At 57.6% G+C, this 57,671-nt stretch carries 49 protein-coding genes and 1 pseudogene (1 of these 50 cut by a window edge); 20 read left to right on the plus strand and 30 right to left on the minus strand.

The window, feature by feature from the left end:
* On the minus strand, positions 1–524 hold the 5' portion of the coding sequence (locus QEZ52_RS12425; protein WP_406644666.1) for a component of SufBCD complex. 1 nt of this gene lie to the left of the window's left edge; the window shows 524 of its 525 coding nt (coding positions 1–524); the start codon lies at positions 522–524; only part of the stop codon is in view: it crosses the left edge, with 2 bases visible at positions 1–2.
* A 207-nt stretch (positions 525–731) separates the two neighbouring features.
* Here QEZ52_RS12425 and hemB point away from each other — a divergent pair, with 207 nt between their 5' ends.
* Both hemB and QEZ52_RS12435 read left to right on the plus strand, forming a co-directional pair.
* The gene (gene hemB / locus QEZ52_RS12430) at positions 732–1,730 is read left to right on the plus strand and encodes a porphobilinogen synthase (RefSeq protein WP_406644667.1); all 999 of its coding nucleotides are present in this window, start codon (positions 732–734) and stop codon (positions 1,728–1,730) included.
* Positions 1,731–1,959: 229 nt separating this feature from the next.
* Positions 1,960–2,535 carry a YSC84-related protein gene (locus QEZ52_RS12435; RefSeq protein ID WP_406644668.1) on the plus strand — a complete coding sequence of 192 codons (576 nt, stop codon included), beginning with the start codon at positions 1,960–1,962 and terminating at the stop codon, positions 2,533–2,535.
* A gap of 78 nt (positions 2,536–2,613) precedes the next feature.
* On the opposite strand, the gene QEZ52_RS12440 is transcribed toward QEZ52_RS12435, so the two are convergent.
* Positions 2,614–3,486, minus strand: coding sequence for an NAD(P)-dependent oxidoreductase (locus QEZ52_RS12440; protein WP_406644669.1), 873 nt, complete (start codon positions 3,484–3,486; stop codon positions 2,614–2,616).
* 114 nt (positions 3,487–3,600) lie between these two features.
* On the opposite strand from QEZ52_RS12440, the gene QEZ52_RS12445 reads away from it, so the two are divergent.
* Positions 3,601–6,075, plus strand: coding sequence for a penicillin acylase family protein (locus QEZ52_RS12445; RefSeq protein ID WP_406644670.1), 2,475 nt, complete (start codon positions 3,601–3,603; stop codon positions 6,073–6,075).
* A 124-nt stretch (positions 6,076–6,199) separates the two neighbouring features.
* Here the strand turns inward: QEZ52_RS12445 and hflX are convergent, their stop codons facing one another.
* The 4 genes from hflX to trkA form a co-directional block, all read right to left on the minus strand.
* On the minus strand, positions 6,200–7,471 hold the full coding sequence (hflX, locus tag QEZ52_RS12450; RefSeq protein WP_406644671.1) for a GTPase HflX: 1,272 nt from the start codon (positions 7,469–7,471) through the stop codon (positions 6,200–6,202).
* Positions 7,471–7,710, minus strand: a complete 240-nt coding sequence (gene hfq, locus QEZ52_RS12455) for an RNA chaperone Hfq (protein WP_406644672.1) — start codon at positions 7,708–7,710, stop codon at positions 7,471–7,473. The genes hflX and hfq overlap by 1 nt, the downstream gene beginning before the upstream one ends.
* A 137-nt stretch (positions 7,711–7,847) precedes the next feature.
* A complete protein-coding gene (locus QEZ52_RS12460; protein WP_406644673.1) occupies positions 7,848–9,344 on the minus strand; it encodes a TrkH family potassium uptake protein in 1,497 nt (498 codons plus the stop codon).
* A 43-nt stretch (positions 9,345–9,387) separates the two neighbouring features.
* Positions 9,388–10,764, minus strand: coding sequence for a Trk system potassium transporter TrkA (trkA, locus tag QEZ52_RS12465; protein WP_406644674.1), 1,377 nt, complete (start codon positions 10,762–10,764; stop codon positions 9,388–9,390).
* Positions 10,765–10,969: 205 nt separating this feature from the next.
* Between trkA and QEZ52_RS12470 the strand changes: the two genes are divergently transcribed.
* Positions 10,970–11,401: a hypothetical protein gene (locus QEZ52_RS12470; RefSeq protein WP_406644675.1), complete on the plus strand. Its 432-nt coding sequence runs from the start codon at positions 10,970–10,972 to the stop codon at positions 11,399–11,401.
* Positions 11,402–11,417: 16 nt separating this feature from the next.
* Here QEZ52_RS12470 and QEZ52_RS12475 read toward each other — a convergent pair whose 3' ends face one another.
* The 5 genes from QEZ52_RS12475 to dusB form a co-directional block, all read right to left on the minus strand.
* Positions 11,418–12,833, minus strand: coding sequence for a sigma-54 dependent transcriptional regulator (locus QEZ52_RS12475; protein ID WP_406644676.1), 1,416 nt, complete (start codon positions 12,831–12,833; stop codon positions 11,418–11,420).
* Complete coding sequence (locus QEZ52_RS12480; RefSeq protein WP_406644677.1) at positions 12,830–15,112, minus strand: ATP-binding protein; 2,283 nt, start codon at positions 15,110–15,112, stop codon at positions 12,830–12,832. The genes QEZ52_RS12475 and QEZ52_RS12480 overlap by 4 nt, the downstream gene beginning before the upstream one ends.
* Before the next feature lie 110 nt (positions 15,113–15,222).
* Positions 15,223–16,593, minus strand: a complete 1,371-nt coding sequence (locus QEZ52_RS12485; protein WP_406644678.1) for a response regulator — start codon at positions 16,591–16,593, stop codon at positions 15,223–15,225.
* A 15-nt stretch (positions 16,594–16,608) separates the two neighbouring features.
* Positions 16,609–17,685, minus strand: coding sequence for a nitrogen regulation protein NR(II) (locus QEZ52_RS12490; protein WP_406644679.1), 1,077 nt, complete (start codon positions 17,683–17,685; stop codon positions 16,609–16,611).
* Positions 17,682–18,668 carry a tRNA dihydrouridine synthase DusB gene (dusB, locus tag QEZ52_RS12495; RefSeq protein WP_406644680.1) on the minus strand — a complete coding sequence of 329 codons (987 nt, stop codon included), beginning with the start codon at positions 18,666–18,668 and terminating at the stop codon, positions 17,682–17,684. Before dusB ends, QEZ52_RS12490 begins: the two co-directional genes overlap by 4 nt.
* A gap of 183 nt (positions 18,669–18,851) precedes the next feature.
* On the opposite strand from dusB, the gene QEZ52_RS12500 reads away from it, so the two are divergent.
* The 4 genes from QEZ52_RS12500 (at position 18,852) to QEZ52_RS12515 (ending at position 22,318) form a co-directional block, all read left to right on the plus strand.
* Positions 18,852–20,003: a bifunctional 2-C-methyl-D-erythritol 4-phosphate cytidylyltransferase/2-C-methyl-D-erythritol 2,4-cyclodiphosphate synthase gene (locus tag QEZ52_RS12500; RefSeq protein ID WP_406644681.1), complete on the plus strand. Its 1,152-nt coding sequence runs from the start codon at positions 18,852–18,854 to the stop codon at positions 20,001–20,003.
* On the plus strand, positions 20,000–20,500 hold the full coding sequence (locus tag QEZ52_RS12505; RefSeq protein WP_406644683.1) for a phosphatidylglycerophosphatase A: 501 nt from the start codon (positions 20,000–20,002) through the stop codon (positions 20,498–20,500). Before QEZ52_RS12500 ends, QEZ52_RS12505 begins: the two co-directional genes overlap by 4 nt.
* Entirely contained in the window at positions 20,497–20,985 is a 489-nt protein-coding gene (locus tag QEZ52_RS12510; protein WP_406644684.1) for a CinA family protein, read from the plus strand. The genes QEZ52_RS12505 and QEZ52_RS12510 overlap by 4 nt, the downstream gene beginning before the upstream one ends.
* 151 nt (positions 20,986–21,136) lie before the next feature.
* Positions 21,137–22,318 carry an ammonium transporter gene (locus tag QEZ52_RS12515; RefSeq protein WP_406644685.1) on the plus strand — a complete coding sequence of 394 codons (1,182 nt, stop codon included), beginning with the start codon at positions 21,137–21,139 and terminating at the stop codon, positions 22,316–22,318.
* A 61-nt stretch (positions 22,319–22,379) separates the two neighbouring features.
* On the opposite strand, the gene QEZ52_RS12520 is transcribed toward QEZ52_RS12515, so the two are convergent.
* Positions 22,380–23,678 carry an MmgE/PrpD family protein gene (locus tag QEZ52_RS12520; protein WP_406644686.1) on the minus strand — a complete coding sequence of 433 codons (1,299 nt, stop codon included), beginning with the start codon at positions 23,676–23,678 and terminating at the stop codon, positions 22,380–22,382.
* Between the two features lie 23 nt (positions 23,679–23,701).
* Positions 23,702–24,148, minus strand: coding sequence for a type II toxin-antitoxin system RatA family toxin (locus tag QEZ52_RS12525; RefSeq protein WP_406644688.1), 447 nt, complete (start codon positions 24,146–24,148; stop codon positions 23,702–23,704).
* 75 nt (positions 24,149–24,223) lie between these two features.
* Here QEZ52_RS12525 and hpt point away from each other — a divergent pair, with 75 nt between their 5' ends.
* A complete protein-coding gene (hpt, locus tag QEZ52_RS12530) occupies positions 24,224–24,763 on the plus strand; it encodes a phosphoribosyltransferase (RefSeq protein WP_406644689.1) in 540 nt (179 codons plus the stop codon).
* 61 nt (positions 24,764–24,824) lie between these two features.
* Positions 24,825–25,625 (plus strand): hypothetical protein, encoded by an 801-nt coding sequence (locus QEZ52_RS12535; protein WP_406644690.1) that lies wholly within the window; start codon positions 24,825–24,827, stop codon positions 25,623–25,625.
* A gap of 7 nt (positions 25,626–25,632) precedes the next feature.
* On the opposite strand, the gene QEZ52_RS12540 is transcribed toward QEZ52_RS12535, so the two are convergent.
* Both QEZ52_RS12540 and lipA read right to left on the minus strand, forming a co-directional pair.
* Positions 25,633–26,796: an amidohydrolase gene (locus tag QEZ52_RS12540; protein WP_406644691.1), complete on the minus strand. Its 1,164-nt coding sequence runs from the start codon at positions 26,794–26,796 to the stop codon at positions 25,633–25,635.
* Positions 26,793–27,743, minus strand: coding sequence for a lipoyl synthase (lipA, locus tag QEZ52_RS12545; protein WP_406644692.1), 951 nt, complete (start codon positions 27,741–27,743; stop codon positions 26,793–26,795). Before lipA ends, QEZ52_RS12540 begins: the two co-directional genes overlap by 4 nt.
* A 330-nt stretch (positions 27,744–28,073) precedes the next feature.
* On the opposite strand from lipA, the gene QEZ52_RS12550 reads away from it, so the two are divergent.
* Positions 28,074–28,622, plus strand: a complete 549-nt coding sequence (locus QEZ52_RS12550; RefSeq protein WP_406644693.1) for a peroxiredoxin — start codon at positions 28,074–28,076, stop codon at positions 28,620–28,622.
* 81 nt (positions 28,623–28,703) lie between these two features.
* Here QEZ52_RS12550 and QEZ52_RS12555 read toward each other — a convergent pair whose 3' ends face one another.
* On the minus strand, positions 28,704–29,858 hold the full coding sequence (locus QEZ52_RS12555) for a DUF6456 domain-containing protein (protein ID WP_406644694.1): 1,155 nt from the start codon (positions 29,856–29,858) through the stop codon (positions 28,704–28,706).
* Positions 29,859–30,101: 243 nt separating this feature from the next.
* Between QEZ52_RS12555 and QEZ52_RS12560 the strand changes: the two genes are divergently transcribed.
* Complete coding sequence (locus QEZ52_RS12560; RefSeq protein WP_406644695.1) at positions 30,102–30,401, plus strand: DUF6477 family protein; 300 nt, start codon at positions 30,102–30,104, stop codon at positions 30,399–30,401.
* A gap of 12 nt (positions 30,402–30,413) precedes the next feature.
* Here QEZ52_RS12560 and QEZ52_RS12565 read toward each other — a convergent pair whose 3' ends face one another.
* Complete coding sequence (locus QEZ52_RS12565; protein WP_406644697.1) at positions 30,414–31,955, minus strand: trimethylamine methyltransferase family protein; 1,542 nt, start codon at positions 31,953–31,955, stop codon at positions 30,414–30,416.
* Between the two features lie 401 nt (positions 31,956–32,356).
* Between QEZ52_RS12565 and guaA the strand changes: the two genes are divergently transcribed.
* The 4 genes from guaA (at position 32,357) to metA (ending at position 36,914) form a co-directional block, all read left to right on the plus strand.
* The gene (gene guaA / locus QEZ52_RS12570) at positions 32,357–33,925 is read left to right on the plus strand and encodes a glutamine-hydrolyzing GMP synthase (protein WP_406644698.1); all 1,569 of its coding nucleotides are present in this window, start codon (positions 32,357–32,359) and stop codon (positions 33,923–33,925) included.
* 159 nt (positions 33,926–34,084) lie between these two features.
* Positions 34,085–34,996: a DMT family transporter gene (locus QEZ52_RS12575; RefSeq protein ID WP_406650456.1), complete on the plus strand. Its 912-nt coding sequence runs from the start codon at positions 34,085–34,087 to the stop codon at positions 34,994–34,996.
* 76 nt (positions 34,997–35,072) lie between these two features.
* Entirely contained in the window at positions 35,073–35,939 is an 867-nt protein-coding gene (locus QEZ52_RS12580; protein WP_406644699.1) for an ATPase, read from the plus strand.
* A gap of 57 nt (positions 35,940–35,996) precedes the next feature.
* The gene (metA, locus tag QEZ52_RS12585) at positions 35,997–36,914 is read left to right on the plus strand and encodes a homoserine O-succinyltransferase (RefSeq protein WP_406644700.1); all 918 of its coding nucleotides are present in this window, start codon (positions 35,997–35,999) and stop codon (positions 36,912–36,914) included.
* A 769-nt stretch (positions 36,915–37,683) separates the two neighbouring features.
* Here metA and dut read toward each other — a convergent pair.
* Both dut and QEZ52_RS12595 read right to left on the minus strand, forming a co-directional pair.
* Positions 37,684–38,133 (minus strand): dUTP diphosphatase, encoded by a 450-nt coding sequence (dut, locus tag QEZ52_RS12590; RefSeq protein WP_406644701.1) that lies wholly within the window; start codon positions 38,131–38,133, stop codon positions 37,684–37,686.
* Positions 38,134–38,191: 58 nt separating this feature from the next.
* Entirely contained in the window at positions 38,192–38,584 is a 393-nt protein-coding gene (locus QEZ52_RS12595; protein ID WP_406644702.1) for a hypothetical protein, read from the minus strand.
* On the opposite strand from QEZ52_RS12595, the gene QEZ52_RS12600 reads away from it, so the two are divergent.
* Positions 38,574–38,735 carry a hypothetical protein gene (locus QEZ52_RS12600; RefSeq protein WP_406644703.1) on the plus strand — a complete coding sequence of 54 codons (162 nt, stop codon included), beginning with the start codon at positions 38,574–38,576 and terminating at the stop codon, positions 38,733–38,735. The genes QEZ52_RS12595 and QEZ52_RS12600 overlap by 11 nt on opposite strands.
* 118 nt (positions 38,736–38,853) lie before the next feature.
* On the opposite strand, the gene QEZ52_RS12605 is transcribed toward QEZ52_RS12600, so the two are convergent.
* The 7 genes from QEZ52_RS12605 to QEZ52_RS12635 all read right to left on the minus strand — a co-directional run bounded on the left by QEZ52_RS12605 (position 38,854) and on the right by QEZ52_RS12635 (position 45,598).
* The gene (locus tag QEZ52_RS12605) at positions 38,854–40,098 is read right to left on the minus strand and encodes a hypothetical protein (RefSeq protein WP_406644704.1); all 1,245 of its coding nucleotides are present in this window, start codon (positions 40,096–40,098) and stop codon (positions 38,854–38,856) included.
* Complete coding sequence (locus tag QEZ52_RS12610; RefSeq protein WP_406644705.1) at positions 40,095–41,636, minus strand: VWA domain-containing protein; 1,542 nt, start codon at positions 41,634–41,636, stop codon at positions 40,095–40,097. Before QEZ52_RS12610 ends, QEZ52_RS12605 begins: the two co-directional genes overlap by 4 nt.
* Positions 41,636–42,619, minus strand: a complete 984-nt coding sequence (locus QEZ52_RS12615) for a vWA domain-containing protein (protein WP_406644706.1) — start codon at positions 42,617–42,619, stop codon at positions 41,636–41,638. Before QEZ52_RS12615 ends, QEZ52_RS12610 begins: the two co-directional genes overlap by 1 nt.
* Positions 42,616–43,095 (minus strand): DUF4381 domain-containing protein, encoded by a 480-nt coding sequence (locus QEZ52_RS12620; protein WP_406644707.1) that lies wholly within the window; start codon positions 43,093–43,095, stop codon positions 42,616–42,618. The genes QEZ52_RS12615 and QEZ52_RS12620 overlap by 4 nt, the downstream gene beginning before the upstream one ends.
* Positions 43,092–44,042 (minus strand): DUF58 domain-containing protein, encoded by a 951-nt coding sequence (locus QEZ52_RS12625; protein ID WP_406644708.1) that lies wholly within the window; start codon positions 44,040–44,042, stop codon positions 43,092–43,094. Before QEZ52_RS12625 ends, QEZ52_RS12620 begins: the two co-directional genes overlap by 4 nt.
* 11 nt (positions 44,043–44,053) lie before the next feature.
* Positions 44,054–45,034: an AAA family ATPase gene (locus QEZ52_RS12630; RefSeq protein WP_406644709.1), complete on the minus strand. Its 981-nt coding sequence runs from the start codon at positions 45,032–45,034 to the stop codon at positions 44,054–44,056.
* 441 nt (positions 45,035–45,475) lie between these two features.
* Entirely contained in the window at positions 45,476–45,598 is a 123-nt protein-coding gene (locus QEZ52_RS12635; protein ID WP_406644710.1) for a hypothetical protein, read from the minus strand.
* Between the two features lie 134 nt (positions 45,599–45,732).
* On the opposite strand from QEZ52_RS12635, the gene QEZ52_RS12640 reads away from it, so the two are divergent.
* Positions 45,733–46,659, plus strand: coding sequence for a transcriptional regulator GcvA (locus QEZ52_RS12640; RefSeq protein WP_406644711.1), 927 nt, complete (start codon positions 45,733–45,735; stop codon positions 46,657–46,659).
* A 207-nt stretch (positions 46,660–46,866) separates the two neighbouring features.
* A complete protein-coding gene (locus QEZ52_RS12645; RefSeq protein ID WP_406644712.1) occupies positions 46,867–47,220 on the plus strand; it encodes a hypothetical protein in 354 nt (117 codons plus the stop codon).
* A gap of 605 nt (positions 47,221–47,825) precedes the next feature.
* Here QEZ52_RS12645 and QEZ52_RS12650 read toward each other — a convergent pair.
* Positions 47,826–48,584: a DUF2189 domain-containing protein gene (locus tag QEZ52_RS12650; RefSeq protein WP_406644713.1), complete on the minus strand. Its 759-nt coding sequence runs from the start codon at positions 48,582–48,584 to the stop codon at positions 47,826–47,828.
* Between the two features lie 675 nt (positions 48,585–49,259).
* Here QEZ52_RS12650 and QEZ52_RS12655 point away from each other — a divergent pair.
* A pseudogene (locus tag QEZ52_RS12655) lies at positions 49,260–49,418 on the plus strand (helix-turn-helix domain-containing protein); the annotation flags it as partial.
* Between the two features lie 229 nt (positions 49,419–49,647).
* Here QEZ52_RS12655 and QEZ52_RS12660 read toward each other — a convergent pair.
* The 3 genes from QEZ52_RS12660 to QEZ52_RS12670 form a co-directional block, all read right to left on the minus strand.
* Positions 49,648–54,516, minus strand: coding sequence for a beta strand repeat-containing protein (locus tag QEZ52_RS12660; protein ID WP_406644714.1), 4,869 nt, complete (start codon positions 54,514–54,516; stop codon positions 49,648–49,650).
* A 186-nt stretch (positions 54,517–54,702) separates the two neighbouring features.
* Positions 54,703–55,266, minus strand: a complete 564-nt coding sequence (locus QEZ52_RS12665; RefSeq protein ID WP_406644715.1) for a hypothetical protein — start codon at positions 55,264–55,266, stop codon at positions 54,703–54,705.
* 412 nt (positions 55,267–55,678) lie between these two features.
* Positions 55,679–57,379, minus strand: a complete 1,701-nt coding sequence (locus QEZ52_RS12670) for a DUF1214 domain-containing protein (protein WP_406644716.1) — start codon at positions 57,377–57,379, stop codon at positions 55,679–55,681.
* Between the last annotated feature and the right edge of the window lie 292 nt (positions 57,380–57,671).

Consider the following 57,671-nt stretch of genomic DNA (forward strand, 5'->3'; position numbering starts at 1 on the left):
CAGCCCAGAACACCGATCGACAGGTTCTGATACATGCCCCACAACGCGGTGACAAAGATCGCCAGTGTTCCGATCATCTGGGTATACAGCCGACACCGCGTCAACCGTTTGCACAATGCTTCGCCGCGCAAATGCTCTGTTTCAATCAATCGCGCGGTCGACAGATTCAACAGTCCGACCAGCGATAGCGGAAATCCCAGAAGGAACAACGCCTGAGCAATCTCCAATTCATAGGCAAAACCCAGAACCGCCAACGCTGACAAGATGAAACAGGTCAACCCCATGACCCATAATCCTGAAACGCGGCCGATATACAAAAGCCGGTTCACATTGATCCGGGTCAGATCCTCGAGGTCCACCATCGACTGCCCTTCGATGCGGCGTGCCCGCTGCACCAGATCAAAGGGCACACCCAGCACCCAATGGCTGGCCGAAGACCACACCACAGCCAGCGCAATCCAGAACCACAGGTTGGAAAAGGATCGCATGTCGATCAACTCAAACAGAGATGTATACCAGTCCAATACAAACGACCCTTCTGCGCGTTCCTCAAATCCCGGTTTTTATCAACGACCCCGGGCGGGTCTTTTATCTGTGGCCCCGCCCCGCTTCACAAGGGGGCATTCAACCGATTTATCGCCAGATTTCATCCCATCGCGGCGTTTGCACCTCTTGTGAGCGACGATTTTCCATGCCACCCAAGAGCAGAACGTTCAAGGAGTCTTGCCGCCATGAAACCCACCGTCGCGCCATTTCCCGCAGCCCGCCTGCGTCGGGCCCGCCAAACCGCCGCCATTCGTGGTATGGTTCGCGAAAATACTCTGACTCCGGACGACCTGATCTGGCCGGTTTTTGTACGTGACGGCGACGGTATCGTGGAACCCGTTGCCTCCATGCCCGGCGTCGTGCGCCGGTCGGTGGACAAGATCGCGCAGGCCGCCATAGAAGCCCAGGCATTGGGCATACCCGCGATCTGCCTGTTTCCCTATACGGATCCCAGCCTGAAAACCGAAGACTGTGCCGAAGCCTGGAAGCCCGACAACCTGACCAATCGCGCGATCCGGGCGATCAAACAGGCCGCGCCCGATATTGCGGTGATGACTGACGTGGCGCTGGACCCCTATAACATCAACGGCCACGACGGGTATGTGGTGGACGGCGAAATCATCAACGATGCCACGGTCGAAGCACTGGTCAAGATGACCCTGGCCCAGGCGGAGTCGGGGGCGGATATCATTGGGCCCAGCGACATGATGGACGGCCGCATCGGGGCCATGCGTCAGGGGTTGGAGGCCGCGGGTCACCACAACGTGATGATCCTCTCCTACGCGGCCAAATACGCCAGCGCCTTTTATGGCCCGTTTCGTGACGCCGTCGGTGCCTCGGGCGCGTTGCAGGGGGACAAGAAAACCTATCAGATGGACCCGGCTAACACCAACGAGGCCCTGCGCCTGATCGAACGCGATCTGAACGAAGGCACTGACATGGTGATGGTCAAACCGGGTATGCCCTATCTGGACATCTGTCGCCGCGTCAAAGAGACATTTGGCGTGCCGACCTTTGCCTATCAGGTGTCCGGTGAATACGCGATGATCCAGGCCGCAGCCCAAAACGGGTGGATCGACGGGGAAAAGGTCATGCTGGAAAGCCTGATGTGTTTCAAACGTGCGGGCTGTGACGGCGTTCTAAGCTATTTCGCCCCCGAGGTTGCCAAGATCCTGAACGGGTAACTGGCCCATCCCCGTATCTGCCAGACAACAGCAGCAGTAACACCACCGCCTGCCCCCTTGGTTTCCGGCGGTGGGTTGACCCTCTCGGCGACACTTCTGCTCCCTGAAATGGCGACAAGCTGCCGATCTGTGTCTGACGTTGCGTGACAGCCCCTGTCATTGCCCCTATAAAGAGGGCGAAGGCCGGAGCATACCGGTTCAAGAATGGCATGAAGACAGGCAAACAAACATGAGCAAATCCTTTCCTTCCACAGTGTCGCGGCGTGGCTTCACGCTGGCTGGCATCGCAGCGCTGACGGTCACCGCCGCTTGCGGAAATGGCGTTGGAGGCACCGGTGCCTCCAAGATTGACGCCCGCGTCGACGCGACGTTGAACCAGATGTATGATCTGTATCCCAACACCGTGACCCTGGCGGAGAAGTCCACCGGCATGCTGGTCATGCCATTGGTCACCGAGGCCGGGTTCGGCTTTGGCGGGGCATATGGGCGTGGCGCGTTGCGGATCAACGGTCACACCGTCGATTTCTATTCCACCGTCAAGGGCAGCGCAGGGTTCCAGATTGGCGCCCAGCAATATGCACATGTGCTGTTCTTCATGACCCAGGACGCCCTGGAAGAATTCCGCCGGGGATCCGGTTGGGCCGCTGGTGCGGATCTGGAATATGTGGTCAGCGATCAGGGCGATTCCGTCGCTGCCGACACAAATACCCTGCGCTCGCCGGTTCTTGCAGCCGTGTTTGGTCAGGCCGGTCTGCGCGTGGGCGCAACGCTGGAAGGCACCAAATACACCCGGATCATTCCCTGATCCCGGATTGATCGGACGTCAGACGGAAAACGCGCCCTTTACGGGCGCGTTTTCTGTTTTAGGTTTACAAATTCTGGTTCATCCCGTTTCGCGCATGCGTTTGAACAGCGACGAGGTATCCCAGCGTCCGCCGCCCAATTTCTGCACATCCTTATAGAATTGATCGACCAGGGCCGTCACCGGCAGGCTGGCACCGCTCTTGTCCGCGGCCTCCATGCAGATTTTCAGATCCTTGCGCATCCAGTCGACCGCAAATCCATGTGCAAAATGATCGTCCAGCATGGTTTCATGCCGGTTGACCATCTGCCAGCTGCCCGCAGCACCCTGGCTGATGACCTCAACCACGGCACGCCCGTCCAACCCTTCCTTTTCGGCGAAATGCAGCGCCTCGCTCAGGGCTTGAACCAGACCTGCGATGGCGATCTGATTGCACATCTTGGTTTTTTGACCATCGCCGCTGTTACCGATCCGGCGACAGATCTTGGAATAGATCTCCATCAGCGGCTCCACCCGATCATAGGCTGCCTGTTCGCCGCCGCACATGATCGACAGAACTCCGTTCTCGGCCCCTGCCTGTCCGCCCGAAATCGGCGCGTCAACAAAGGACACCCCATGCCCCTGCGCGATTTCATGCAGCTCGATGGTAACATCCGCCGACACGGTGGTGTGATCGACAAAGACACTGCCGCTGCTCATACCGGCAAAGGCCCCATCGTCGCCCAGACAAACGCTGCGCAAATCATCATCATTGCCGACACAGGCCATCACGAATTCCGCACCCTCCGTCGCTTGGCGTGGTGTCGCCGCCCAGGTTCCCCCATGTTGCGACGTCCAGGCTTCGGCTTTGGCCGAGGTGCGATTGTAGACCGTAACCTCATGTCCGGCGGCCAACAAATGCCCTGCCATCGGATACCCCATGACGCCCAATCCCAAAAACGCGATCTTTGCCATACACTTTTCCCTTGTCTGATCATTTCCTAAGTTGGTGCCACCCTATCAACCTTGCCCACGAGCGCAATCGGGGGCAAGAAGGGCAAGGCGCTGTAAACCGGGAGATTGAAACACATGGGCAAAGTTTTTCGGTGGCTCCTGCGCCTGACAGCCGGTCTGATCTTCCTCGTCATTCTGGGCGTTGGGCTGGTGTATTACCTGGCCGCGCAATCGTTGCCCGACTATGATCAAACCCTGTCTGTCACCGGGTTGAACGCACCAGTTGAGATTATCCGCGACAATGCCAATGTCCCGCATATTTTTCCGGATCAGGACGGGGACGACAACGACGCCTATTTTGCCTTGGGATATGCCCATGCTCAGGACCGCCTGTGGCAAATGACCATGCTGCGCCGCACGGCCCAGGGACGCCTGTCGGAGGTTTTCGGTTCGCGTACTCTGCGTATTGACCGATTGCTGCGCCGGTTGGATCTGTATCGGTTGTCGCTCAGCTCGGTTTCGGCGCAGACACCAGAAACGCTGAGCGCGCTGAACGCGTATGCCGCCGGCGTCAACGCCCGGCTCGCCGAAATCAACGACAAGGCGCTGGGACGCGGTGCGCCCGAAATGTTCCTGTTCAATGCGCCAGTCGCCCCCTGGCAACCGGCTGATTCCATTGCGATCATAAAGATCATGGCCCTGCAGTTGTCCGGCCACCTCGAAGCCGAGGTACTGCGCGCACGCACCTCTCTGATGCTGGATGATCCGGCACGGCTGGCAGATATTCTGCCCGACGCCCCCGGAACCGGGATCGCTGCGCTGCCTGAATATGCCACCCTGTTTCCTGATCTGCCCCGGTTTGCCGCGACGGCCCCGATGCCTGATCTGGCCCTGTCCCCCTTCCCCAAACGCGGGTTGGCCGGAGCCTCCAACGCCTGGAGCGCTGCCCCGTCGCGCTCGGCCTCGGGGGGCACGCTTTTGGCCAACGACCCGCATCTGGGGTTTTCAGCACCAGCGATCTGGTATCTGGCCCGGCTCGAATTGGCCAGCGGCGGCGTCATTGGCGCCACCATCCCCGGTGTCCCCGCGGTCATGACGGGGCGCAGCGGTCGGCTGGGATGGGGGTTGACCTCCTCCTATCTCGACGATCAGGACGTGTTCATCGAAAAGCTGAACCCGCAAACCCCCGAAGAGTATCTGACGCCCGACGGCTATAAACCCTTTGAAAGCCGCCCGTCCATCATTCGGATCAAGGGGGAACAACCCATTACATTGACCCTGCGCTGGACCGAAAACGGCCCCGTGTTGCCCGGCACCCATTACAGCCTGGAAACCGTGACCCCGCCCGGCCATGTGGCTGCTTTGGGCTGGACTGCACTCAGCGATCAGGACACCACCATCGGTGCCGCCTTGCAGCTGATGAGCGCTGCAAATGTGCACGAAGCCATCCGCATTGCCGAGGGGTTCATTGCACCTTCGCAAAATCTGTCACTTGTTGATCAGACCACCATTGCGATGAAGACCATCGGCGTTATCCCAAATCGCAATGCTGCCCACCAAAGCAAGGGCCGCCTGCCCAGCCAGGGATGGCGCGTTGAGAACCGATGGCGAGGTCGGGCATCCTTTGCCTCCAACCCACAATTCGTCAGCCCCCGGGGTGGAATTCTGGGCAATACCAACAACAAGATCCTCGAACGACCGTTTCCCAACCATGTTTCTTATGAATGGGGCGATACCCAGCGCATACATCGTTGGGAAAAACTGATGCAGAACCGTCAGGTTCACACGCGTGAAAGCTTTATCGAAGCGCAATTGGATACGGTCAGCTATACCGCCCGAACCCTGCTGCCACTGATCGGGGCCGACCTGTGGTTCACGGGTGAACCCGCTGCCGAAGGCACCCCTGAACGCACACGCCAGGACGCTTTGGACCTATTGGCGGAATGGAATGGAGAGATGAACGAACATCTGCCCGAACCTCTGATCTATTCGGCCTGGATTCGGGCGCTGCAGAAACGCCTGATTGTCGACAACCTGGGGCCATTGGCCCAGGAGTTCACTCAGGTCGAACCCCTGTTCATCGAACGTGTGTTCCGCAATGTAGACGGGGCTGGCCAATGGTGCGACGTGCGCCAAAGCGCACCAATCGAAACCTGCACGGACATGTCCCGGCTGGCGTTGGACGATGCGCTGATCTGGATACAGGACCGCTATGGAAATCAGCTGGAATCCCTGCGCTGGGGGGATGCCCATCAGGCCACCCACGATCACCCGGTTTTGGGGACGGTCCCGGTGTTGCGGTATTTCGTGAATATCCGCCAATCGACCAGCGGCGGAGACAATACCCTGCAACGCGGGCGCGGCTCTGGCACAGATCCGGCCCCATTCCAGAATGTGCATGGCGCTGGATATCGTGGTGTTTATGATTTTGCCGACCCGGACAGTTCGGTTTTTGTCACATCAACCGGGCAATCCGGCCACTTTCTGTCACGTTACTATGATGATCTGGCACAGCTGTGGCGTCGCGGCGAATACATCCCGATGTCCCTGGATACCGAATTGGCGCGCGCCGCAGCCGTGGGCGTGACCGTTCTCACGCCACCCCCCTAAAGCAGGCACAGTTGGGTTTGCCCCGACCGCGCCCGCGAGGGGTGCAAAAGTTTTAAAAAAACTTTTGGCAAGAATTTTTCCTAAAATTCTTGCCCTTTGGATCGGTAAGTCAGACACCCCACAATCAGAGGCTTTGGAATTGAGCCTTTTGCTTTTCCGTCCACAAAACCGTAATCCTGAAACCGGTTTCGGTTTGTTCCTCAGCCTGAACAATATCCTGTTGAAACAACCAGGCGCGTTGCTTGCCATCAACAAAATTCAGCTCCAGTTCGGCTTCGTGCCGACTGCCTTGCAGGACCTCGGAGATTTCAGCCAGAAGATCCTCCAGCCCCTCACCCGTCAATGCCGAAATGGCGTGCAACCCGTCTTCGCGTTCAGCGCGAGATCGACGCGCATCGGCCTGATCTTCCGGCAATTGGTCCAGCTTGTTCCACACTTCGATCTGAGGGCGGCTGTCATCGACGCCCAACGACGACAGAATTGTCTCGACATCTTTGGCCTGCGCGTCGGATTCTTCATGCGAAATATCGCGCACATGAAGAATCAGATCTGCTGCCAAAACCTCCTCGAGCGTGGCGCGAAAGGCCGCGACCAATTCGGTTGGCAGGTCCGAAATGAACCCCACCGTGTCGGACATGATGACTTCAAATCCTTCGGGCAGCTGCACCCGGCGCATGGTCGGGTCCAAGGTGGCAAACAACATGTCCTTGGCCATCACATCGGCCCCGGTCAATCGATTGAACAGCGTCGATTTTCCGGCGTTGGTATAGCCGACCAATGCCACAATCGGATAGGGCACTTTGGCCCGGGCGGCACGGTGAAGGGTCCGGGTCTTGATCACCTTGGCCAATTGACGGCGCAGGTTGATCAACTGGTCATCAATGGCTCGGCGGTCCGCTTCGATCTGGGTTTCACCAGGACCACCGACAAAGCCCAAACCGCCTCGTTGGCGTTCCAGGTGGGTCCAGGCACGCACAAGGCGGGTCCGCTGATAAGACAGCGCTGCCATCTCCACCTGCAACACACCTTCGCGGGTGCGGGCACGATCCGAAAAAATCTCAAGGATCAAACCGGTTCGGTCCAGGATCTTGACCTTCCAGGCTTTTTCCAGATTGCGCTGTTGCACAGGGGTCACCGGCCCATCAATCAGGACCAGTTCGACCTCATTGTCGTGGAACAGCTCTTTGAGCTCTTCGATCTTGCCGGATCCAAACAGCCAACCCGGATGGGCGCGCGGCAAGCGCACGACCTTGGATCCGACCACATCGAGATCTGGCAACGCAGCGGCCAGTGCCACGCCCTCATGGATCGCGGCTTCGGCATCTCGGCGATGCTGTTCATTGCGGATATCCGGATACAGCACCCAGGCCCGGGTGCGCACCCTATCATGCTCCATCAAGAGGCGTCTTCACCATCATAAAGGTTGATCGGCTGCGCAGGCATGATGGTCGAAATCGCGTGTTTGTACACCAACTGCGACTGTCCGTCACGGCGCAGCAATACGCAGAAATTGTCGAACCAGGTGATCACACCCTGCAGTTTGACACCATTGATCAGGAAAATCGTGACCGGGACCTTGGTTTTTCTAACGTGATTCAGGAAGGCATCCTGAAGATTCTGTCTGTCCGAAGCCATATTTTGTTATCTCGCCTTTGTTCTTGCAACGCGCTGCGGAACTCCGCGCCCCTCTGAACGATGAGTATGAAGCGTGATTTCAAGAGTTTCCAGCCGAAAAATAACATTTCCAACATGGATCATAAACAAACTGCGCATCACCCGCGCCACAGGTTCGGTGTGATCAACGCGATCAATGCCAGGGTTTCCAACCGTCCCAACACCATGGCAAAACACAAAACCACCTTGGACGCGACCGGAAGCGACGACAGATGAATCGGGGTTTCCGCCGCCGTTGTCACCAAAGGACCCGTGGTCGACAGTGCTGCGATCGACAGGACCAGCGCCTCTTCGAATCCTGACCCCAACGCAGCAAGGACGATGCTGATCACGGCCAATGACACGGCAAACAGCATAAAGAACACCCAGGCCACAAACGCGCCGTCGCGCTGGATTCGGCGGCTCCCCGCCCCATCACCGCTGACAGAAGACGGGTGCACCAGTCGTTCCATTTCGCGCAGTCCGTTCAAATACAGCGCATAGACGCGCAGCAATTTGACGCCTCCAGCCGTGGTCGCGACGCCGCCGCCAATCACAGATAGGCCCAACAGGATCATGCCCGGTGTTCCCAGACCGGACCATTGCTGAGCCTGGTTCCAATCAGCGCTTTCGAACCCGGTGGTCGACAGGAACGACATGATCGTAAACATGGCACCCCAAAAGGCGCGAAACGCCTGGGCGCTGTCTTCGTTGGCGTTGACATCATAGGCGGCCAACCAATGTCGCAGAAACAGCGCAATCGGCAGCCCCAACACCAGAATCAAACCAATCCTGAACTCGGGATCCTTGTCCAAACGCCCACCGCCCACAGTCACCGTGTCATTGGAAAAGGTCAGTCGCGACAGGGCAAAGAACATGAACAGGAACACGACGGCCTCGCCGCCAAAGCCGGAGGCCGAGTTCTGCAAACCACCGATCGGGGAAATCCCGGAGGTGGCCATCACCGACATTGCGTGACACAGCCCCACTAACGACGTGTCCCCGCCCACCACCAGCAGGACCCAGATCGCGACCGTCAACCCGGCATAAATGGGCCCCAACGTGCGCGTCACCCGGAACAGCAACCGGCGCGGGCTTGCCCGTTCCATCTGAACGGGAGCGGCGGTGGCCCGGCCCGGTTCACCGCGCGCCGTTACTTCGAATCCCCCCAGCGACAAAGGGGCCAGAATGGCCGAGGCCGCCACCCACATCAGAAATCCACCCAGCCAGCCAACCATCGCCCGCCACAGATGCAGCGGTGCCTGCAATCGGCCGGGGTCTTCGAACACATTCGCCCCTGTGGTGGTCACCGCGCTGACCATATCGAAATAGGCATTCAGAAAGCTGGTATTCTTCAACGCGTCATGCAGCGGAATCGCCAGAAACAACGGCAGCACGGAAAAGGTGGCAAGCAAAGTCAGCAACTGGCCCAGCAGACCATATTTTGGCGTCCGGTTCCCCATCGCCAAAGCAATCAGCGTGACACAGATCAGACCGATGATTCCCGAGTAGAAAAAGCTTTGACCGACCCGGTGTTGATCCAGAACCAGCGCATAGCTGGCCGGGATCCACATGGACAGCGCCGAAATTCCCCAGATAACCAGAAACAGAGGCATCCGCGCCAGGACACTGATATTTGCCTTGCCGCCCCTCATGACATCAGAAAAAGTCGATCGAGACCTGCATCAGGCGTTCAACCTCAGGCACGTCCTTGGCCATGGCAAAAATTGCCACGACATCCCCATCTTCGATCCGCAGCGACCCGGTTGGGCGCACGACCTCGTTGCCCTTGCGTACAGCCCCAACCAGAACCCCCTCGGGAAAATCAATGTCCCGCAACGCCTGTCCCGCCATGGGCGACGTCGACATGACTTCGGCCTCGATCACCTCGGCCTCGGCGTCACCCACAGAATAAACCTGACGCACCCGACCATGGCGGATGTGCCGCAGGATCGAGCTGACAGTGGTGGCGCGCGGGTTGATGTAGGCATCGATCCCCAGCGGAGTCATCAGCGGCACCAGCGTGGGATCGTTGATCAGGGCAATGGCAAAAGGGCACCCTTCTGCCTTGGCCCGTACAGCGGCCAGCAAGTTCGTCTTGTCATCATCCGTCACGGCCAACATTGCATCGGCGCGTTCGATCCCGGCCTCGCGCAGCAGGGCGCTGTCCAGACCGTCCCCGTTCAACACGATTGTCCGCTCCAATGCCTCGGCGGCACGTTCGGCGCATTTGCGGTCACGTTCGATGACCTTGGCCCGAACCCGCCAAGTGCTTTTCTCCAGCGCGATTGCCACTTCGAGCCCGACATTGCCGCCCCCAACCAGCACCACCCGGTCCTGTCGTTTTTGCGTTTTGCCAAAAATTTCGAGCGTACGGGCCACATCATCCACATGGGTAAAAACATAACAGTCATCGCCCACAAACAGCTGGTCACCCGGTTCAGGGGCAAACAGTGTGCCTTCCCGGCGCACCCCGACCACAATTGACCGCAGAGTGGAAAACAGATCCGTCAATTGGCGCAGTGGCGTATTCACCACCGGGCAATCTTCCTGGATCGTGATCCCCAACAATTGCGCCTGACCTTCCATGAAGGTTTCGGTGTCAAAGGCCGCCGGAGCCGACAGACGGCGCATGGCAGCGGCTGCAACTTCGCGTTCGGGGCTGATCACCACGTCGATCGGCAGATGATCGCGGCGGTACAGGTCAGAATAGATCGCTGTCAGATAGGATTGCGACCGCAGCCGCGCGATCTTGCGCTGGATTGAAAAGACGGAATGTGCCACCTGACAGGTGACCATATTGACCTCATCCGAATGGGTGGCGGCGATGATCATATCCGCGTCCCGCGCGCCGGCCTGATCCAGGACATCCGGGTATGAGGCAAAACCCGCGATCCCCTGCACATCCAGCGTTTCGGTGGCCCGCCGGACCAAATCAGGATTGCTGTCCACCACGGTCACATCGTTCAATTCACCAGACAGATGACGCGCAATCTGCCAGCCAACCTGACCCGCACCGCAAATGATGACCTTCATGTTTTCATGCCCTCTGGCCTGAAGTTCTGGCCGATCCCCGGTTTCGCAGGGTCACAGGTCCCTGCACCGGTGTCGGATTTCGCCGTTCCCTGAAATGACAGATGGGCCCGACAGGGTCAATTCAATTGTCGTGCGCCTTTGGCGATGCAATAATTGTCAAATGACAAGAATCCATTTTCTTTGCGGGATGTTACCAGTTGTGCTGATGACTGCCTGTTCCCCGTTGGCCATCTACTACAAACCCGGTGTTGCAGTCCAAAAGCTGCAATCCGATACCGACGCCTGCGAGGTCAGCGCGCTGAAAGACGCCCCTGTCGCCAACCAGATCCGCCAAACACCCGCCCGCTATATCCCCGGGCGTCGGATCTGCAACGGGTTGGGTCAATGTACGTCCAGCCCCGGCTATTGGGTGCCAGGATCCTATTACACCGTGGACGTGAACAAAGGTTTGCGCCAGCGGCGAAACGACAGCTGCATGGCTGCCAAAGGATACCAACCTGTGTCGATCTCCCAATGTCCGCAACGGGTGGCCAATTCTGCCCCGCCCGGCGCGACCTCCCGTTTGCCCGATCTGACCGACACGTCCTGCGTCATCCGCAATAACGACGGCAGTTTTCAAATCGTCGACCAGGGCTGACCCTCAGCCCTGTGTCTCACATCTCACTGTCTGCGGTTTCTTCGTCCAGATGCGCGATCCGGGCACCGGATTTGTTCGAGGTGACAACCCCCAGAGACTTGAGCTTGCGGTGCAAGGCGCTGCGCTCCATTCCGACAAATGAAGCCGTGCGGCTGATGTTGCCGCCAAACCGGTTGATCTGAGTCAGCAGATATTCGCGTTCAAAGGCTTCGCGGGCTTCGCGCAATGGCAGGGTTGCCAACGCACCGGACAGAACCACACGCCCATCATCGGTTTTGGGTTCTTCGTCATTGGGCAACTCACGGGCTTCGATGGGTCCCGCCCCATCCCCCAGGATCAACACCCGTTCGATCAAATTCTTCAACTGGCGTACATTTCCGGGCCAGTTCATCGTTTGCATCAGCGCCTCGGCTTCTTCGGATACTTCACGCAGCGGCAAACCCTGGTTTTCGTGGAACATCTCGATGAAGTAGGCCGCCAGCACCGGGATATCCTCGCGTCGATCGGCCAGCGACGGTACGGCAATCGGCACCACGTTCAACCGATGATACAATTCCTGACGGAAGCGATCGGCGGCGATCTCGGTTTCGAGGTTTTTGTTGGTCGACGAAATCACCCGCAAATCCACCTTGATCTTGTCGCCGCCGCCGACCCGTTGGAATTGCTGATCGACCAGGACTCTCAGGATTTTCGATTGCGTACCCAACGGCATGTCGGCCACTTCATCGAAATAGACAACGCCCCCATGGGCCTGTTCCAGCAGACCTGGTTCGACGCCACGCTCCTGGCTTTCGCGACCAAACAGCATCTCCTCCATTCGGTCGGGTTCGACCCCGGCACAGTTCACCGTAATGAACGGTGCCCCGGCCCGGTTGGAATTGGTGTGGATGAAACGTGCGGCGATTTCCTTGCCAACACCGGCAGGGCCGCTCAACATCACACGACCGTTGGATTTGGTCACCTTTTCCAACTGGCCCTGCAGCGTCCGGAAGGCTGCGGAGGTTCCGATCATATCGGCTCCGCCCGTATCCTTGCGTTTGAGTTCGGTGTTTTCGCGGCGCAGACGCGAGGTTTCCATGGCGCGCCTGATCACCACCATCAACTGGTCGATGTTAAAGGGCTTTTCGATGAAGTCATACGCCCCCTGTTTGATCGCAGCCACGGCGATTTCGATGTTGCCATGGCCGGAAATGATCACCACTGGCACCTCGGGGTAATCCCGTTTCACCGTTTTCAGGATGTCGATTCCATCCATCTGGCTGTCTTTGAGCCAGATATCCAGAATCAACAGCGCAGGGGGTTCCGAGGTGATTTCGGCCATGCATTCATCCGAATTCCCTGCCTTGCGCGTGGCATAGCCTTCGTCTTCCAGAATATCCGAAACCAGCTCGCGAATGTCGCGTTCGTCATCAACGACCAGAATATCACTCATGTCAGTCCTGCCTTCACTGTATTGCTTTTGGACATGGACGCATCGCCTGACGTCTCATGCACGGATGCGGGCAAACGGATCACGGCCATGGCGCCATAATGATCCTGCCCGCCGAACACCGGTGCATCCTGCAATTGCAGGGTGCCACCGTGTTCTTCGATGATTTTCTTGACGATTGGCAACCCCAATCCGGTGCCTTCGTCGCGGGTCGTCACGTAGGGTTCAAACAATCTCGCCCGATCTTCGGGCAGACCGATCCCATTGTCTGCGATGGTAATTTCATACCCACCCGCATGAGGTTTCAACGCGACGTGAACCTGTGGTTCCAACTTATCCGGAGCGCCCTTTTCCTTAAGCGTTTCAATGGCCTCTCCTGCATTCTTGATCAAATTCGTCAACGCCTGACCAATCATGGTTGCGTCCAATTCCGCCAAACATGGCCCAGCGGGCAAATCGGCGTGAACGGTCAGATCCGGTTGCCCTGACTGCTGCAACACCACGGCGTCGCGCACCAAAGCGTTCAGGTCTTCTTCACGCCGTTCCGGTTCCGGCATTCGAGCAAATTTTGAAAATTCATCGACGATGCGACGCAGATCATTGGTCTGTCGCACGATCACATCCGTCATATTCTGAAGCTGATCGCTGTTCTCCTCTCCCAGCTTGGGGGCGAATTTGCGTTTGATACGCTCTGCGCTCAGCTGGATGGGGGTCAGCGGGTTCTTGATTTCATGTGCAATGCGGCGCGCCACATCTCCCCAGGCGGCCATGCGCTGTGCGCTGACCAGATCCGTCACATCATCAAAGGCAACAACATACCCTTCGAGCCGCCCGTTTTCGTTGCGTCGGGTCGACATCCGCACCAGCAGATTTTCCAACCTGCCCTGACGGGTTACCTTGATTTCATCCTGTGCCACTTCAGAGCCCGACGCTTTCAGCCCTTCGAACAAGCTTCCGAATTCCGGGACTGCAACGGCCAACGCCAGAGATTGCTCATCACCCGACCAGCCCAACAACCGTTCAGCCGATCTGTTCACAAACGTCACCCGCCCATCGGAATCGAGCCCCACCACACCGGATGTGACCGACGTAAGCACAGAGTCGAACAACCGACGGCGGCGTTCGATCTGACGGGTGTTTTCCAGCAGCGTGTCCCGCTGCCCCTTCAGCTGCAATGTCATCTGATTAAAGAAACGGCCCATCTGGGCAATCTCGTCGTCGCCCTCTTCTTCGATCACCTGTACGTCCAGATCCCCGGCACCCACGCGTTGTGCAGCGGTCATCAGGCGTCCTACGGGGCGCGACAGACGTTCAGCAAACCACAACCCCAACCAGACCGCAGCCAGAATCAGGATGACCGCGAACCCCAGATATAAAAGGCCGAATTCAAAAACCACCCGGCCCCGTTCGCTTTCCAATTGCTGGTACAGCAGGACAGTCTGTTTGGTGTCATCCAGAAGGCTCAGAATGTCGCCATCCACATCGCGACTGACGTATAGAAAGCGATCCACAAAGGCTTCGAGCGGCACCAGAGCCCGGAATTCGTTGTTGTCCCAGTCCTGAATGATGGTCAGCCCGTTTTCGCTGGCCTGATCCAGATGCTCGGACGACGGTTTTTCAAAATCAAACAGATACGACTGCTCACCGCGGGCGCGGATGGATCCGGTTCCGTCGATCACATAGGCCTCGCGCAGGCCCCGCTGGATCTGACCTTGACCTTGGACCAGGGTCTGGCGCAATTCAGCGTCGCTGATCAGAAACACCCGGTTGCGGCTGTTGTCCAGAAACCGCGCCAGCGCGATCGCATCTTGGCTCAGGTCAGCGCGGTGTTCCTGTTCATAGGCTTCCGCCGCAGCCAGCGAATTGCCAACCACCTGGCGGACCCGTTCGGAAAACCACCCCTCCAGCCCGATGTTGACCGTCAGACCGGCAAACACCGCCACCGTGACGGTCGGGATCAGCGCCAACAGCCCAAACACCCCGATCAATCGCAGGTGCAGGCGGGAACCCGCCGATTTGGCCCGGCGCGCAGCGATCAAACGCCCTACCTGCCCCAGAACCAATGCCGCGACCACCAGCACATAGACCAGATCGGCCAACAGAATCATTCGCAGCGCCGTCGCGCGGGTCCCCAAATCAAAGGGCCCCAAAACCAGGAAGGTTGCCAACGCCAGAATAGGCCCCAAAAGCACAAGGCCCAAGGTGCCAACATTGCGGGCCCGACGGGTTCTACGCCACCGATTCAACGCAAAAAACGGTCCGGATTGTGACCGAAGTGCCACGAGCTGCCCTCATCCTGATGTGGCGCCCATTGGGCGCACCGCCATATGTCGTGGTCTTTTCCAGATCAGCACGAGCACTGACACTGGTTCGCCACGGTTCTGTGGCGATATTACATCAGTTTGCGACGGCGTGTCACCTCAATATCCAGGTCAGTGATCTTCTTGCGCAGCGTATTGCGATTGATCCCCAGAAGATCGGCGCATTTTGCCTGGTTCCCCCCCGAGGCATCCAGCGCGATTTCGATCAGCGGCAGTTCCAGTTCCCGCAGCACCCGCGCGTATAATCCTGACGGCGGCATCATGTCCCCATGCAGGTCGAAATAGCGTCGCAGATGGCGGGCCACCGAATCCGACAGTTTTTCACCATTGTTGATCCCGGAAACCGGCGCGGGGCCGGCCTGGGGGCCCAGACCCATCTCGACCTCGGTTTCGGTGATTTCTTCGGCCCGGCTGGTATATCCCAGGCGGCGCACCGCATTCTCCAACTGGCGCACGTTGCCCGGCCAGGCATGGGAGCGCAGTTTTTGTCGGGCGGCCTCGCTGAAATATCGTTTCGGAGCCCCTTCAATTTCGGCCCGTGTCAAAAAATGTTCAGCCAACAACGGAATGTCTTCGACCCGTTCACGCAATGCAGGAACATGGATCAGCGTGCCGTTCAAACGATAGAACAGATCCTGGCGCAGCTTGCCGTCTTCCATCAGCGGTTGCAGATCGACCTGGCTGGTCGCCATGAACCGAGGCGACCGATCCCCCGGCATGTCCATCATTCTGACGATTCTGGCCTGCGCGGAATCCGACAGATCAGCGATTTCGTCAAACAGAATGGTGCCGCCCCGTGCCCGTTCCAACAGGCGCATCGGCCCTTCCAGGTCCATCAGTTCCGCTTCTTCTGCCAGAACAAAGGCCTGGGACCGGCGATCTGACAGGTCGTGAATGGTTTTTGCAATCAACGATTTGCCGACACCGCTTTCGCCTGTGATCAGGATCGGCAGGTCGGTATTCATCATCCGCGCCACCACCCGATACAGCGACTGCATGATTTCGGTTCGCCCCACCAACGGCAATTCTTCGGGGCGGTCCATGTCATTGTCGGATGGTGCAGACGCCGAGATCACGCGACGCTGACTGAGCGCCTTGGCGGTGCGTTTCATCAGGTCCGGCAGGTCAAAGGGCTTGGGCAAATAGTCATATGCCTCGGCCTCCGCGGCCTTGATCGCGGTCATGATGGTGTTCTGGGCCGAAATCACGATCACCGGCAACCCGGGCCGGTCCTCGGCGATCTTTGGCAGCATTTCGAGCCCGTTTCCGTCCGGCATCATCACGTCCGAAATCACCAGATCGCCCTTGCCCTCGCTCACCCAGCGCATCAGCGTCGTCAACGAGCTTGTGGCGTGCACCTTGCACCCGGCACGCGTCAGGGCCTGGGTCAGAACGGTGCGGATCGTGCGGTCGTCATCAGCGACCAGAACGGTGCCATCCATGGTATTGTCTCCTGTTTACTCCGACTGCAACGCATCGCGCGGGGCGCGCGGCAACGACAGGCGGAAAATCGTGCACCCCGGTTCGCTGGTGACCGTGATCCAGCCACCGTGGTCTGATATGATCTTGGACACCAACGCCAAACCCAACCCGGTCCCGTTTTCCCGCCCCGACACAAATGGATCAAAAATATCGCCTTTGATCTTGTCCGGCAGCCCCGGCCCATCATCGGAAATCTCGATCTGCAACGGCAGAGACGATGCGCCACCTTGTTTGTTTCGCAGTCGAAAGGAATGTTCAAAATAGGTGCGAATTCTGATGCACCCTCCTTTTGAATCAGCGGCTTCCGAGGCGTTCTTTAGGAGATTCAAAACCACCTGCAACAATTGATCCGGATCACCATATGCCATCGGCAGGGACGGATCGTAATCTTCGACAATCGTCATATGCGCGCCAAACCCCAATTGGGCAGACCGGCGCGCCCGGTCCAGGACATCATGCAGGTTAACCGGTTTTCGGTCTGGTTCCGACAGGTTTCCGAATTGTTCCACCTGCTCCAGCAACTTTACGATACGCTGGCATTCGGCGACGATCAGATCGGTCAGTTCGACGTCTTCGCGTCCGACATTCATCGACAGCAATTGCGCCGCGCCAGTGATCCCCGCCAGCGGGTTCTTGATCTCATGTGCCATCATTTCGGCCATGCCAATTGCGGATTGCGCCGCCGATTTGACCGAATGGTTCTGGGTCATGCGTCCGGCCAATTCGCGCGGCGACAGCAACATCAGCATCTTGCCCGGATGCCCCTGCACCGGTGCCACCTGAATCGAGCAATGCAGCGGGCCGCGATGTCCCGTCCCGACATCAGCGTCATTCACAAACAAAGGCGTGCCATTGTCGCGTGACCGGGCCATTGTATCGGCAATCGGCGGGTCGATCTGGATCAAAGTCCAGATATTGTTGCCAGTGATCGTTCGGCTCGACGCGTTGACAAACCCTTCGCCCGCCGAATTCACATCCGTCACCCTGTCGTGTTCGTCAACGACAAAGGCGGGAACCGGTAACGAGGTCCAGATGGCACCGTTGAAACTCATGCGGCCACCTGCCCGCCCTGATCGCTCAAGGCATCCGGCAGCAAAGCCAGAACCTGCCCCGGGTCCTTTTGCGTCAAAACAGCGCGACGCAGCTGGGTGCCTGTGCCGGCCCGGTCCATGTACCAGCCCAGATGCTTGCGTGCGACACGCAGGCCCAGATCAGGCCCATAAAAGGCCAGCATGGCGCGATAGTGGTCACAAACCAGTTCAATCAACGCAGATCCAGAGGGGATTTCGGGTTTAGGCGCGCCCCACAGGTCATGGGCGATTTCGGCCAACAGCCATGGTCGCCCCTGGGTTCCGCGTCCCACCATGACGCCATCCGCGCCGGATTGCTCCTGTGCCCGGGCCGCATCGGCGCTGTCAAGAATATCTCCGTTGGCCAGAACCGGCACGCTGACCGCGTTCTTGATGGCGCGAATGGCCGCCCAATCGGCCTGCCCCTTGTAAAACTGACAGCGGGTGCGGCCGTGGATTGTCACCATCTGCACACCTGAATCCTGCGCGCGACGCGCAACGTCGGCGGCATTCAGGCTGTTTTCATCCCACCCCAACCGGGTTTTCAGGGTCACCGGTACATCGACCGCCGCCACCACGGCGTCGATCAGGCGCAGCGCGTGATCCGGCGTTTTCAACAGCGCCGAGCCGGAAAATCCGCTTGTGACCTTTTTTGCCGGACACCCCATGTTGATGTCGATGATCCGGGCTCCGCGCCCAGCAACCTGACGGGCAGCTTCGGCCATCCAATGGGTTTCACGGCCCGCCAACTGTACGGCGGTGTTTTCCACATCTGCGCTCAGCTCGGCCCGTTCGCGCACCCCGGGTTTGGCCTGGACCATTTCCTGGCTCGCGACCATTTCGCTGACCATCAACCCGACCCCAAACGACCGGACGAGATCGCGAAACGGACGATCCGTGATTCCCGCCATGGGGGCCAGCGCAATGGGCGGGTTCAATGCCGTGGATCCGAGGGTGAAAGACAAGCGCCTATTCCTTGTGCAGTTGTGGTGAACGTAACGAAGCCCCGGATATGCAGCAATGACAGGAGGGGATTCAATGCCCATGAATTATGCATTTGCACAAAAATTAGGCGCATAACCTCGGGTGATTGCCTCGGTTTGCATCACAGCATAAACAGATCCGGTATCAGACTCCGGAGATCCCAGATGACCACAGCTGCCCTGATCGTGGCCGCCGGGCGCGGCCAGAGGGCCGGTGGCGGCCTGCCGAAACAATGGCGCCCGCTTGCCGGCAAACGGGTAGCGGACTGGACCTTGGAGCGGTTTCGAGCGGCGGGCCTGCCGCTGATCGTATTGGTTCTGAACCGCGATGACAGGCAATATTGGGATGAATTTGAAGCCCACTCTGACATCATTCTTGCCCCGGGTGGCACGGACCGGGCAGGTTCGGTGCAAAACGGGCTCAAGGCGCTTGAGGGGCGCGGGATCGACAAGGTGCTGATCCACGATGTGGCCCGCCCCTGTGTCTCTCCGGCTCTTATCCATGCCGTAGAGGCGGCATTGTACAGCGCCCCGGGCGCGGCCCCCGGGCTGGCCGTTACCGATGCGCTTTGGACGGGGGATGCAGGTCAGGTCACCGGCACCCGCAACCGGGACGGGTTGTACGCCGCCCAGACCCCACAAGGGTTTCGCTATGATGCCATTTGTCAGGCACATCTTACCCATCGCGGTGGCGCGGCAGATGATGTAGAGGTCGCGCGTGATGCCGGGTTCACCGTTGCCATCGTTCCGGGCGAGGCCGACAACCTGAAAATCACCCGCCCCGAGGATTTCGCCCGGGCGGAACAGATTCTGACACAAGACCGCCGGGGAGCCGAGATGGATATCAGACTGGGCAATGGATATGACGTACACCGCTTTGGCCCTGGCGACAGCGTGATCCTGTGTGGGGTCGAAATCCCCCATGACCGCACCCTTCAGGGTCATTCCGATGCTGACGTGGGTATGCATGCCGTGACAGATGCAATCTATGGTGCGCTGGCACAGGGCGACATCGGTCGTCATTTCCCGCCATCAGATCCGCAATGGAAGGGGGCGGCCTCTGAAATCTTTCTACGCCACGCCGCCGATTTGGCCCGCAACATGGGTTTCACCCTGTCCAACATCGATTGCACCCTGGTCTGTGAATACCCCAAGGTCGGCCCCCACGCCGCCCAAATGCAGCAGGAAATGGCCCGAATTCTGGACATCGACCCGGATCGGGTGTCAATCAAGGCAACGACATCGGAACGTCTGGGGTTCACCGGACGCGGCGAAGGTATCGCGTCGATCGCCACGGCAGCGTTGGTGAAATCATGAAACAGCTGGCGCATATGATCGGCACCGTTTGTGGCGTCGGCCACATCCGCCCTGCCCCTGGTACCTGGGGATCGGCTGTGGCCCTGCCACTGGCCTGGGCACTGCATACATTGGGTGGGTTTCCATTGTTGTTGATGGGGACCGCATTTGCTCTGATCGTCGGGATCTGGGCCACCCGGGAATATACGTCGCATGGGGGCGACCATGATCCGTCCGAAATCGTGATCGACGAAGTGGCCGGACAATTTACAGCACTGCTTCCGCTCAGCTATGCGGCCTGGGCTCATGACATCCCGGTCCTTGCCATGTGGCCGGGTTGGATCGCCGCGTTTGTGCTGTTTCGCCTGTTCGACATCACCAAACCCGGACCCATCGGTACCGCAGACCGGCGCGGGGATGCCCTGGGCGTGATGCTGGATGACATCATTGCGGGTGTTTTTGCCGCCATCGGGGTCATGGCATTGGCCGGGGTGTGGCATGGGGTCATGGGCCAATGACCGCTGTTGACGTCACCGACCTGATCGCCCGTGCCACCCGCGCAAAAGTCATGATTACCACCGCCGAAAGCTGTACCGGGGGGTTGATCGTCGCGGCGCTGACCGACATTCCCGGCTCTTCTGCCGTCGTGGACCGCGGGTTCGTCACCTATTCCAATCAGGCCAAGATGGAGATGCTGGGCGTGCAGGCCGAAACACTGACCGCCCATGGCGCGGTTTCGCAACAGGTCGCCGCCGAAATGGCGACGGGTGCGCTGACCCATTCCCCCGCGACGCTGGCGGTCTCGGTCACCGGCATTGCCGGGCCTGGCGGGTCCGAGTTCAAACCCGAAGGCCGCGTGTGTTTCGGATTGGCACAGACCGGTCAGGACACCGTTACTGAAACCATCGAATTCGGTGCCATCGGTCGCGACCATGTCCGTCAGGCCACACGGGACCACGCCCTGACTTTGCTGTCACGGGCGATTTCCCAAAGAGACCTGTAATCAGGCATGCCCCCTGCCAGGGCGCTGAAAAAACAGGCATTGCTTAAAAGGCGGCAATTTTGGGCGACTATTATCGGTCTGCCCCTTTTTTCCGCAGCTTCGCTCCGCTTGAACACCTGCCAACCCCACGGATGATGGAAAGGAACGGCAGATGAACGGAGCCGACACAGCATGGATCACGGTGGCAACCGCCCTGGTCCTCTTTATGACATTGCCTGGATTGGCGTTGTTTTACGGTGGACTTGTACGTGCGCGAAATGTGCTCAGCGTGTTCATGCATTGCTATGCGATTGCCTGTTTGATGAGCGTTCTGTGGTTCTTCCTGGGGTATTCCATTGCCTTTGGCCCCGGTGAAAGCGGGATCTGGGGCGGGTTGGACAAGGCCATGTTGTCAGGTGTCACCGTCGACAGCCTGTCGGGCACCCTGCCCGAGGTGCTGTTTTTTGCCTTTCAGATGACATTTGCCATCATCACCCCGGCCCTGATTGTAGGGGCCTATGTCGAGCGGGTCGGCTTTGGTTTTGTGCTGCTGTTTTCATCCCTGTGGATGCTGGTCTGTTATGCGCCGGTTGTGCATTGGATCTGGGGTGGCGGCATGTTGGCCGACGGCGGTATCTTTGGCGACATTGGGGTCCGTGACTTTGCCGGTGGCATCGTGGTGCATGAAACAGCCGGTCTGGCGGCGCTGATCGTGGCGTTCTTTCTGGGGCCGCGCAAACACCGCACGACCCCGCCGCACAACCCCGGGTTTGTGATGATCGGTGCCGGGATGCTGTGGGTTGGCTGGTTCGGCTTCAACGGCGGCTCGCAGCTGGCCGCAGACGGTGGCGCGGCCATGGCAATCGCCGTGACACACATCTCGGCCGCAACCGCCTCTTTGACCTGGGCACTGTGGGAAAAGATCAAATATGGCAAGGCCTCGCTGGTCGGGCTGGTCACAGGGACCATCGCCGGGTTGGCTTCGATCACCCCGGCATCCGGGTTTGTCGGTCCCATCGAGGCGTTGATCATCGGTGCCATCGCCGGGGTGCTGTGTCAGGAGGCGGTGAACCTGGTGCGCAACAAACTGAAAATCGACGACACGCTGGATGTGTTTGCGGTTCACGGTGTGGGCGGTATCTTTGGCACCATCATGATCGCGCTTTTTGGTGCGGGCACCTGGGCCGCGCAGCTGGGTGGGCTGGTCGTTGTCGGTCTCTTTACCACCATTGTCACCGTGGTTCTGGTCAAGATCTGTGCCGCAATCACGCCGTTGCGTGTCGATTTGGAAACCGAAACCAACGGTCTGGACCTCAGCGTTCATGGCGAACGCGCCTATGACATGAGCAGCTGATACCTTCAGTCAACCGCTCTCTCGGGGGCACGGAAACGGGGTCTTTACAGGCCCCGTTTTGCTATTCGGACACCAAGGCCGCCAAATCTTCGACCGCGCCGCCCCCGCGCAACAGCGACCAGATGGCGCGGGCGCTTGTTTCTCCGATCAAATTTTGGGCTTTTTCGCGCACACGCGCCTCGCGGTCCGTCATCTCCATCGGTGCGGCCAGATCATGATGAGCCTCGCGCCGCACACCGTCACGGCGCAACACCGTGACAACCGCTTCGGTTTCGCTCAGGCTGTCATCGGCTTCGACCCGGACCATGGCGCGCAGTCCCCTGACCTTGGGATCTGCACAGATCTGATCGGTATAGGAGTCGAGACGGGCGGTGTCATACCCCAGCGCCCGCATGGCCAGGACCGTCCCATAGGAAAATTTGGCCCCCAACCCGGTTGTCGGCATCGGTTGGTTGCACACGCTCATCCACCGGGGATGGGTGCGCACCGACAATTCCGCAATCTCGGGCGCGGCCAGATCCAGATCGCGCGCCGCCTCAAGCGCTGCGTGCAGCCCGTGACAGCAGGCGTGAAATTTGTGGCTGACCGTCTCGAACAACCAATGCTCCCCCAGCCCCGCCAGCGCCTTGTCGATGTCCCCCGCCCCATGATGGGTGGCCGCAAAGCCGAATTCGCCGGACATCGCGTCAGGGTTGGCCTGGAACCCCCGCGCCACCAAAAGAGCCGCCTCGACCCCGCAGGATGCGGCAAGCCCGGCATTATAGGGTTTTGCCATCGTTCCGAACTGGACCTTGAGCCCGGCTGCGCGGGTTGCTGTCAGCCCCAGAACCTGTGTCATGGCCTGTGCATCCAAACCAGCCAACCGCCCAGCTGCAACCGCGGCCCCAAAGGCCCCGGCCGTGGCGGTTTGATGAAATCCGCGCTGATAATGCCCGCGTCCCAACCACACACCGACCCGGATCGACACTTCCATCCCGACCAGCGCCGCCTCCAACACTCCGGCAATTGCACCGCCCTGGCGTTCTCCCATGGCCAATGCAGCCGGAAAAACAGCCACTGACGGATGGCCGATATGAGCAAAATGGGTGTCGTCATAATCCAGCGCATGGCTGACCGTGCCATTGACCAATGCCGCCATGCGCGCAGGCGCTGCGCCACCACCAAACAGCCGCGCCTGAGGCGCGCCGCCTTCTTCGGTGGCCTGTGCCCGCAGAATCCGCGAGACAGGTTCAGCGCTGCCCGCGCGTCCCACCGCCAGCCAGTCCAGAGCCGACAACACGGTGGTTTGTCGCGCCGGCCCCGACGGGGTTACCGGAGCGGTTGCAAAATCTGCCAGTCGGGTCGTGAAACTGTCTGCCATGTCAAAGCCCCCCTAAAGGCGGCTCAGCCATACAACTCTGCCGCGCGGTGTTCGAATGCCCGTACTATGCGATGCATCGCCTCATTGAATACAACACCGATGATGCCCTGCAATACCGCATTGCGGAACTCAAAATCGACAAAAAAGGAGACATTGCACCCTCCGTCATCGCAGCTTTCGAAACTCCAGTTGGATTTCATGTATTTGAAAGGCCCATCCAGATATTCGGTGTCGATCTTCATATCATCGGGAAACAGGGTGACACGGCTGCCAAAGCGTTCGCGAAAGACCTTGAAGGAAATCACCAGATCCGCCTCCAGCACTTCGGCCGCGCCCAACGGCGTCTTTGACCGGATCCGTGCCGCGGCACACCAGGGCAGAAACGTCGGGTATTGGGCCACATCCGCGACCAGATCGTACATCTGCTGAGCAGAATAGGGCAGATGGCGGGTTTCGGAATGCGTCGGCATCGCAACCTGTATGTTTTCTTTTGTTTCGTGGCAGCTGATGTCGTATGGATGCGCCCAAAGATCAAGGGGGGACAGATGTCACAGCGTCCATATGTCATCGACACAATGATTTCGGCCAAGACGATTGCGGCGCGGATCGAAGAGTTGAGCCGCGAAATCCATGACGAATTCGAGGGCACGGACAAGTTGATCGTGGTCGGCCTGTTGCGGGGCAGTTTCGTGTTCATCGCCGATCTGGTGCGTGAATTGGACCTCCCGATCGAAGTCGACTTCCTCGAAGCCTCCTCTTATGGAGACAGCATGCAAAGCAGTCGAGAAGTACGCATTCTCAAAGACTTGCGTGGTGCAATTGAAGGACGTGACGTGTTGGTCGTCGAAGATATCGTCGATACCGGGCATACCCTGAACCATGTCACCCACCTATTGGCAAGCCGCAATCCCGCGCGCCTTAAATCCATCGCCCTGCTGGACAAACCCAGCCGGCGCGAAGTCGATTTCCGCTCGGATTACATCGGCTTTGAAATTCCGGATGAATTTGTCGTGGGGTATGGCATCGACTATGCCCAACGCAATCGCAACCTCCCGTTTATTGGCAAGGTCCGCTTTGTCGAATAATCCCACGGCAGGGTCCGATTAACGTTTCCCAATTTTGGCAGGTGCCCCTAGGCTGACACAGATGCTCTGCCTCATCCGCCGCTTTGTCCGCCAACATTGGCAGGGCCAGATCGCGCCGCTCCCGACGGTATTGATCACCGTTCTAGGGTTGCGGATGCTGGTCTTTTCCGGTGGCGGCCTGTGGTTGATCCCGGACATTGCGCTGTTGATCTGGCAATTGGTGGGTGCCATTCGATCCTTGCGCCGCCATTTGGACAGCGGCCCGCAGTTGGTGGCCTTTTTGGCGGGCCTCGCGGTGGTTGGGGTCTGTGTGGTGCTGACGGTTCTGCCGCATCTGGACAGCCTGGCCCGGCGCAGCGCCGTGGCACCGCCGGTATGGACGCCGCGCGTGGGCGATGTGACATTGACAGGGACCACGCTTTATCTGCGCGGGCCGGTCGATTTCGACATGTTTGAAACCACACGGCAAATGCTCGCGGTCCATCCGGGCGTTACGCGATTGATTCTAAACAGCGATGGTGGGCTGATCTATGCGGCCAGGGCCGTGGCTCTGCAGGTACACCACCACCGTTTGGAGACACATGTCGACGGCACCTGTGCCTCGGCCTGCACATTGATCTTTATCGCAGGGGTCCGCCGCAGCCTGGCACCCACCGGGCGATTGGGGTTCCACGCCTACAAGCTGGACGCCCCCCAACAGCTGTTGGACCCCGTGGCTGAACAGGAAAAGGATCATGCCAGCTTTCGCGACCAAGGCGTGGACCCGGCCTTTGTTGAACAAATCAGCGATACGCCACATGATCAGATCTGGTTTCCGGATCACGATCGTCTCAGGACAGCCGGTGTCACGACCGCGCCGTAAACGGAAATCACCGATTGCCTGCTGATGTCTCGATCAGAACCGCAGCAATGGCCGCGCGGAACACTGCAACGCCGATTGGCAGCGCAGCATCAGGAAAGTCATAGTCCGGGTTGTGCAATTGTGGCTGGTCCTTGCCCGAGCCCAGCCAGAACATCGCAGCCCTGGCGGATACGCCGAACTGGCCAAAGTCTTCGGACCAGCGTTGCGGGGTGAGGTGAATTTCCGCCGGGGTTCCTGCCGTCTTACAGGCCCTATCCAGCAGCGCCACCGCCGCAGGATGATTGGTACAGGCGTCAAAAATATCGTCATAGTCGATGTCTATGTGCAAACCTTGTTCTGCGGCCACGGACCCGGCCACAGATTGTGCCTCGGCGATCAACTGTTCCATCCGGTCGTTTGTCACGGTGCGCAAAGTGGCCCAGATCTCGGCCTCGCCGGGCGCAATGCCAAAGGTCGCTTCGCCCATGCGCGCATGGGTCAAGGTCACCAGCGCATAGTCACCCCCCAGATCACCGCCCTGCCCCAGGGCCGCAAGATCTGGCAGCAACCGGACGAGAGCCCCGGCAGGCGAGATCCCGTCCTGCGGTGCTGCGGCATGTGATGTGCGTCCGGTCAACCGGATCCGCATCCCGCGCGAGGCGCAATTGGCTGGTCCGGCGCAGATCGCCACCTGCCCCAGGGCCAGCCCCGGCAGATTGTGAAGCGAAAATGCATAATCCGGCGCAATGGAGGCAAACCGCGGGTCGGCCAGGACCGCCGCCGCCCCCTTTCCGGTTTCTTCGGCGGGTTGAAACAACAGAACGACCCGACCACGCGCCAAGGGACGCGCTGCAAGCCAATCGGCCAGGCCAGCCACAATTGCCATATGCCCATCGTGACCGCACAGATGCCCGCGCCCCTCGTGGGTTGACCGATAGCGCGCCTCCGATTGCTCCGGGATCGGCAACCCATCCAGCTCACACCGGATCATGACAGTGGGTCCCGGTGTCCCGCTGTCAAACACGGCTGCAACGCCATAACCGCCCAACCCGGAAATCAGGGAATCCGGGGTGTGCCGTGTCAGGGTATCCACGATAAAGGCAGCCGTCCGCGCCTCCTGCCCGGACACTTCGGGAATCCGATGCAAGTCATGGCGCAGCTGGGTCAGCCGACGAAAAAGTTCTGGCGTCATTGCGCGCCGAGTTTGGCATTTCGCGCCGCGCGCAATTGGGCAAAATCATCGCCAGCATGATAGGACGACCGGGTCAGCGGCGTCGCGGAAACCATCAGGAACCCCTTGCCATAAGCCGCCTTTTCGTAATCCGCGAATTCTTCGGGCGTGACAAAACGATCCACGCGGTGATGTTTTGGCGTTGGCTGGAGGTACTGGCCGATGGTCAGGAAATCCACATCCGCAGCGCGCATGTCGTCCATCACCTGGCGTACGCCCTGTTCGTCTTCGCCCAGCCCCACCATGACGCCGGATTTGGTGAAAATGGTGGGGTCCATCTCCTTTACCCGCTGCAACAGGCGCAAAGAGTGGAAATAGCGCGCGCCGGGGCGTACGGTCGGGTAAAGGCCGGGCACGGTTTCCAGATTGTGATTGAATACGTCCGGCTTTGCTTCGACAACGATTTCAAGAACTTCTGGCGCGCACTTCAAGAAGTCCGGGGTCAGGATCTCAATCGTCGTCTTTGGGCTGCGGTGACGTACGGCACGAATGGTCTGGGCAAAGTGATCGGCACCACCGTCGGTCAAATCATCCCTGTCCACGCTGGTGATCACCACATGGTTCAACCCCAGCTTTTCCACCGCATGGGCCACGCGCCCCGGTTCAAAAGCATCCAGCGTATCCGGCTTGCCAGTGGCGATATTGCAGAAGGAACACCCACGGGTACAGATTTCGCCCATGATCATCATGGTGGCGTGACCCTGCGACCAGCATTCACCGACGTTGGGGCATCCGGCCTCTTCGCAGACGGTGACCAGATTGTTGTCACGCATGATCCGATGAGTATCGGCATAGCCCTTGCCGCCAGGAGCCTTAACCCGAATCCAGCTGGGTTTCTTGGGCTGTTCATTGTCCGGGCGGTGCGCTTTTTCGGGGTGGCGCTGCTGGGGCAATTTCAGATCACGCATGTCGGGTCCCTATCAGGTTGCAGGTTTCTGGTGACATATCATGATATTTCCGCGCCGTCATCGCGGCAATTGGGACCCCGCCATACCTGTGACGCATGGCCCGGGCCCTTGGGGTGCCGCGCGATGGCAATCCTGATGAAACCCGGGTTTGTGGGCCAATCCAGTGACATCTTAACATGTTGGTATTTAATATAATTACTTCCGACATCTTTGCCATGCATATCATTGAACAACGGGAAACGGTCTTGGCGTGCAGACATATCTTGCACCCTGTTTAGAATCGTTTTAAGCGTCTCGCCGGAACCGAGACATTTGCATCAGGAGTGTGAAATGAAAGCTGGAGTCAGCCTGCCGAACGTGACCTTCAAGACCCGTGTACGTGACGAGTCGATCGAAGGCCCGAACCCTTTCCGCTGGGAAAACAAGACCACTGCCGACTATTTCGCTGGCAAGCGCGTCGTGTTGTTCTCGCTGCCTGGCGCCTTCACCCCCACATGTTCGACCTACCAGCTGCCCGGCTTTGAAAATGGCTTTGCCGATTTCCAGGCCCAAGGTGTGGACGCGATCTATTGCATGTCTGTGAACGACAGCTTTGTCATGAACAAATGGGCCGAAGCGCAAAACCTGGAAAACGTCGACGTGATCCCAGACGGCTCCGGTGAATTCACCCGCAAAATGGGCATGCTGGTCGCCAAGGACAACCTGGGCTTTGGTCAGCGCTCCTGGCGGTATGCCGCCGTGGTCAACAACGGTGTTGTCGAAGCCTGGTTCGAAGAGCCCGGTCTGGAAGACAACCACGGTGACGATCCTTATGGCGTGTCCTCGCCCGAGACCGTCCTGACCTGGTTGAAAGAACAAGGCGCGCAATCCGCAGCCTGATCTTTGACGACCGATTGACGACAAGAGGGCTCTCCCAATCGGGAGAGCCCTCTTTTGTTCCGGTTCAGGAAACAATGCAGATCAGCCGATCATCTGGTCGCCACCGGATAATTCCTCAAAATGCCGCTTTAGCCGTTGCAAGGCGATACGCAGCACTATTTTACCTGAACGCGCCGACCAACCCATTTGTTTCTCAGCTGTCTCCAATCCCTCTAGGTAACAGCAACACCGCAGCGCCACATCGCTGAGCCCCGGCCCCAGATCTCCCAACGCGCGGGCAACCCGATCACGCGCTGCGGACGGTCCATCCCCGACCCCGCTGTCCGGCGAAAATCCACCGCGTCCACCACCGGTCAGGAACCGATCCCAATTCTGCGCGATCTTGGGACCCATCTGTGCCAGCTCAAAATCTTCGCGCAGACGTTCTCCGGCCCGCACCAGATCCTCGCTCAGAAACGGCTGACCATCGCGATCCTTGCGCCGGGCCAATGCGGTCAACGGGCTTTCGGCCATATTATATCGCACACGCCGTGGTTTATCGGCCCCCTCGTCCACGGTCCTGTTTCCAAACACCCGATGCTGGGCAGCAAAAGGGCTTTGGGCTTCGGCAAACCCGCCTTCCTTGGCAGAACGTGCCCGGTTTTCCGCTTCGGCCAGAATCCGGCTGAGCGCCGCCCGCCCGGTCGATGTGATGTGATAGCGGCTGATCCGCCCCGGTTGTGGGCAGGTGATCCAATCCTTCAACGCCATGACTTCGGCGATGGCCCGATCCACGACCGCAGTGCGAGCCGTAGATCCGTCTACACCGTCTCGCACGACAACGGCTTTTTCCATTTCCTCGGCCACGGCCAGAACCGCACCGGTTTCGCACAGACGTCGCAGGACGCGCAGGGATTCCTGTTCCAGTTCAACAATATCCGGGGTGTTTTCGGTGTGGCGCACAGCAGCATTCATCGGGTCAGTGTCCTTCCTGTCCTCGCTCTTACGCCCCGTGGGTTCACGCATGTGGGTAAGAGGCGGAAAATGGGTCTTGGCCAAGGCTGACAATGCCGCATCCACCAATGGATCGTCGCGGCGCATTTCCACGCGACGGATTTGACGCAACACCGTGGACGCATGACAGCCCGCGACCCGCGCCAAGTCGCGGATCGATTGCCCTGCTTCGGTATGAGCCAAATATCTTTGTGCACCTTCTGGTACCCATCCTGGGACGTCTGGCGCGGGCTGATTGTTCATCTCTGATGTGTCCTTAGATCTGACAGCCTGACCTATTTATCCAGCAGATACCCCCCGAATTATCAACACAACCTAAGGCTGCATTGGTTACTCGATGGTTAAAATCCGCCAGTTTCACCATCATTGTTTCCATTTGATAAACTGTCGTGAATCCAGCGTTCGCAAATGTGGCGGCCTCCGCAACACCCGCCATAGTTGTGCCATAAAGTCGCCAAACAGATGAAACGTTGGAAAGGACCCACAATGCAGGACATTCTCAGCATGCTGTCATCACTGCGCCGCCCCCGTCTTTTGATCCGGGCCGCGCGAATTGGTGCTCGTGATTACTGCCGGAACCGGCATCTGCAGCGACTTTTGGGATATGGGGCTATCCCACGTCCAGCGGCTGCGCTGATGCGCCTGGTCGAACTGGAACGGGAAATGGATGACGCCCGTAGGGCCGAAGAGGCTGGCTATTCGCTGACCCGTCACCTGGATCTGCTGATTGCCATGATGGGCGAGGCGCAGGTGCTCAAAGCAACCCGCGCCCAACCTGTGTCGTGATACCGGGCGCGCTTACATAAAGGCGTCGGGCATCGATTCTTTCTTTTGTGCCACATAGGCGTTCAACGCCTCGAGCGTCGCCGGATCCATTGCGGGCTGCTGATAGGTATTCAACAACGTATCGACCCGGTTTGTCGCCAACGCATAGGTGTCGCGCGCGCCTTCTTCTTCCCAGGTTTCAAACGGCTTGTAATCCAGCAGATCGGATTTCCAGAAGGCTGATTTGAAGTTCGCCTGGGTGTGGGCACAACCCAGATAATGACCGCCTGGTCCCACTTCGCGAATGGCTTCCATTGCCTGAGAGTCCGCATCGACCGGGACCCCTTTGGCCAAACCGTGCAAAGTACCCAGCTGATCTGCGTCCATCACGAATTTCTCGAAATCCGCAACCAGCCCGCCTTCAAGCCACCCGCAAGAGTGCAACATGAAATTCACACCCGACATCAGGCCCATGTTCAGGCTGTTCGCGGTTTCATATGCGGCCTGCGCATCCGGCAGCTTGGACCCACAGAACGATCCCGCCGACCGGAACGGCAGCCCCAGACGGCGCGCCAGTTGGCCGGCACCATAGGTCACCAGCGACGCTTCGGGTGTTCCAAATGTGGGAGCACCCGAATTCATGTCGATCGACGACACAAACGCACCAAAGATTGCAGGTGCCCCGGCACGCACCAGCTGGTTATAGGCCACACCGGCCAGAACTTCGGCCAGAACCTGGGTCAGCGTCCCTGCCACCGATACCGGTGCCATGGCACCGCCAACGATGAACGGCGAAATGATACAGGCCTGATTGTTGGCGGCATAAACTTCCAACGACCCCATCATCACATCGTCAAACGTCATCGGCGAGTTGATGTTGGTCAGCGACGTCATGACTGTGTTGTTTTGAACAAATTCTTCGCCAAACAGCACACCGCACATGTCCACCGAATCCTGCGCCCGGCTGGGTTCGGTGACCGACCCCATGAACGGTTTGTCCGACAGCGTCATATGCGCCATCAACATGTCCAGGTGACGCTTGTTCACCGGAATATCTGTTGGTTCGCACACGGTACCACCGGAATGGTGCAGCCATTTGGACATATAGGCCAGTTTTACGAATTTGTTAAAGTCATCCATGGTCGCATAGCGGCGCCCACCCTGGGCATCGCGCACAAAAGGCGGGCCATAAACCGGTGCCAACACCAGATTTCGCCCCCCGATGACCACCGATTTCTCGGGGTTACGGGCATGCTGGGTGAATTCGCTGGGGGCTGTCGAACACAGTTTACGCGCCAGGCCACGCGGAATGCGCACCCGCTCTCCGGTTACATCAGCCCCGGCATTGCGCCAACGTTCCAACGCGGCCGGGTTGTCGACAAAGTTGACCCCAACCTCTTCCAGGATCGTGTCCGCGTTGTATTCGATGATTTCCAACGCCTCTTCGTTCAACACCTCAAAGTTGGGGATGTTGCGCTGGATGTATTTCGCAGTTTCAAATGAAACTGCGGAACGCTCGGCCCGACGGGCGGCACCGCCCCCCCCGCGACCACGTCGACGTGATGCTTCAGCCATGTCTTTTTTCCTCACCAAGGATCTTGTTTGATCCAGTTTTAGCCCGCTCCTGCACCGTTCCGCCGGATGATAACGGCCATTGGCGTTTAAAAGCGACATCCAGGCCTCTGATTTACCAAATTCCGACAAACACGAACCAAGAGCCCCCCGCGGCAGAGACCCCAATCCCCCAGCCTGTCCCAACATGGCCGTCACGCGCCCCGCCCCCCCCCCCCCCGCGTCCGAGAGTCAATGCTGTGCTGGGTTGGCCGCCCCTCTTGCTTCTTTCTGGGTCCAAATACCTTCGGGGGGAGACCTGAAATCCCCGGATTTCGGGTCGGGGGGCAGAAAGCCCGCACTCCACGGCCCCAAGTGGCACCAAACCTCTTGCGAAAACCCGTGCCTTCGCCTATGGCCCGGACATGAGTGATACATCCCACGACCGCCTCCTGATCATCGACTTCGGCAGCCAGGTTACGCAGCTCATTGCCCGGCGCCTGCGCGAGTTGAATGTCTATTGCGAAATCCACCCCTATCAGAACGTCACGATGGACTTCGTGCGCCAGATGGCGCCGCGGGCCGTGATCTTCTCGGGCGGGCCCGACAGCGTGACCCGCGACGGTAGCCCCCGTGCCCCCCAGGAGATCTTTGATCTGGGCGTGCCGATCCTGGGCATCTGCTATGGCCAGCAGGTCATGATGCACCAATTGGGCGGCAAGGTCGAAAGCGGCCATGGTACCGCCGAATTCGGGCGCGCATACGTAACCCCGACCGTCAACTCCCTGCCTCTGTTGCAGGGCTGGTTTGCTGATGACAGCGACCGCGAACAGGTCTGGATGAGCCACGGCGATCACGTCAGCGAAATCGCCCCCGGGTTCGAGGTCTACGGCACCTCGCCCAATGCACCCTATGCCATCACGGCCGACGTCAGCCGCAATTTCTATGCGGTGCAATTCCATCCCGAAGTGCATCACACCCCCAACGGCGCGAAGCTGTACGAGAATTTTGTCAAACTGGCTGGGTTCACCGGCGATTGGACCATGGGCGCATATCGCGAACAGGCGATCCAGGCGATCCGCGATCAGGTCGGAGACAAACAGGTCATCTGTGGCCTGTCCGGTGGCGTTGACAGCTCGGTCGCGGCTATCCTGATCCACGAGGCGATTGGCGATCAGCTGACTTGCGTGTTTGTTGACCATGGGTTGCTGCGCAAGAACGAGGCCGAAGAAGTCGTCGCCATGTTCCGCGACAATTACAATATCCAATTGATCCACGCGGACGAACAGGAGTTGTTCCTGGGCGAACTGGACGGTCAATCGGATCCCGAAACCAAACGCAAGATCATCGGCAAGCTGTTCATTGACGTGTTCCAGAAACACGCCAACACCATCGAAGGTGCCGAATTCCTGGCTCAGGGGACATTGTACCCCGATGTCATCGAATCTGTTTCGTTCAGCGGCGGACCGTCAGTCACAATCAAATCGCACCACAATGTGGGTGGCCTGCCGGAAAAGATGGGCCTGAAACTGGTCGAACCTCTGCGTGAACTGTTCAAGGACGAAGTCCGTGCACTGGGGCGCGAGTTGGGCCTGCCGCAATCGTTCATCGGTCGCCATCCCTTCCCCGGTCCCGGACTGGCCATCCGCTGCCCCGGAGAAATTACCCGCGAGAAACTGGAAATCCTGCGCGAAGCGGATGCCATTTATATCGACCAGATCCGCAAACACGGTCTGTATGATGACATCTGGCAGGCTTTTGTTGCGATTCTGCCGGTGCGTACCGTGGGTGTGATGGGAGACGGGCGGACCTATGATTTTGCCTGTGCCCTGCGCGCAGTGACATCCGTGGACGGCATGACAGCGGATTATTATCCGTTCAGCCACGAATTCCTTGGCGAAACCGCCACGCGGATCATCAATGAAGTCAAAGGCATCAACCGCTGTACCTATGACATCACGTCCAAGCCTCCGGGCACGATTGAATGGGAATGACCCTTTCAACCAACATTTGATTGAAACCCCGGCCCTGCGCCGGGGTTTTTCTTTTGCAATTTGGGATGTTACCGCATCATATCTGATCCATCTGACGTCCGCCGCGTTCGTCCCCTGATCACCGCGCCGACCTCACAGACCGCCAACAGAGGCACCATGATGACGCACCGCAAATCAAATACCGTCACAGCCGCTTTTTGGATGGTCGGAGCCATCGCGTCATTTACCACGATGGCCGTCACCGGCCGCGAGGCTTCGGTTGCCCATGATACCTTTGAAATCATGTTCTACCGCAGTGTCGTCGGCTTTTTGATTGTCAGCGCGGTTCTGACAATCACCGGGACCTGGCGGCAGGTCAACACCGAGCTGTTTGGCATACATGTCTTGCGCAATGCGGCCCATTTCACCGGCCAGAATTTGTGGTTTTTTGCCATCACCGCGATTCCGTTGGCTCAGGTCATCGCCCTGGAATTCACCACCCCGCTATGGGTCATCGTGCTGGCCCCCCTGATCCTAAAGGAACGGTTGACGTCGGCCCGAGCGATTGCGGCTTTTGTTGGCTTCATCGGCGTGCTGATCGTTGCCCGGCCCAACCCCAGCACCATCAACCTTGGGCTGGTCACAGCCGCAGCGGCGGCCATCTTCTTTGCAATAACGTTGACCGTGACCAAACGCCTGACCCTGACCCAGAAGACCGCCAATATCCTGTTTTGGCTAACCGCCATGCAAATTCTCATGGGCGCGGTCATGGCCGGGTATGATGGAGATTTTGCCCTGCCCACGGTTCAATCGCTGCCCTTGTTGCTGATCATCGGATTGGCGGGGGTGTCTGCACATTACTGCCTGACCTCGGCCTTGGCGTTGGCCCCTGCGACTATCGTCATTCCCATGGATTTTGCCCGCCTGCCCACAGTCGCCATTCTGGGCATGTTGATCTATTCGGAACCCTTGGATATCTGGGTGCTGGTGGGTGCGGTGGTGATTTTTGCCGCCAACTACTACAACATTCTTGCCGAGGGTCGGGCCAACCCCGCGGCGGCGACACCGGGGCTGCATCGCGATCTGTCCTGACGTCCGTGCACATTGATTGACGTGCCCGCCCCGGCCCATTAGCAAAGGCACGAATGTTTTTGGGAATGGTTGCACCATGCTGTATCGATCCGCTGACGACTGGCGCAATGCACCGCGCAAGCGCGTGCTTTTCTTTGCCATGTCAGGTTTGGGAAAAACCTATGTGAGCAACATGTTGCGCGACGCAGGTGATTGGTTTCACTATTCAATCGATTACCGTATCGGCACGCGTTACATGGGCGAATACATCACCGACAATGCCAAAGCCGAAGCGATGAAGGTTCCGTTTCTGCGCGATCTGTTGTTGTCGGATTCGATCTATATCGGATCGAATATCTCGTTCGAGAATCTGACCCCGGTATCGACCTATCTGGGCAAGCCCGGCGACCCGGCCAAAGGTGGGCTACCCATCGCCGAATATCGTCGCCGTCAGGAGCAGTTCCGTCTGGCCGAGATCCACGCCCTGCTGGATACCGAATATTTCATCGACCGGGCCGAACGGCTCTATGGCTATCCACATTTCATTTGCGACACCGGAGGGTCAATCTGTGAATGGGTCGATCCTGATGATCCCAAGGATCCGGTCATGTCCGAACTGGGCAAACACACGCTGATGGTCTGGATCAAAGGCGATGACGCCCACACGGCCGAATTGGCGCGCCGGTTCGACAAGGCGCCAAAGCCGATGTCCTATCAGGGCGATTTTCTGGAGCGGGTCTGGACCACCTATCTGCAGCAGCATGATCTGGATGAAACCCAGGTCGACCCCGATGCCTTTATCCGCTGGACCTATGCCCAGGCGATGGCACATCGCCAGCCCCGCTATGCGGCCATGGCGGACCGCTGGGGTATCACCGTGACCGCCGATGAGATGGCACAGGTTCACGATGCCGACAGTTTCGATGACCTGATTGCCTCTGCCCTTGAGGCTCAGGGAAAATAGACCTATTTCAACGCTCTATTCCGTAAACCCAATCCGTACACCCCAAGGGGAACAACCATGCCTATCAAGATCCCGTCTGACCTGCCCGCCTATGACGTTCTGACGAACGAAGGCGTCATGGTCATGTCGCCGGATCAGGCCGCACGCCAGGACATTCGCCCGCTGCGCATCGGGTTGCTGAATCTGATGCCCAAAAAGATCCAGACCGAGAACCAGTTCGCCCGTCTCATCGGGGCGACACCGCTGCAAATCGAGCTGCATCTGATCCGGATGAGCGAACACCGCACCAAGAACACTGCCGCCGCCCATATGGCCGAATTCTACCGCCCGTTCCAAGAGGTGAAGGACATCAAATACGATGGTCTGATCATCACTGGTGCGCCGATCGAGCATCTCGACTTTGACGACGTAACCTATTGGGAAGAAATGGAAGAAGTCTTTGATTGGACTCAGACCAACGTGCATTCCACCTTTGGCGTCTGCTGGGGTGGGATGGCGATGATCAACCATTTCCACGGGGTCAAGAAACACATGCTGAATGCCAAGGCGTTTGGCTGCTTTCGTCATCAGAACCTGGTTCCTGCCTCGCCATTCCTGCGCGGGTTCTCTGATGATTGCGTGATACCCGTCAGCCGCTGGACTGAGATGAAACAGGACGAAATCAATGCCGCTCCTGGCCTGCGTACCCTATTGGGAAGCGACGAGGTCGGCCCCTGTCTGGTCGAAGATCGAGCGCATCATGCGCTCTATATCTTTAATCATTTTGAATATGACAGTGACACGCTGAAGCAGGAATATGATCGCGATGTGGCCGAAGGGACGCCGATCAATGTGCCGCTCAATTACTATCCGGACGATGACCCGTCCCGGACACCGCAGAACCGTTGGCGCAGCCACGCACATTTGCTGTACGGCAATTGGATCAATGAAATCTACCAAACCACGCCATTTGACAGATCCAATATCGGTGCCTAAGCGTCCGCTGGCAGTCTTCAACCTCTGACCGGGTCCGATGTCGTCAAGGGGCGGGGCAAGGCCATGTTCAGGGGCCTGTTCCGCCTTGGGGAACAGCCCCATCGCGCATCGGATCACCATCAGGTCGGCGCAGATGTGCCTGTGTGAGGTTTATTTCTGTGCTCACAGCGAGGGGAAGATGTGAAGGCGGCCGGTGAGCTCCCGCCCGGAATTTCCGGATCTGACGATCCGTTCATTCCCGTTGGGCCGGGCGCCGCACCTGTCGGCGCGGCGCGGTCGCGTGACCGATTGGGTGCGCAACGCAAGGTGCACGTCACTGTTTTTCGCCCGTCAGCCCGTGACCTGCCCTGCGTGCCTGCCCCCTGGTTCCCGCGTTCACAGCGAAGGTGCCCATGTGCCACACCTCCACTCTCGGCATCCCGGCTGCCTGCTCCCTGAGCCCCACCTGGAATTTGGGGTCCGTTTAACGGCTCCTTGGATCATGTAACCAGACCCGACATCAGCCACAGGACCGTTTCCGGGGGGCACCTGATCGCCGACCTGAGCAACAGGATTGCACGAAAGATGTGAGCTGTTTCGGTGTGACCAAAGCTTTGGCGCGCATATCAGTTTGAGGTCTGACCTTTGCTTATACCAGACAGATTTTGTATGTCCGCGACCTGTTGATCAAAAGCCTGCTGCCGTCCCCAGAGACCAGAAAGGTCTGCGTGCCAAACCATTTTGTTCCCAACAGACGCCAGATGTCATGAATTCAAAATTCTGGGGGGCACTACGTCCTCCCCGTCGATCCAAATCCCCCCGATCCGCGGTCAGTAGAGGTCAGGTCCTGAACTTCGACCACCGTGGCATGAATGACGGGGGCAATGATCGCTTGAGCAAAGCGATCCCCATGGGTCAACACAGTTGGCTCATCTCCGAGCTGGAGCAGGCCGACAAATACGATCCCGCGGTAATCTTCGTCGATCGTGGCCGGGCTGTTGGGAATGATGATCTTTCGCTTGATGGCCAGACTTGACCGGGGGCGAATTTGCATTTCAGTCCGTGGAGGAAGCTCAACGTGGAACCCGGTTGAAATCAGACGCACTTCACCTGGCGCAAGAGAAACCGGCCCATCCGGCAAGAACGCCCGAAGATCCATTCCGGCAGCGCCTTGTGTGGCATAGCGGGGGAGCGGCAGGTCATTCCCTTCAACCCTTTTGAACTTAACGGTTTGTGTCATGAAAGGTTCCCCTGATTCCCGACCGAACATTTGAACCGGCCCGTGACTGTTGGTGCCATCAATCACGCAACAACTTGTTTTCCAACAACAAAGACGCAAATTTAATTCGAACCCTTACACTGCGGCGGTGATTCTGGAAACCGTCGTATGGTGCGCTGGTTGTTATCACCACCAAACTGCGCGATGGGTCGCTGCGCAAGGTTGCGCAGGAGTTGCCGGTCGTCTCGGCGTCCTGAATGCCATATCCATGATCCCCTGCAAGGCGCTGCGCCAGCGCACGAAAACCCGCCCACACAAGTTCGAGTTCCTGGCAGCGGGCACCAGCCAGAGGTTTGCCGCGAGGTTTCAAAGGCACGGGTGGATCCGTCAGCGCATGTGGCCTGCTTGGCCAGATCTCTGATCCATTTGGAGAAACTGAAACGGAAGTAATCCTTGAACCGATGGATATCATACTCGGTCGTAGCTATCTGTCGGTCGTGAAACAAGGGAACGCCCTGCTCCACATTGTCGAAACCAAAAGCGCCGCGGTCGAGGGTAAGGTTGATGCATTGGCCAGCCAGCTTGACGGCGACCCGATGTTTGACGAGGACGAAATTATCTGACAGCCCGGAGTTTGCCCGCCAGCACGGCCACCTATCGGTCAAACGATCCCAGCATGGCACGACAGCCGCCCCCCGATTCTACGGGCAAGATGCGCTCAGGTCGCACAGGCCCGCGCGATCACCCATTCAATGGTGGCAAGCTTACTTTGTTCGTTGCCCGCCCAGCGAGATGTGCCGCGCGAAGATCTGTAAATTCGGCGGACAAGATCATCCAGGCATCCGTATTTGTCTGGGTCGTCCCATATGCCTGTCGCCCCACCCCGGCCAACGCAATATCCAGGCAGTCCGGGTTAAAGCCGGGGCATTTGGCAAACCACCGGGCAATGGCGCGGTGCGCCCCTGCCAGATCCCTAGAGGTAATTGCCTGTTGAACCCGTCGGGCTGCGTAGGGTTCGCTCGTTAGCCATGCGCGTTTTCTGGTGGCTTTCAAATGTGCCAGCGGCGGCACCAGATAGGTTTTTGCAACCCAGGAGATCAAGCCCAGCAGGATCGCCCCTGCCAGGATCACTGCCATCTGACGTCTGGACATCTGCGCAGCGGCAGGCGCGGCGGGGGCATCGACCTTGACGGTTGTGCCGGCGACCGTTGCCGTTTCTACGGTGTTGGTTCCGGTGTTGAACCATTCGACAGAGATGGGTGCCAATTCAACCGTACCGCCAAATTGTGCAACATAGCTGACGGTTTCACGTCGGGTTCCGCTCAGCACACCCCGGTTGGTGCTTTCCTGGACCGAAGGATCCTTGGGGTAGGCGCGCGCAGCATCTGACACCAGCGCGGGAATCAACGGCGGTATGAACAAAGCCGAGGTGCCAGAAATCGTGGCTGTTACCTGGCGCGTGAGGGCGTCGCCTTGCGCCAGGGTGTCCTGTGCCCCGTCAATTGTTTCGGACAACGTAAAACTCTCGGCAACGATCAGAGGCGACAGGTCTTCGGCCCCCTGGGGAACCTGCGACGCAAAGCGGATTGCATCAACAGTCACCTCTGCTTCGATTGGCTGGCTTGTATCCGGATCCGCATAGGTCAATGCGATGGTACGCTGCGGCAGCACGAATTCGCCCGGAACCATTGGATAGATCCGATACGCCCGTGTGATACCAGACCAGGTTTCGCCGTCAATTTGCTTGCTGGTCGGGCTGGAGGCCCGCTCTGGCAAGCGCACGATCAGATTCGGCTCTTCCATTGAGGGATAGGACGGTGGCTCGGGGAACCAGGTCGGCACCAGCACCGTTACACGCAAAATTACCGGTTGCCCGACAACTGTGGACTGGGCTGACAACTCTGCGGTGACAATGGGGTCGACTGTCTGGGCCGCAGCGCCCCCTGTGAACACTGACAGGATCAGAAACGCCAAAATTCGTGTCATGGCTGACCTCCGGTCGCAGTTTCCTGAAGAAAGCGGGTGCGCAGGAAGTCTCCCATGTCTGTGTCGACGGATCGCATCCATTGTTCAGCAGTCTGGAATCCCGTTCCGTCCTGTTCTTCGTCCGAATATTCCTTTTGGGTGTCCGCGCCTTTCTGTGCCTCATTGTCGAACACAACGTCATCGGCACCGATACCGGTATCTTCTCCGGTGTCACTTTGTTCGCGGGTTTCTTCGACATAGACCAAAATAGCCCGGGCCACGGCCAGGTTCCATTCTGCCTCGGAGAATTCAGGCTGTAGCGTCAGGGCCTTTTCAAAGGCCGCTATGGCCGGGCGATATTCCCGGTTGCGTATATGCGCCATGCCCTGACCAAAGGCACCCTCTGGCGTATCGAGACGGGCATAGTGATCTGCCGCATCGGCATATTGCCCCGATTTGAACAAGGTGATCCCGCGCCACATGGGATCGGTGAACAGACTGGCGGCCTGGGCGAACTCTTTGTAATTCCAGGCCATCATTCCCTGTTGATCCGGCGTAAAAAACCAGTCGATGACATCCGCCCGGGACGATGTCGGAGCGCCCGATGCGATGAGCGCCCCCAGCACCACAGCCCATCGCATGGTCCATCCGCGACGGAACCAGAGCAAGACCAACGGCATGGCCAGCCACCCAAACACCCAACCCCGATCGTCCCAATCCAGTCTTTCGTCCCCCAACAACGCCGCCCGATAGGCCGATGCAGCGGCACGATCAATTGCGTTCAGGTCCGTGTCATCGGCCGTCAGCACAAAGACCGAGCTGTCCGGCAGCTGTGCCAGGGCCGCGGGGAGGGTATCCTGGGGTGCTGCGACCAGAAACAGCACTGGAGCCGCGCCCTCCTCCACTGGCGCGCCAAGCGCCGCCGCATCTGCGCCGTTCAAATCATCAAGAACAAAAAGGATTGCGCCCGGGGTTTCGGATTTGGCCAACTCGTCTCGCGCCAGCGCCAAGGCGTCGATTGCAGCGTCCCCTTCACGGGGCATGACCTTGGGCGTGATCGCTTCCAGCATGGACCCCAGGATGTTCGGGTCTTCGGTCAACGGCGCAACCCGGTGGGCCGTTCCGGAATAGGCGATCAGCGCCGTACGTGCGCCAGCGCGGCGTTCCACCAGGTCGAGGATCTTGAATTTGGCGCGATCCAGACGGCTGGGCGGCAGATCTGGTGCCTCCATGGATCGGGAAACCTTGAGCACAACCACCAACGGCGCTGTCTGGGCCAACAACGGGTTGGGTACACGGCTCCACGTCGGCCCAGAGGCCGCGATGGTCAACAGGACCAGGCAGGCCGCCACCCCGTCGATGGCAAATACCTGGCGTTTGGCGGTATCACCCACGGTCAGCGCCCGGGCCAGATGCGGGGCAATCCCGGTGGGTGCCTCCCTGCCCCGGCCATTGCGCCGTCGGATCGCCCACCACAGCACAGCGATGGGCACCAGCGCGATCAGCCCATAGGGGCGCAACACATGAAACGCCGCCAGAGAGTCCAGAAACGCATCCATTACGTGACCCTCCGGGATGTCGACAGGTGCAACCAGCCCAGCGTCATCCCGGCGACAGCAATGACCGCGGCAAAAGCGATCCAGGCCAGTGGGCGTTTGGGCTGAAAGCTGACCGTTTCAGTGATACGGGGATTCAAACGTTCGATTTCGTCATAGATCTCGCTCAGCCCCTTGCCATCGGTGGCATAGTAAAAGGCACCCGAGGCCCGCGTCGCGATGTCCTCTAATGCATCCAGATCCACCTTGTCGGCCCCTGATCCCTTGGGATCGCCCACACCGATTGTATAGATCGACACACTCTTTTGTGCCGCAATTTCCGCAGCGTTCACTGGCGACATCCTACTGGATGTGTCGGCACCATCCGAAAGCAGAACCAACAGGCGCTGATCGACCTTGGACGTTTCAAAGGTGCGGATGGCCAACCCGATGGCATCGCCAATCGCGGTATCCGGTCCGGCCATCCCCACCTGGGTCGTGTCCAGCAGTTCGTGCACCGAGGCCAGATCTTCGGTAAAGGGGGTTTGCACAAAAGCCTTCGTGCCAAAGACGATCAAGGCAATGCGATCCCCATCACGGGCTTTGATGAAATCTCCGACCACGGTTTTGACCAGCTGCAATCTTTGTTGCCGCTCCCCCTGGGCATCGACCATGTCATTCGCATCCATCGACCCCGAAATATCAACCGCCAGAACCATGTCGCGGGCGGCCTTTTCCACTGTGACCAGTTCACCCAGCTGTTCGGGCCGTGCCAGCCCCAGAACCGTCAACCCCCAGCACAAGATCCCTGCGATCATCTGAATGCGTTTGCGCCGCAGCACCACCGCACCGGGTTTCGGGTCCAACCCGGCTGCCTCGGTGACCAGGCGGAAAAACGGGATACGGATTGCCGGTGTCCGGTCCCTGTACGGAGGCAGAAACCGCCAGATGACCCAGGGAGCGGGCAACAGCAACAATGCCCATGGAAAAGCCAGAGACCAGGTCATGATGGGCCTCCGGTCCGATGAAATCTGATCCAATGGCGGGCCAGGGACTTCAGGTTCGGGTCGCTTTGCTCGTCGGTGTAGGGCGCGCGCACCAAAGCGGCCCCCGTTGCGCTCGCAAAATCGGCACCGTCGCAGGTCTGATCCAGAAACGCCAACCATTCGGCCCCGACAAGCGCCGCCACCTGTTTGCGGGGAAACGCAACCAAGGCAACCCGGCGCAGAACGGCCGCGATTGCAGCAGGGTCATCGCCGACCTGAACCAGCTCGGCCAGTGCCGCGCGGCGATAGGCATTGGCCTGCCAGCGTTGAAACACACGCCAAGCCCCCCACAACGCCATCCCCAAAACCACGGCACCCAGCCAGGTCCAGGCCTGTGTCGCGGGCCACATCGAAATAGGGTCCGGCACCGGGATCGGTTCAAGCATATCCAGAAGTTCGACCAAATTCTTGCCGTCAGTGTCGGGGATCTGGGTCATCGGAGCCCCCTGCCGGACACGCCCATCAGCTCCATAAGCTGCGGCAGCGTTTCACGGGCGGTGGTCAGCGGCAAAACCGGAATGCCGTATTTGCGAGTCCAACCAATCGCACGGGCAATACGCGTGCCGACAACCGCCTCGATCCGGGCAACCGTGTCGCCCTGCGCTGCGTTCAGTTCCACCTGAAGCCGACCATCCGAAGCCACAATGCGAAAATCCGCAGGCACGTTCTGTCCGGACGGATCCGAGACCGGAAACAAGATCACATCATTGTGCATGGCAAGACGTCGAACATGACGTTCGGTGGTGTCGTCCACTTCGGCAAAATCGCTGAACACCAGGATCAGATTACCGGTTGTCGCAATCCGCGCCGCAGCCCGCAGCGGCTGATTCAACGACATAGAGGTATTTGTCTCGTAATCAGCATGCAGATTACAATTTGCCTCGGCAATGGTGGACAGAAAACGGTTTAAAGCGGCTCCGCTGGCCTTGGGGCGCAGCTCTGCCACGGTATTATCGGAAAACACGATCCCACCCACGCGATCCCCGCGGGCGCGAATGGCAAAGGCGGCCAATGCGGCCGCTTCGGCAGCGGTTACCGATTTCATGTTGAATTGACTGCCGTAGAACATGCTCATCCGCTGATCCACCAGCAACAGCGCCGGGCGGTCACGCTCTTCGGTATAGACACGCACATAGGGCTGGCCTGTGCGCGCGGTTACTTTCCAGTCGATGGTGCGGGGGTCATCGCCCACCTGATAGTTGCGCAGTTCCTCAAAGTTGAGCCCCCTCCCCCTAAGCCGTGATGCATGGCGCCCGTTCAGCGCCGATCGGGCCGGTTGCCGCGGCAGAAACGACAGCATTCGGGCAGACCCCGCCAGCCGACGCAAATGCGACAGATCCGTATGAATGCGGGGATCAAGCGGGTGTTCAACAGTATCCGTCATCACGCACCCTTTCAGGGAAGAGCGACCAGCGACACGATCTCGTCGATCACCTTGTCGATGGACACACCGTCGCCCTGCGCCTCATAGCTCAGCGAGATCCGATGGCGGAACACGTCATGAGCAATGGCACGGACATCGACCGGATCGACATAATTGCGCCCGTTCAACCAGGCATGTGCCCGCGAACATTTGTCCAACGCCAACGAACCACGGGGGCTGGCACCGATGTCGATCCATCGCGCCAGATCCGATGACAGGGGTGCGGGGGTCCGGGTCGCCTGTACCAGATCAGCCATATACCGGTCCATCGCATCGGCCACATGGATCTGGCTGATTTCCGCGCGTGCCTCAAAAACTGCCTGCTGCGGGATTACGGGCGGTGTCACCGGTTTATCCCCCCCACCTGTTGCGCCCTGCTCTTCGCCACGCACCAGGCGGATCACCTCGACCTCGTCTTCGACCGGCGGGTACAACACCTGAACATGCATCAAAAAGCGATCCATTTGCGCTTCGGGCAACGGATAGGTCCCTTCCTGTTCGATGGGGTTCTGTGTTGCCATGACGATGAACAGCGGTGGCAGGTCGTGCGTGGTTCCCGACACGGTCACCTGGCGTTCTTCCATCGCCTCCAGTAAAGCCGCCTGCACTTTGGCGGGGGCGCGGTTGATTTCATCCGCCAGAACGATATTGGCAAAGATCGGCCCTGCTTCGAACCGGAATTGGGCCCCCTCCGGGCCCTGATGATAGACTTCGGTCCCGGTCACATCTGATGGCAAAAGATCCGGAGTGAACTGAATGCGCGAAAAATCTGCTTCCAGGTTTTTGGACATCGCCTTGACCGCGCGGGTTTTTGCAAGCCCCGGCAGCCCTTCGATCAAGAGATTTCCGTTCGCCAGCAGTCCGATCACAAGACGTTCGATCACATCTCGTTGGCCAATGATAGATTGGCTCATTCGGTCCTGCAGCATGGTGATCTGCTCAAGCGCGCTCATATCAATTTCCTGCAAAAAGTATTGTAAAACTATGCAGATAGTCGAGAAAAAGGGGCACGGTTGTCAACAGCGTTTCACATGTCGCCGCGTCAGGTGGTTGCTCCCTGGCGGGGTGAGAGTGGTTTTTGCCCCGCTCCCTTGGACTTTACAGTTCGCTGCAAAAGATCAGTATTTAAAAATTGAAATTCAGACCTGCGATCCTGGCCATCTGTTTGGCCGACCGGGATTCTGGACGTCGGCGGATCAGTGATAATTGTCCCTGGTCTCTTTCGATCGGGGGAACCGGGAAAAACGCGATAATGACGGATGTATTGAATCAGATCCGATGGGATCGATATCGCATCATGGGAAACCTGCCAGATTCCGAACTGGCAGCACCTGATGCCGCCCTGCAGCCCCGAGGCTGAGCGCGGCATTGTGATGGGATCGCGAGACCGATCCTTACTGACCCCTGATCCGGCGGATAATGCGGTCCAGACGCACAACCAGGTGATTGGCGGCTTCGGCAATCATCATCGAAAACGCAGCAGAACGGGCGGGATATTGTTGGATTTCACATTTCATGGTGTTGCCTCCCTAGGGGGTGTGACGTGGTTTCGTGATGATCCCAGTTAGCCGCGACTGGACAATTTTCACAAACGATGATTTCTTCGGTAACGATTTAGTTTTTCTAATGTATAAATATCGGAAAAGTAGACATGCGCCGACTACCACCGTTGAAATCACTACAGGCCTTTGAATCGGCCGCCCGATGGTTGAGTTTTTCTAAGGCCGCGGATGAGCTGTTTGTCACCCCTGCGGCCATCAGTCTACAGATCAAGCAGCTCGAAAATTATTTGGGGGCGCCCCTGTTTCATCGCAAGACACGGTCGGTTCAGCTGACCGAAGAGGCCAAGGCCGTGTTGCCTCTGGTCAGCGACGGTTTTGACTCTCTCGCCGAAGCCATCGACCGGCTGACCCAAAACGAGGCTTCGGGCGTGTTGACGGTCAGTAGTGTGCCGACTTTTGCCATCAAATGGCTGCTGCAGCGATTGCCACATTTTTCCCGCCTATACCCCGACATTGATGTCAGGCTGGATGCGTCGCTGGAAATCCGTGACTTTGACCGGGACGGGATAGACGTCGGTATTCGCCTCGGAGTCGGTCGGTATCCCAACCTGACAACCACGCGTATCCTGAACGAAGAAGTCAGCCCGGTTTGCAGCCCAAAACTCTTGTCGGGTGCCCACCCTTTGCGAACCCCCGATGACCTGCATCACCATCGCCTGATCCATGTGGATTGGGGCAAGGTCAGCGGTCAAATCCCGGATTGGGAAATGTGGACAACGGCCGCAGGGATCGATTCCGTCAGGATCGGACACGGACCCCGCTTTACCGTCGAGAACATGGCCATCGAGGCAGCGATCAGCGGCGAAGGCGTTGCGCTGGTCAGCCATTCTGCGGTTGCGGATGATCTGAGAGCTGGGCGATTGGTCAAGCCATTTGACCTGACCCTGAAAACCGATATCGCCTACTGGCTCGTCCACCCACCCAAAAACCTGCGCAGGGCAAAGGTGAAAGCGTTTTGTGATTGGCTAGTGGCCGAAGTCGAGGCCGACAAGGGGCCTGCGTCTAGCCCGCTCTGATGTGGGCAGCGTCATACCCACGAACGTGCAGGCACCCCGCTCTGCTCGGTCACGTTCTCCGCCTTAAAAAGATCGAAATAGTCAGATGTTTGACCAGGCGTGACTGGCGTGGCTCCCGTCCCCACGCCCTGCCCCCCGCGCGACCAACGTGATACCGGAACATCGAACCGTCAGCGACACCCCCTCCCGCCCACTGGAGAACAGAATATGCCGATAGCAATTGTCACGAGCTTGCTGCATCCCATCCCCGCGATTTTGGCAGAAGACACCGGCCGGGGCCTGATTGCCCGCCTGCAGGGGTTGCACAAGGCCCCAGAGCTGACAGATGAACATTCCGCGCGGATCTGGCTACAGAGCCTGCCCGCCCCATCTGGTTGGTTTGTTTCCATCGAAGAAGCCAAGGCGCATGTAAAGCGCTGTCATCAGGGTGCCCCGACCATCCCCGGTGCAACCATTCGCGAAGCGCGCGAAGCGCTCGGCATGGCCAGGGATGCGCGTCAGGTGCTTGCCAGTGGATTTGACAAATTCGGCCAGCTTCGCAGCTTCTTCGCTGTTGCGTAGACAGTCGACCAAAACAGCAATGTTGTTGTCCGTGAAGAGATAGGAATTCACGTTGGCTTCAACGCCGTGATATACATCTAGGTTCAGCATTCTTTCGCTCCATTTGCTTGTTCAACGGTCGCTGCAATGCAGATGTAAGTGTCTGATTTTGCTGAGCCGTCAGCTTCAAATGACTATTTGTATCCAAGGAAAACTATTCGGAAAATGTGGTGAAAAACTGATTTACAATCCGCTTTTTCTGGATAATCAGCCAAGATTCTGCGTGCTGATCTTCCCGAGTCCGATAGAGGAAAAATAGGTTGGGTGGCCGGTTTGGCGGCTTTGATGCAAAGCTCTGCATCGACATCATGGTCATATTACAGGCGAATGGCCGCTATTTTCCTTTGGCAAGAGCTTATTGCTCCCGCAGCGGGCTTCCGGTCGCCGGCGGCTGTTCCGAGACAGTCAACGTGAATTTCTCCATCTCACAGATGTGGCGAACGACAAGATGGTCCCGCGTTGTACGATTTCGCATGTCGCGTGGTTTTGCAGGCGCGGCGAGTGTCTCCTCTGACGGGCCGCACCGCTGCACCCAACTAATGTGGCGAGTGACCGCAATGGGCCGGTCATTCCTCCGCCGGTGACACTGCGCGCTGATAGAGATGCCATGTGGTGTGGCCTAGGATCGGCAGAGTGAAGATCAGGCCCAGAAACGCCGGAACCATCGACAACAACATGGTGACCGATATGATCGACGCCCAAATGAGCATGACCGCTGGATTCTCCGTAACAACGCGAATGGACGTGAGCATGGCGGAAACGAAATCGATTTCCCGGTCGAGCAGCAGGGGCATGGCGACGACGGTCACCGTGAACAGGACAGTGGACAGAAACGCACCTGCGCAGGTGCCAATCGCCAGGAAGGTCCAGCCCTCTGATGTGAAGAACACGATGTTCAGGAACCCGTCGAGATCCGAGAAGGAGGCATCCTGTAGGGTGATCGCCAGCCAAAGCCGAACCTGGTACATCCACACCCAGAATATAAACAGGGTGACAAAGGCCATCCAGCCCATCTCGCGCTTGCGTTGATTGGCCATGACGGTGAGGATGTCTGACCAGCCGAAGCTCTCTCCCTTCTGCGACCGACGCGACATTTCATAAAGCCCGGCGGCTGCGAAGGGGGCGACCAGCGGAAAGCCGACAATTGCGGGGATGATCATCCAGATCTTGCCGAGCCAGACCAGGCTCCAAACAAGCAGGAGCCCGAAAACCGCAAAGAATAGACCGAAGAAGCCGCTCATGTAGGGGTGCGCAATAAAGTCGGAACACCCGGCTTTTAGAGATGCGGTGATATCCCCCGCAGTTACCTTGTTGACCATGGGCATGGTCGACCTCTGCAGCGAGAGATCATCTGGTGACCTGGGACCCGTGGACTTTGATGTCACGACACACTCCTTCCCAAACATAGCATCGCGCTGGTCCGCTTGCCAGCAGACCTCACAGTGAAACAGACATCGCTCCTTCGCCGACAAGGCTGCCCCAGGTGAGGCTTTGGGGCAAGGGTGGAATGGTAACAATGCCGGCGTCTGACCTCCGGTCGATAGGAGATGCTGCAAAACGTACCTAGGGCGACTTTGGGAACTAGCCCGGGGGCCTTCTGAATGTCCCCTAAGGGCCGGCAAGGCTATGAACCGCGCCCGGCAGCACCGACTTTGCAAAGGTCATTTTTGCGCACAGCAGCCATTGACGGCCAGAAAGGTATCCTGGGTTTGTGCCGATGTGGCTGCTTCCCAGCCCAAAGCCGACATGCGTTTTGTCACCTGGGGTGGATGTGAACGATCGCTGTAGACACAAGATAGCTTCCGTGCAGGTCGAACGCACGAGAAGTTGCGAACTGACTGGTTTCAACCTAGAGGTTAGAGAAAAGCCATTGGGCAGGCTGTACAAATTTTCTAACTAAGGATGACTGAAATGCACGTGAGCGATCTAAGCTACAGCAAGCTGACAAGTCAATTACTCAAAGCGTATGAGAAGCGGGAGAGAACGCATTAAAGCTCTGGCGTGAGCATCGTGGGTATTCTCAAACCAAGCTCGCTGAACTGTCAGGTGTGAACCGTGTGCAGATGGGTGATATCGAAAACCGTGGATCCAAAGGGTCTTTGGACTCTCTGAAAAAACTTGCGTCCGCGCTGTCCATTACAGTCGACGAATTTATCTAGTGGAACTGTGTATGCCACAAATTGGCCTGCATGCTCCCTATTTTGGATTTTCAGTTTCTAAATCGTGGTCTCAGAAATACGCCAAGCGAACCGACAACGCACATTCAGAGGCATTCCGGTCAACTTTCGATAGATACTCCAAAACCGAACCGGCCGTGTTCTCACCACTCGCCCCTTTGTTGGACACAATGTGGCCTGTAGACAAAAGCCTCGCAGGCCTCACTTTCACCTAAGCAAGTAAGTCAAACATCTCGCTGCCGATTCTCAGGTTGATCTCATCCTGATCAGCGCCGTCAATTAGCGCCCATATGATCTGTTCGGTCGGCTTAAAGATTACAAAGGCTTCACTTACGCTGGCATCGCCTGCACCATCGGTACTGGTGAAATTGACCTGGAAATCATCTGCCGATGCGGTTGCGTCGCCAAACAGCAGCACATCACCGTCCGCGGCGGCATAATCCTGGATCCAGTCCGACCCATGACCCTCCACACCGACATGAAAGAACTTGTCGGCCCCGTCACCGCCATTGATCCGATCATGGCCAAAACCGCCGTTAACGAAATCATTCCCGGCGCCACCAAACACCAGATCCGAAAAGGCCGATCCGGTGATGACGTCATCGCCATCCTGGCCCTGCAGCTCATCGACACCGGCACCGCCAGCAATGGTGTCATTACCGCCCTGACCGAACACCAGGTCGTTACCAGCGCCCGCATCGATGCTGTCGTTGCCATTACCGCCAAAGATCACGTCGCGCAGGTCCGCCTCAGTATCACCACCAAAGATGAAATCATCCCCGTCCCCGCCGTTCAGTGTGTCATTGCCATCACCTCCTAGCAGGCTGTCATTGCCACCATTGCCGGTCAAACGATCACTACCGTTTAGGCCACTAATGGTGTCATTACCTTCGGTACCATGCAAAGTATCTGCGTCGGGCGTTCCAAATCGGGTCAGGTCCACAGCTCTTACGGCGCTAGTAATACTTTCATTGGTGCCATGACCGTCCGTGTAGGACACTACTACGGCGATCTCAGCTCCCACATCAGCCTGAGTTAGGGTATAGCTGTTGCCCGTCGCGTCGGAGATATCTGAACCATCTCGCTGCCACTGATACGACAATCCGCCCAGACCATCGCCGTCCGTAAGTGATGTCGTCACTGCATTCAGGCTCTGACCTTGGGTTGCTGTGCCGCTGATCGACACCCCACCGATCGGCGTGTCATTGACGTTCATCACCAAACCTGTCGCAGCGCTGGTGACACTTTCATCGGTTCCGAAAGCGTCGGTATAACTGACCTGTACAGTCATCACTGCACCAACATCACTTTGAGCCAATTCCAGGGTCTCACTGGTCGCACCGTCAATGTTCACACCATCGCGCTGCCATTGATAGCTGAACTCACCCAACCCATTAAGATCAGCGATTGCCGTTGTGTCCGCTGTCAGGGTTTCGCCCTGAGTTGGCGTACCTGTGATCGTTGGCGTACCGGTGGGCTCTGCGTTCCGGGCGACTCCGGTCATTGTCATCGTTGATCCGTCGCCCAAAGTAACCACCAAGTGACCGCTGCCATTCCCCGAGAAAGTCACCGCTTCGCGTTCTGCCGTCGTCAGCGCCGAGAAGTCGAGACTATCCGTTCCCAGCACAAAGTCGCTTACGACATCGTCGCCCATGCCGTTTTCAACCACAAAGCTGTCCGCTCCATCGCCGCCGCTCAGGCTGTCATTGCCCAGACCGCCCAGAAGCGTATCGCTGCCGCCTTCGCCCAACAGGCGATCCGCTCCATCGCCGCCGCTCAGGATGTCATTGCCCAGACCGCCCAAAAGCGTATCGCTGCCGCCTTCGCCCAACAGGCGATCCGCAGCAGCGCGACCTTCGATTTGATCGTCACCGCCGCCGCCCGTCAGGCTATCAACACCAGCGGTACCGACCAACGTATCATTGCCACCAGACCCCGTCTGCACCACTTGCGTCGCGAACAGATCGCCAATTGAAGAGGCCTCGGCTGTATCGTTGACGGCTCCCAACCGTGTCACCACATCGCTTAAAGTACCCGCAACACCCGTCAGTGTGGCAGTTGTCGTCGTGCCTGTCACATCCATCAAGGTGATACCGTCAACAGTTCCCTCAGCCGCTGCGATAATATCGGCTAAACTTAAACTGAGCGGATCAGCGGCAAAAGCCAGATCACTCCCCGTGATGACCAATCGCGCATTCGCCAGTTGCAGAACGATTTCGCCCGCAGCCTGAGACAGTACAGCATTATCACCCAGTGCAAAGTCTGAGTTTCCCAAATCCGCTAGCGATAAATCCAACCCTTCCAAAAGGGTCAGCACAGCGTTCGGTTCTGTCATGCTTGAGACGCTTAAACCAACCGTATTGACAGAATTGGACGCTGCGACCCTAGGAAAACCCGCAGACGTTGCAACAATTGTAGAGTCCAAATTGACAACGGGACTGTCACCGTCAGAAAAAGAAACAATATCAGTGCCCGTTGAGTTTGTGAACGTGGTGGCTGTGGATTGGCCATTGGAATTGGCCAATATGTCAATCTGTGCAGTACCCGTTGAATAAATTGCAGCACCATCGCCATTTCTAGTAATTAAATCTAGTCCTTTACCAAAAACACTGTGCGTCTTTTCTCCGAGATAAGTGGGGTAGCGTTCGTTTCCGTCAAAAGTGGTAGCGTCGATGGTTACCACCCCACCTTCTGCGAAAATGGCACCTCCAAGACTAGCCGCGTTACCATTGAACTGCGATTGATCGATATCAATAACACCAGATTGGTTATAAATGGCTCCACCTTCGCTGGGTTGAAAGCTTGCAGTTACATCGCTTTTATTGGTGACATCTTCTCTATAAAGATATTCAGAATCCATTTCAATATTCTCGAAAATGACCTCGGAAATATTGACCGTACCGCCTTCGTTCAACAAAGCTCCGCCATTTTGGGCTGCTAACCTATCAGTTAAAGACCTATCAGTGGCAGAAACAGTCAGACCATCCAAAGTCAGTTCTGCGCCAGAATGCACATGAAGCGCCCTGTTTTCCATTCCATTCAAAATTGTAACTTCGGCATCTTCTGCGTTACGAACTGTGATATCTCCAGTGATATCAAGATCGCCCAAATCCAGATTGGCAGGTCCATCCGCAAATATCCCTCTATGTAAAAATTGACCTCTCGTACTATTACTAAGCGTTAAATTATAGATCCCCTCTCCCAACTCAATGATCGTAGGGGCGGACGCTGCATTCGCCATAGTCACAGCTTCACGCAGACTGATCAGCCCATCAGTGGCATCGACTACATCATTAAATGTCGTGACCAGAATATCAGCGGGTTGGGTATCTAGGTTGAAAATGGTTTGGTCGGTAAACTGAAGATGTTCGATCCCCGTCAGGATATCAATACCGTCGGCAGAAGTAACAGTTGTCGTATCGCCTGAACGGGTGATGGTGGCAGCTGCTAAAGTTCCTGCAAATATGGCCGTGTCAGTACCTGCACCACCGTTTATGGTGTCATTGCCAGCTCCGCCGTTCAGGGCATTTGCCCCTGCATTGCCGTCAATTCTATTGTCTAACGTATTGCCTGTACCCTGAATGTTGTCAGTGCCTGTCAGCAACAGGTTTTCAACATTATTATCAAGGATGTAAGTAACAGAAGCATTTACCTGATCGGTTCCCTCATCCTGCAACTCTGTCAGCACATCACCGATGTTATCGACGACATAAACATCATCGCCATCTTGCCCCGACAATGTATCGGCCCCAACACCGCCATCAAGCGAGTTGTTACCGCTGTTGCCTTGTATGAAATTGTTCAGGGCATTGCCCGTGCCAGACAAATTGCCTGTGCCCTGCATGATCAGGTCTTCGACGCCAACACCCAGAGTGTAGTTTACCGTGGACAGAACCGTGTCATGGCCCTCATCTACACGTTCAATCGACGCATCGGTTTCGTTGTCTACAATGTACACATCGTTACCGGCACCACCAATCAGGCGATCAACACCACCCCCGCCATCCAGCGTGTTGTTACCTGAGTTGCCACGGACGGTATTGCCCAGCGTATTCCCTGTGCCGTTGATATCAGCAGTACCTGTCAGTGTCAGATTTTGCAGATTATCCCCAAGCGTGTAGCTAATAGAAGCGTGAACTGAATCAAGCCCTTCGCTCGCCAGTTGGTTGATAACATCCCCTACGTTATCAATGATGTAGGTATCATTTCCCAGGCCACCTGTCAGAGTGTCTGCACCAGTGCCACCATCAATTGTATCATGCCCTTCACCCCCGATAAGAGTGTCGTTCCCTGCGCCACCCATCAGAGTGTCTTGACCAGCGCCGCCATCCAAATAGTCGTTACCAGCGTCGCCAAACAGCGTGTCGTCGCCACCAAACCCATAGATGTGATCGTCGCCGTCGCCACCATATTGTTCATCATTGCCAACGTTAAAGTCAGCAACAGTACCCGTGGCCACATGATTGGTCACAGACACATTCAGCAAAGTCTCATCGCCGGGGTCGATATTGCCAGTGCCATTACCCGATTGTTTAATTTCAATAGCAAGCGTCGTAAATCCGCTTGTATTTACATAAGACAGATAACTATCGTCCTCACTGAACCGAAGTGGGTCATCGACGACACCATCATCACCCGTTTGGAAAAGAAGGCCATCACTCAGATTCGTGGCTAATCGGACAAAATTACCACCGGCATCAATATGGCCAATTGAGGCGCGTGTGTTAAAGTTTGCAAAATCTATATCAAGGGTGATTGTTTCATTCGCCCCAACGGTAACCGTAAAGAATTCTGCATCAAACGAACCCTCCATATGAAGCGTTGTATAAGGCACAGAGCTGTCGGTGATCAGGGGGTTATCTTCGGTGTACCAGTTCGCGCTCGCGTCAATATTATACGCCACATTAGCGCGGCGGTTCGCTGTGTGATCCGCATCCGTGAGGACATTGCCGTAATCCCCCAACAACAGATCATTACCGCCATTACCGTTTTGCACATGGTTCGGCCCAGTTGTGCCGCTGCCCACAAGATAATCAGTGGTCGCGCCGCCATCGACAGGTGTGGTAGTAATGATCGGCATGAAAAATCCCCCACGGATCATAAAAATTTCAAATAAATCAACGTAAATGTTAGCTAGCACACATGCTGGGGTTTACCTAACCAAATCGCAGGAATTTCTAATAAATAGAATACTTTACCCCTCCGCCCCAACTGGGACGCTTCAAAGATGAGTGATATATTGCAAGCTCAACCAATTCTCAAAACATCAAGAAGCAGGGCTCCGACCCCGCGACACAGGCCGCACCAGTCGCACTAAGCGGCGGGGTTTATCAGGCCCATAATCGCGCAGAAAATAACACACACTTCGCTCAGCCAATTCAATATCGCGGAGTGCATGGAGCAAGAAACGTGTCACCTTCGCATCAATAGCCTGGACTGCAAGTACTATTGCTGCCGCACCATCCTCATTGGCAGCGTCTGCACCCAAAGGGGTACCTTCATGCATCCATGCTTCCGCGGTGGCCACATCGGTGAACATCCAGCAGGTGAACCCAACCGCCCGATCCCCACGCCTGGCAAAAGCGTAATGATCGCGATCAATCGCATTCAGCATGGTACCTGCCGACATCCCCAGCGGCATCTCCCGAAACGGAGACTCGCCCGCGAGTAATCTTATAGCCAAACCAGCGGCCTCATTTGGGTCACGCAACCGCATCAAGCCAAGTTCGTCGGTATTGGCCATAGATTTTTCCAGATGTTGAGGGTTGTTTTTCAGTTTAAGCGAAGCATACACATATGCAAGCTCGCTTAAACATAAAGAAAGCTGCATGTAAGACGAACGGCAGCTTTGCCTAAACTGTATTCCACCAAAACATACTCAAATGAAAGGTAGGTTTGGGCCGTTCCGGTTCATCCGGAACGCCTGGTGAACCAAACTTTGCAAAGTTCACTACCTGCGCACAGCAGCCATTGACGGCCAGAACAGCATCCTGGGCGTGGATCAGTGCGGCTGGTGTTGGCCCAGAACGTCTGTTCGCAGCCCAAAGCGGACATTACTGTCACTTGTGGGTAGCGACCGCACCGCGGGACGAAGCAGTCATTTGCTGCCCACTATGTCCCAAGACTAAGCGGTCGAACTTCGCGCAAAATTGCGCGAGACCAAGTATCCCGATTTCCCGACTATCATCTATTGGATCTGTTATGCTCGAAAACGGTGTCGCAATGTCCATGACATAAATTGACTACTCGATAAGCTTTTCGATCTTAGGCAGTTGGTAGTCACCGCTGAACAGTGCTTCACCAGGGCCGTAGAAGCGAAAGTATGGAAACCACCCGCCTCCAGTGGCTGTGGGCACATAGTTCGATTGCGAAACGCCGTCTGGTAATTCGGGGCCGAAGACGACACGTACACTGCCATCTTCGTTGACTTCAAGCTCCTCTGTCGACGCGACCCCATACTTTTCCAAGCCGTCAAGAAAAGTTGCATCCTCAAAATCATAGACCAAAACCGACCAGAACTGACTTACCGGCACATCAGGTGGAACAACCAGACTATAGGTCGTTCCTCCATCGAGGCGTTCGTCGTCAGCGTCCCTGCTGGTCAGCAAATACATCGTGGGGGGTGCCGTCAGGTTGAACTCTTCAGCAGACGTGTAAAATGCAAAGAACGAGCTGCCACGGTCATCAAGTGCAATCGCACCAGAGTCCAAGAGCCAACTAAATGTCGTTTCATAGGAAGTCGCTGGGGTTAGAACAGTCCATCCATTCCCCATTTCCTGTTTCTCAGAGTGATTGTCGAAGTAGGCTTCTTGCAGAAAAACTTTCGCTTCATTTGCAGCATGATCGAGGATCTCAAGCTCGCGCTCGGTGGGCGTAAACTCTCGCCCCTTTTCAATTCCCAAGCGGCGCAACATCCCAAGTGCAACGGCATCTCGCTCTTCAAGGTTTTCGCTCTGAACAAACTCATCAATCAGTACAAATAGCGAGCGATCGAACTCTACGACACCGTCAATATCCATTCCCTGTACATCCAAGTACTGGGTTTGTGCGGGTTGCTCAGGGTCAAAGATTTTCAGTTTTTTGGTGAACTCTTCCGCCGCGGCCAATGAGCTGGGTGAGGCATCGGGAATAATCGGTCGTAAGAGTGTATAACCGTTCAACGTTGTTTGAGGCAGGACATAATCCGCACCAAACGTTTCCCCGTCGTATCCTTCAGGCACTATGAGGTAGCTAGCACCAGCGCCTTTGTCCCGTCCTTTTGCACCGACGTCGGCAAGGGGACGCTGCCAAATGTCCATTAGTGTGCCCCAAAGCCCGAGGTCACCTTCCGTGGGCGGTACTTCGATCATTACGGGGCCGTCAGCGATGTTCCAAAACGCCATCACATAGGGCGTCGTATCATTTGGAGTTGTCACCGCTGCCCTATAGTCTTGGATCTTGGAGAAATAGCAGACAACGTTGTAATTACAGCCTACCTCTGCAAAACCATCTCTCATCGCAATTGCGTTCGTCAGCGGCATCGCCCAGACAGCGGTTTCCACAGCGCGGCGATGAACCATCTTTTCCTGTGTCGAAAGCTCGGACGTCAGCGCATCGTTCTGCGCAATCGTTTGGGAAGCAAACCAAGTTGTTCCGGCAAGAATTGCTGCAAACGCAATTGTAGCTTCTTTCATGGCTTTTACATCTCCGTCAAAGTGGTCGAACTGTTTCTTCTTAAAGACTGAACTCTGATTTTCAAAACAAATAAGAAAAACATGCCCCGCTGCAAGATTCCTGTGATGGAACCCAATTGCATTTACCAATTTTGGCTTGTTTCGGAAGGATCTGAGCTTTGCGAAGGTCACAAAACCTGGCCTGAGATCAACGTCGGCTAAGGGCTCACACCTGCCGTTCGCTGCACCAGGTGCGGATGGCTGCAGGCAGCCCGAAGCGGACATGATCATCCAACACCTCGGGCGGAGAGCTGCCTTTCTCCGCAGACGCACGCTGATCGATCCAGCATCAAGGGAGCGGACATTCAGATTGCGGCGAGACCAAGGGGAATACCGCAACACCGCATGGCGGCTGCGAGCCCAAGTGTCCGATGCTGCATATTGACTAAATGTCGGCTCCCGGTACGTTAGCCAGTGTGTCCATGTTATCTTAGATAATGACTATGCTGAACCTTTCCGTTCCCGCTTCTAAGATGCGTCTGCCGCACCCGTTCCACTGAACCAGCCAGTGCCAAAAAGGCAA

The organism is Aliisedimentitalea scapharcae, from assembly GCF_045277565.1.
GTDB classification, from domain to species: Bacteria; Pseudomonadota; Alphaproteobacteria; order Rhodobacterales; family Rhodobacteraceae; genus Aliisedimentitalea; species Aliisedimentitalea scapharcae.

Excerpts from the sequence above, each read along its gene's own strand:
- QEZ52_RS12650 (WP_406644713.1), bottom strand. The coding sequence starts at position 48,584 with ATGCCCATGGTCAACAAGGTAACTGCGGGGGATATCACCGCATCTCTA.
- QEZ52_RS12565 (WP_406644697.1), bottom strand. The coding sequence starts at position 31,955 with ATGGCTGAAGCATCACGTCGACGTGGTCGCGGGGGGGGCGGTGCCGCC.
- QEZ52_RS12625 (WP_406644708.1), bottom strand. The coding sequence starts at position 44,042 with ATGACGGATACTGTTGAACACCCGCTTGATCCCCGCATTCATACGGAT.
- QEZ52_RS12640 (WP_406644711.1), top strand. The coding sequence starts at position 45,733 with ATGCGCCGACTACCACCGTTGAAATCACTACAGGCCTTTGAATCGGCC.
- QEZ52_RS12515 (WP_406644685.1), top strand. The coding sequence starts at position 21,137 with ATGAACGGAGCCGACACAGCATGGATCACGGTGGCAACCGCCCTGGTC.
- QEZ52_RS12500 (WP_406644681.1), top strand. The coding sequence starts at position 18,852 with ATGACCACAGCTGCCCTGATCGTGGCCGCCGGGCGCGGCCAGAGGGCC.
- QEZ52_RS12610 (WP_406644705.1), bottom strand. The coding sequence starts at position 41,636 with ATGGATGCGTTTCTGGACTCTCTGGCGGCGTTTCATGTGTTGCGCCCC.
- hemB (WP_406644667.1), top strand. The coding sequence starts at position 732 with ATGAAACCCACCGTCGCGCCATTTCCCGCAGCCCGCCTGCGTCGGGCC.
- hpt (WP_406644689.1), top strand. The coding sequence starts at position 24,224 with ATGTCACAGCGTCCATATGTCATCGACACAATGATTTCGGCCAAGACG.
- QEZ52_RS12510 (WP_406644684.1), top strand. The coding sequence starts at position 20,497 with ATGACCGCTGTTGACGTCACCGACCTGATCGCCCGTGCCACCCGCGCA.
- lipA (WP_406644692.1), bottom strand. The coding sequence starts at position 27,743 with ATGCGTGATCTGAAATTGCCCCAGCAGCGCCACCCCGAAAAAGCGCAC.
- QEZ52_RS12600 (WP_406644703.1), top strand. The coding sequence starts at position 38,574 with ATGGATATCATACTCGGTCGTAGCTATCTGTCGGTCGTGAAACAAGGG.
- QEZ52_RS12505 (WP_406644683.1), top strand. The coding sequence starts at position 20,000 with ATGAAACAGCTGGCGCATATGATCGGCACCGTTTGTGGCGTCGGCCAC.
- hflX (WP_406644671.1), bottom strand. The coding sequence starts at position 7,471 with ATGGAGCATGATAGGGTGCGCACCCGGGCCTGGGTGCTGTATCCGGAT.
- QEZ52_RS12475 (WP_406644676.1), bottom strand. The coding sequence starts at position 12,833 with ATGAGTGATATTCTGGTCGTTGATGACGAACGCGACATTCGCGAGCTG.
- QEZ52_RS12485 (WP_406644678.1), bottom strand. The coding sequence starts at position 16,593 with ATGGATGGCACCGTTCTGGTCGCTGATGACGACCGCACGATCCGCACC.
- metA (WP_406644700.1), top strand. The coding sequence starts at position 35,997 with ATGCCTATCAAGATCCCGTCTGACCTGCCCGCCTATGACGTTCTGACG.
- QEZ52_RS12520 (WP_406644686.1), bottom strand. The coding sequence starts at position 23,678 with ATGGCAGACAGTTTCACGACCCGACTGGCAGATTTTGCAACCGCTCCG.
- QEZ52_RS12635 (WP_406644710.1), bottom strand. The coding sequence starts at position 45,598 with ATGAAATGTGAAATCCAACAATATCCCGCCCGTTCTGCTGCGTTTTCG.
- QEZ52_RS12665 (WP_406644715.1), bottom strand. The coding sequence starts at position 55,266 with ATGCAGCTTTCTTTATGTTTAAGCGAGCTTGCATATGTGTATGCTTCG.
- QEZ52_RS12470 (WP_406644675.1), top strand. The coding sequence starts at position 10,970 with ATGACTGCCTGTTCCCCGTTGGCCATCTACTACAAACCCGGTGTTGCA.
- QEZ52_RS12605 (WP_406644704.1), bottom strand. The coding sequence starts at position 40,098 with ATGACACGAATTTTGGCGTTTCTGATCCTGTCAGTGTTCACAGGGGGC.
- QEZ52_RS12550 (WP_406644693.1), top strand. The coding sequence starts at position 28,074 with ATGAAAGCTGGAGTCAGCCTGCCGAACGTGACCTTCAAGACCCGTGTA.
- QEZ52_RS12670 (WP_406644716.1), bottom strand. The coding sequence starts at position 57,379 with ATGATCATGTCCGCTTCGGGCTGCCTGCAGCCATCCGCACCTGGTGCA.
- dut (WP_406644701.1), bottom strand. The coding sequence starts at position 38,133 with ATGACACAAACCGTTAAGTTCAAAAGGGTTGAAGGGAATGACCTGCCG.
- guaA (WP_406644698.1), top strand. The coding sequence starts at position 32,357 with ATGAGTGATACATCCCACGACCGCCTCCTGATCATCGACTTCGGCAGC.
- QEZ52_RS12595 (WP_406644702.1), bottom strand. The coding sequence starts at position 38,584 with ATGATATCCATCGGTTCAAGGATTACTTCCGTTTCAGTTTCTCCAAAT.
- QEZ52_RS12580 (WP_406644699.1), top strand. The coding sequence starts at position 35,073 with ATGCTGTATCGATCCGCTGACGACTGGCGCAATGCACCGCGCAAGCGC.
- QEZ52_RS12555 (WP_406644694.1), bottom strand. The coding sequence starts at position 29,858 with ATGAACAATCAGCCCGCGCCAGACGTCCCAGGATGGGTACCAGAAGGT.
- QEZ52_RS12535 (WP_406644690.1), top strand. The coding sequence starts at position 24,825 with ATGCTCTGCCTCATCCGCCGCTTTGTCCGCCAACATTGGCAGGGCCAG.
- QEZ52_RS12445 (WP_406644670.1), top strand. The coding sequence starts at position 3,601 with ATGGGCAAAGTTTTTCGGTGGCTCCTGCGCCTGACAGCCGGTCTGATC.
- QEZ52_RS12435 (WP_406644668.1), top strand. The coding sequence starts at position 1,960 with ATGAGCAAATCCTTTCCTTCCACAGTGTCGCGGCGTGGCTTCACGCTG.
- QEZ52_RS12575 (WP_406650456.1), top strand. The coding sequence starts at position 34,085 with ATGACGCACCGCAAATCAAATACCGTCACAGCCGCTTTTTGGATGGTC.
- QEZ52_RS12660 (WP_406644714.1), bottom strand. The coding sequence starts at position 54,516 with ATGCCGATCATTACTACCACACCTGTCGATGGCGGCGCGACCACTGAT.
- QEZ52_RS12620 (WP_406644707.1), bottom strand. The coding sequence starts at position 43,095 with ATGACCCAGATCCCCGACACTGACGGCAAGAATTTGGTCGAACTTCTG.
- QEZ52_RS12460 (WP_406644673.1), bottom strand. The coding sequence starts at position 9,344 with ATGCCTCTGTTTCTGGTTATCTGGGGAATTTCGGCGCTGTCCATGTGG.
- QEZ52_RS12540 (WP_406644691.1), bottom strand. The coding sequence starts at position 26,796 with ATGACGCCAGAACTTTTTCGTCGGCTGACCCAGCTGCGCCATGACTTG.
- trkA (WP_406644674.1), bottom strand. The coding sequence starts at position 10,764 with ATGAAGGTCATCATTTGCGGTGCGGGTCAGGTTGGCTGGCAGATTGCG.
- QEZ52_RS12615 (WP_406644706.1), bottom strand. The coding sequence starts at position 42,619 with ATGACCTGGTCTCTGGCTTTTCCATGGGCATTGTTGCTGTTGCCCGCT.
- hfq (WP_406644672.1), bottom strand. The coding sequence starts at position 7,710 with ATGGCTTCGGACAGACAGAATCTTCAGGATGCCTTCCTGAATCACGTT.
- QEZ52_RS12525 (WP_406644688.1), bottom strand. The coding sequence starts at position 24,148 with ATGCCGACGCATTCCGAAACCCGCCATCTGCCCTATTCTGCTCAGCAG.
- QEZ52_RS12440 (WP_406644669.1), bottom strand. The coding sequence starts at position 3,486 with ATGGCAAAGATCGCGTTTTTGGGATTGGGCGTCATGGGGTATCCGATG.
- QEZ52_RS12630 (WP_406644709.1), bottom strand. The coding sequence starts at position 45,034 with ATGAGCGCGCTTGAGCAGATCACCATGCTGCAGGACCGAATGAGCCAA.
- QEZ52_RS12490 (WP_406644679.1), bottom strand. The coding sequence starts at position 17,685 with ATGAGTTTCAACGGTGCCATCTGGACCTCGTTACCGGTTCCCGCCTTT.
- QEZ52_RS12560 (WP_406644695.1), top strand. The coding sequence starts at position 30,102 with ATGCAGGACATTCTCAGCATGCTGTCATCACTGCGCCGCCCCCGTCTT.
- QEZ52_RS12645 (WP_406644712.1), top strand. The coding sequence starts at position 46,867 with ATGCCGATAGCAATTGTCACGAGCTTGCTGCATCCCATCCCCGCGATT.